Here is a 56,704-nt window from a genome sequence, read left to right as displayed (position 1 = left end):
GCGGCGACGCCGGCAGGGGCCTTGCCGTGGAGCGTCTGCGCGTCCAGGCATCCCTCACCGGTCACGACGAGGCGTGCCCCACGCACGGCCTCGTCGAAGCCCAGCAGTTCGAGGAGGAGCTCGATACCGGGCCGCATGGTGGCGCCGAGCAGGGCCAGGGCGGCGAAGCCGACCCCGCCTGCCGCCCCGGCGCCGGGGGCGTCGCGGACGTCCCGGCCGGTGCTGTCGCGGACGGTGTCCGCCCACCGGGCCAGGCCTTCCTCGAGGATCACCAGGTCGTCGCCGTCCGCGCCCTTCTGCGGGCCGTAGACGGCGGTGGCGCCGCGCGGGCCCAGCAGCGGGTTGTCGACGTCGCAGGCCACCACGATCTCCACCCCGGACAGCTGGTCGGCGAGCGAGCCGAGGTCGAGCCGGGCCAGCCGGCGCAGCGCGGCGCCGCCGGGCGGCAGCTCCGCCCCGTCCGCGTCGTACAGGCCGACGCCGAGCGCCTGGACCAGCCCCGCCCCGCCGTCGGTGCAGGCGCTGCCGCCCAGGCCGAGCACGATCCGGGTGGCGCCCAGGGCGACCGCCTTGGCGATCAGCTGGCCGACACCGAAGGAGGCGGCCGCCAGCGGCGCGGTGCGCCCGCCGGGGAGCCGGGCGAGGCCGGAGGCCTGGGCCAGCTCGACCACGGCGGTGTCGCCGCGCAGCGCGATCGCGGCGTCCACGGGCAGGCCGGTGGGGCCGGCGACCTTGGCCGCGACGCGGGTGAAGCCGGCCGCGAGGGCGGCCGCGAGGGTGCCCTCCCCGCCGTCGGCGACCGGGAGCTCGCGGACGTCGGTGCCGGGGGCGGCCCGGCGGATGCCGGCCGCGATCCGGGCGGCGACCTCGGCGCCCTCCAGGGTGCCCTTGAACTTGTCGGGGGCGACGACGACATGGCCCTGGGCGGGGGTGGCGGGCATGGCGTGGGCCTCACTTCCGGGCTTGGCTGGTGAACGGCTGACGGTCCGAGTCTGCGTCAGCCGGGGTGGTGTCGGAGGGATGCGGCCCCCTCCCCGCCGTACTTCTCGTCCCGCTTCCGACGTACGAGAAGCTCCCCTCGGCGAGGGAGGGGGCCGGGCGGCGTGCGCGGGCACGACCGAAGTGCCCCCGGGAGGGGTGGCACGCCGCGGCTGGGCCGACCGGCGGGAGGCGTCTGAGCACCAACCGCCCGCCGGTCGAGTACGACCTCCTGGCGGCGCGGGCACGACCGGACAGGTACACGCCGCCAGGAGGAGTCATGGGGTCGGACGACCCGTCGGGTCAGGCGACCTTGCGGCCGGAGAGCCGCTCCACGCCGCGCAGCAGCGCGGAGTGGTCGAGGGAGCCGTCGCCGTTGGCGCGGGCCGAGGCGACCAGCTGGGCGACGACCGCGCCGACCGGGAGGGCGGCGCCGACGGCCCGGGCGGCCTCGGTGACGATGCCCATGTCCTTGTGGTGCAGGTCGATGCGGAAGCCGGGGGCGAACTGGCGGTCGAGCATGTTCGCCTTCTTGCGGTTCAGCACGGTCGAGCCGGCCAGGCCGCCGCCGAGCACCTCCAGGGCCGCGCCGAGGTCGACGCCGGCGTTCTCGAGGAAGACCACGGCCTCGGCCAGGACCTGGATGTTGACGGCCACGATCAGCTGGTTGGCGGCCTTCACGGTCTGGCCCGCGCCCGCCGGGCCGACGTGGATGACGGTGGTGCCGAGCGCGTCGAACAGCGGCTTCGCCTCGGCGAAGTCCGCGGCGTCGCCGCCGACCATGATGGACAGAACGGCCTCGACCGCGCCGGCCTCGCCGCCGGAGACGGGGGCGTCCAGGGTGCGCACGCCCTTGGCCCCGGCCGCGGCCTCGACCTTGATCGAGGTCTGCGGGGTGATCGAGGACATGTCGATCACGAGGGTGCCGGGCCGCACGCTCTCCAGCACGCCGCCCTCACCGAGCACGACCTGCTCGACCTGGGGGTCGGCCGGGACCATGGTGATGACGACCTCGGCGTCGCGCACCGCCTCGGCGATGCTGCCCGCGCCGTGGCCGCCGGCCGCGACGAGGGCGTCGATCGGGGGCTGGGTGAGGTTGAAGCCGGTGACGTGGTGCCCGGCCTTGACCAGGTTGGCGGCCATCGGGCTGCCCATGATGCCGAGGCCGATGAAGGCGATCTTGCGGCTCATCGCGTCGTTCCTTACGTGGTGTGGGAGGGGGTCAGCGGGCGGCGCGCAGCTCGCGCGGGAGCCACGCGAAGCTGTCGGCGCTGACGCCGGTCGCCGGGCGGTACTCGAGGCCGATCCGGCCGGTGTAGCCGGCGGCGGTGAGGCGGGCGAAGAGGTCCTCGAAGTCGAGGTCGCCGGTGCCGGGCTCGTTGCGGCCGGGGGTGTCGGCGATCTGGACGTGGCCGATGCGGTCGGCGTAGGCGTCGATCACGGCGGCCAGGTCCTCGCCGTTGCGGGCCAGGTGGTAGAGGTCGCAGAGGAAGCGCGCGTTGCCGAGGCCGGTCGCGGCGTTGACCTTGTCGACGACGTCGACGGCGGCGGCGGCGGACACCAGCGGGTAGTCCGGGGACTCCGGCGCGTTGAGCGCCTCGATCAGCAGGACGGCGCCGATGCCGTGGGCGGCGCGGGCGGCGAGCACGAGGTTCTCCAGCGCCAGGGCGTCCTGCTCGGCGGGGTCGGCGCCCTCGACGCGGTTGCCGTACAGGGCGTTGAGGGCCTTGGTGCCCAGCGACCCGGCGAGGGCGGCGGTGACGGGCACGTTGGCGCGGAACCGCTCCTGCTCGGCCGGGACGGAGACCGTACCGCGGGCGCCGCGGGTCAGGTCGTCCAGGAAGTTGAGGCCGGTGAGCTGTACGCCCGCGTCGGTGAAGGCCTTGCGGAGGGCGTCGAGCTCGTCCTGGGACGGGTCGTGCTCCTCGCCGAAGGGCCACCAGAGCTCGGCGGCGGTGAAGCCGGCGGCGGCCGCTGCGGCGGGGCGCTCCAGCAGGGGAGCTCGCCGAACAGGATCGACAGATTGACCGTGTAGCTGTGCGCGGAAGCGGCAGTCACGTCCATCTCCTTCGTCTCTTCCGTCCCGACTTCCACGATCCGGAAGAGGGATTCTGTCTGGTGGAAGCATCTCCGCAGCCCCGAGCGGGTGTCAAGGCCGTCGCAACAATTTGTTGAAGTGGCCGAACGGGGCCCGCCGCCCGGGCGGCCGACTGTCCGATCGACCAGCCCCGACCCTCCGCCGACCGGCTCGCTAGAGTGAGCGGGTGCGATTGATGGTGGAGTTCACGACAGAGCCGTTCGAACTCGACGGCTTCCCGGACCACGCGAAGGCGGCCCGACGGGTCGTGGACGAGGCGGGCCTCGCCGTCTCGGTGGGCCCGTTCGGCACCAGCGCCGAGGGCGAGGCCGAGCAGGCGCTCGACGCCGTCACCCGCCTGCTGCGCGAGACCCTGGAGGCCGGCGCCACCCGGATCTCCGTCCAGGTGAGCGTGCTGGACGACGACCGACCCCAGGAGGGGGTGGGTACGCCGTGAACAACGCACCGGAGCACCCGCTGACCGCGGCGATAAAGCCGCTGCTGGACGCCGTCGGCGCCACCGCGGTGGCACCGGCCGACGCCCGCCCCGACGACGTCGTCCTGGAGTGGGACGGCACCCCGGCACTGGCCGTCCGGCTGCCGCACCTGAGCAGCGCGCTCGACCGGCTGCTCGCCGAGATGGCCCGCCAGTACGACGGGCGCCCGCTCGCCGAGCTGGACCGGGCCGAGAAGCAGCGGGTGGTGGCACTGCTGGAGGAGCGCGGCGCGTTCACCGTCCGCCACGGCGTGGAGACGGTGGCCTCCGCGCTCGGCGTCAGCCGCTTCACGGTGTACAACTACCTGAACCGGCAGGACGGCACCAAGAAGGACTGATCCGACGGGTTCGTCCGAGTCTGTACCGGGGGACACTCCGGGCACACTTGGCGGATCGCACACGACACGCGGCGGTAACCGGGCCCGCCGCGAAACGTAACCACCAACCGTTCAACAAAGTGTTGACGGCCCGGGGTGGTGGATCTAGCTTGTGCGAGTGGCACCACTCTTCAGGAGGTCCACTCGTGACCAACCACCCCACCGTGTCCCCCGCGGCGTCCAGGGCGCTTGAAGCCCTGGCGGCGGCCCCGGCCGCCGCACTGCGGGAGACGCTGCTGGAGATCTGCTCCAGCCCCCGCTGGGCCGAGGCCGTCGCGGCCGCCCGGCCGTGGCCCGACCGGGCGTCACTGCTGGCCGCCAACGCGGCCGCGATGGCGTCGCTCGGCACCGCGGACCTCGCCGACGCGATGGCCGGGCACGCCCGGATCGGCACGCCCAAGGCGGGCGACGCCGTCTCCGAGCGGGAACAGGCCGGCATCCGGGGCGCCGACGCGGCGCTCCTGGACGAACTGCACGAGGCCAACGCCGCCTACGAGGCGAAGTTCGGCCACGTCTTCCTGATCTGCGCGACCGGCCGCACGGCCGCGACCATGCTCGCCGCGCTGCGCGAGCGCCACCCGCACGACGCCGCCACCGAGGCGGAGATCGTCCGGGGCGAACTGCGCAAGATCAACGACATCCGCATCAACCGGCTGCTGGACGAGGCGTAGGCCTCCGACGGTCGGCCGTCCCCTGCCATCAGTAAGGTCTTTCCACCCATGACTGGCATCTCCACGCACGTGCTCGACACCAGCCTCGGCCGGCCGGCCGAGGGCGTCCCGGTCGAGCTGGCACTGCACACCGAGGGTGGCTGGAAGGTGCTCGGCACCTCCGCCACGGACTCCGACGGCCGGGCCAAGGACCTGCCGGCCGTGGAGGCGGGCTCGGTCGTCCGGCTGCTCTTCGACACCGCCGCGTACTACGCGGGCAGGTCGCAGGAGCCGCCGTTCTTCCCCGAGGTCTCGATCGTCTTCACGGTCGCGCCCGCGCAGCACCACTACCACGTGCCGCTGCTGCTCAACCCGTTCGGCTACTCGGTCTACCGCGGAAGCTAGTAGACCGCCTCAAAGCTTAGGAGCCAGGTCATGGCCCATGTGCTCGGTCAGAACCAGTACGGCAAGGCGGAGAACCGGATCGTCCGCGTCTACCGCGACTCCACCCGCCACGAGATCAAGGACCTGAACGTCTCGGTCTCGCTGCAGGGCGAGTTCGAGGACGTCCACCTCACCGGCTCGAACGCCAACTGCCTGCCCACCGACACCACCAAGAACACCGTGTACGCCTTCGCCAAGGAGCACGGCATCGAGTCGGCGGAGGCCTTCGGCATCACGCTGGCCCGGCACTTCGTCGACAACACCGAGCGCGGTGTGGTGCACAGCGCCCGGATCCGGATCGAGGAGTACACCTGGGACCGGATCCGCACGCCCGACAGCTCGGCGCGGTTCATCGGCTCCGAGGAGGTCGGGCACTCCTTCGTCCGCAACGGGCAGGAGACCCGCACCAGCGAGATCGTCTACGACGGCGACAGCTTCCAGGTGATCTCCGGCCTCAAGGACCTGGTCGTCATGAACTCCACCAACTCGGAGTTCTGGGGCTACATCAAGGACCGCTACACCACGCTCCAGGAGGCCTACGACCGGATCCTGGCCACCCAGGTGACGGCCCGTTGGAAGTACGGCTTCACCGGCCGCGACGACGAGGCCCAGCCGAACTGGAACCGCTCGTACAACCACGTGAAGCGCCACATGCTGGAGGCCTTCGCGGAGACCTACTCCTACTCGCTGCAGCAGACCCTGCACGCGATGGGCACCCGGGTGCTGAACAACCGGGCCGAGGTGGACGAAGTCCGCCTGGAGCTCCCGAACAAGCACCACTTCCTGGTCGACCTCTCGCCGTTCGGGCTCAAGAACGACAACGAGGTCTACTACGCCGCCGACCGGATGTACGGCCTCATCGAGGGCACCGTGCACCGCGAGGGCGTCGTCCCGGTCATCCCGGTCGCCTGACCCGGCCGCACCATGACCTCCGCCCAGGACCGCACCACCCCCGGCCGCACCCGGCCGGCCGGTCCCGGACGGCCCGCACCACTGCTTTCTCCACCCCCACCATCCGGAGAACGTGCCCCCTTCGCGGCGGCCGGCCCGGGGCGCTGGGGAGGCTGCCCGAGGGATCCTTGCACCGCCGTCCCGTCCTCGGGCAACGCACGTCGAAGCTGCCTCCAGCGCCACGGGCGCGCCGGAAGCCATGGGCACACAAGGGGCTCGACATGGCTGTCCGCTCAACCCGCACAGACGGCGGTTCCACCCTCCCCGGCCCGCCCGGGGAGGTCCATCCCGTGGACGGGCTGCTGCCCCCGGTGAAGCTGTTCACCACCGGTCTCCAGCACGTCGCCGCGATGTACGCGGGCGTGGTCGCGCCCCCGCTCATCGTCGGCGCCGGCGTGGGCCTCACCCCCGCCGAGCTCGCCCTGCTCATCTCGGCCAGCCTGTTCACCGCGGGCCTGGCCACCCTCCTCCAGACCCTGGGCGTCTGGCGGATCGGCGCACGGCTGCCGTTCGTGAACGGCGTGTCGTTCGCCGGTGTCGCCCCGATGCTCGCCATCGCCAAGGAGCACGGCCCGAAGGACGCCCTCCCGGTGGTCTTCGGCGCGGTGATCGTCGCGGGGATCCTGTGCTTCCTCGCGGCGCCGTACTTCTGCAAGCTCGTCCGGTTCTTCCCGCCGGTCGTGCAGGGCACCGTGATCACCCTCATCGGGGTGTCCCTGCTGCCGGTCGCGGTCAACTGGGCCCGTGGCGGCACCCCGGCACCCCCGGGTACGGCTCGATGCGGTCGATCGGCCTCGCCGCGCTGACCCTGGTCGCGGTGGTCGCCTGCACCAAGCTGCTGCGCGGCTTCTGGCAGCAGCTGGCGCTCCTGATCGGCCTGGCGGTCGGCACCCTGGCCGCCTTCCCGCTGCACCTGGCCGACTTCGGCGCGGTCGGCGACGCGCAGGTGTTCGCCCTCCCCTCGCCGTTCCACTTCGGCGCGCCGAAGTTCGACGCCGCCGCGATCGTCTCGCTCTGCATCGTCATGATCGTGTCGATGACCGAGTCCACCGCCGACATGCTCGCCCTCGGCCGGATCGTCGACCGCCCGGCCGACGAGCGGACGCTGGCGGCCGGGTTGCGCGCCGACGGCCTGGCCACCGCGGTCAGCCCGGTGTTCAACGGCTTCGCCTGCAGCGCCTTCGCCCAGAACATCGGGCTGGTGGCGCTGACCGGCATCCGCAGCCGGTTCGTCGTCGCGACCGGCGGCGGCATCCTCGTCCTGCTGGGCCTCTTCCCGGTTCTCGGGTCGCTGGTCTCGCTCGTCCCCGCGCCGGTGCTCGGCGGGGCCGGGATCGTGCTCTTCGGCACGGTCGCGGCGAGCGGGATCCGCACCCTCGCCGAGGCGGGGTTGGAGTCCAGCGCCAACACCATCCTGGTGTCGGTGTCCCTCGGGGTCGGCATCATCCCGATCGCCGCCCCCACGTTCTACGACGCCTTCCCGGAGGCCGTCCGGACCCTGATGCACTCGGGGATCTCGGCGGGCTGCGTGGCGGCCGTCCTGCTCAACCTGCTCTTCCACCACGTCGGCACCGCCCGCAGGTCCCCGACCGCCGAGGCGGCCGGCGCGGCGGTGTCAACGGCGACACCGTCCTGACCGGAGGGGGCGTGCGCACACGCTCACCCGCACGCCCCCTCCCACGCCCCCATAGGAGTCACCATGGCAGTCCAGCCCCCGCCCGCCGACCAGCGGATCGTGATCGAGAACGTCGCCGTCGCGACGGTCGACGCGAACGACACCGAGTACGCCCGCGGCCACGTGGTCATCCTCGGCAACCGGATCGAGTCGGTCGGCGACGGCCCCGCCCCGCAGTGGCTGGACAACGTGGTGCGCCGGATCAACGGCGAGGGCCACCTGATCACCCCGGGCCTGGTCAACACCCACCACCACTTCTACCAGTGGATCACCCGCGGCCTGGCCCAGGACAACATCCTCTTCGACTGGCTGGTCGCGCTCTACCCGACCTGGGCCCGGATCGACGACCGGCTCGTGCACGCCGCCACCCAGGGCTCGGCGGCCGCGCTGCTCAAGTCCGGCTGTACGACCGCCTCCGACCACCACTACGTCTTCCCGCAGGGCGGCGGCGACATCCTCGGCGCGTCCATCGAGGGCGTCCGCGAACTGGGGATGCGCTTCACCGCGCTGCGCGGCTCGATGGACCGCAGCAAGAAGGACGGCGGCCTGCCGCCGGACCACGCGGTCGAGAAGACCGAGGACATCCTGATCGCCTCCGAGGCGGCCGTCGACACCTGGCACGACTCCTCGTTCGGCTCGATGCTGCACGTCGCGATCGCGCCCTGCTCGCCGTTCTCGGTCTCCACCGAACTGCTCAAGCAGTCCGCCGAACTGGCCCGCCGCAAGGGCGTCCGGCTGCACACCCACGGCTCCGAGACGGCCGAGGAGGAGCAGTTCTGCAAGGAGCTGTTCGGCATGGGCCCGACCGACTACTTCGAGTCCACCGGCTGGCTCGGCGAGGACGTGTGGATGGCGCACTGCGTCCACATGAACGACTCCGACATCGCCAAGTTCGCCGAGACCGGCACCGGCGTGGCGCACTGCCCGTCCTCCAACGCCCGCCTGGCGGCCGGCATCGCCCGCGTCCCCGACATGCTGAAGGCCGGCGTGCCGGTCGGCCTCGGCGTGGACGGCACCGCCTCCAACGAGTCCGGCGAGCTGGGCACCGAACTGCGCAACGCGCTGCTGATCAACCGTCTGCACGGCCGGCCGGACGCGCTGACCGCCCGCTCCGCGCTGCGCCTGGGCACCATGGGCGGCGCCCGGGTGCTCGGCCGCCACCAGGAGATCGGCTCCATCGAGGCGGGCAAGCTCGCCGACCTGGCGCTGTGGAAGGTGGACGGCATCATGCACTCGTCGATCGCCGACCCGGTCGCCGCGCTGGTGATGGGCGCGCTGCCGCCGCTGGCCACGCTGTTCGTCAACGGCAACGCCGTGGTCGAGCGCGGCGTGCTCACCACCGTCGACGAGGACCGGATCGCCCTGGCCTGCGCCCGCGCCGCGAAGGAGCTCGCCGCCCGCGTCTGACCCCCGAACTCCGGGCCGCACCAGGGACGGTGCGCACCCCGGACTCCGTGACCCGCCGGGCCGGCCCACAGCCGCCCGCCAGGCCGTACGGAGCGCCGCCCCCGGGCCCACGGCGAGGGTCCGGGGGCGGCGGCATGCCCCGGGCCGAGCGGCCGGGGCCGTCCCCGCCCCGGCTCAGTTGCCCTGGGAGTTGCTGAAGTCGCCGGTGGTCTCCTTCTTGTCCAGCCGGCGGATGCGGATGGCGGCCGGCTCTCCGGCGGACACCCCTTCGGTCTCCTCGGGCTCGGCGCCGATCTCGTCGTCGAACGGGTTCTCGATCATCGTCTCTCCTCGGGGACTGACGGTCGAACAGGAAATCGTTCTTGCAAAGAACAACCCACCAAGTGCACGATGTCAATGAGTTGACGCCACGTCACTCGCGCCCCCAGCGCCCCGGGAGGGTGCCGCCGATGCTTCTGCCACGCATCAAGCCCGAGCACCGGCCCTACCGGACGGACTCCGGCGGCATCCGGATCGGCGGCTCGATCCACGGCATCGGCGCGGAGATCGACGATCCGACCGGCTGGATCTGGACACTGGTGTCGCTGGCCGACGGCACCCGCAGCGGCGCCGCCATCGGGGCCGAGGTGGCGGCCCGCCACCCGGCGGTCCCGCCCGCGCAGGCGGCCGCCGGGCTCGCCCGGCTCACCGCCGCCGGCTTCCTGGAGGACGCGGGCAGCGCGCCGCCGCCCGAGCTGACCGCCCGGGAGCGGGAGCGCCACAGCCGGGGCCACGACCTCTACCGCTGGATGGATCTCGGGCCGCGGGCCAACGGCTGGGACGTCCAGCTCCGGCTGCGCAACGCCCGCGTCCTGCTGATCGGCCTCGGCGGAACCGGCGGGGCGGCCGCGCTCGCGCTGGCCGCCTCCGGCGTCGGCGAACTGCGCTGCGTGGACCCGGACACCGTCGAGCTCTCCAACCTCAACCGGCAGACGCTCTACACCGAGGCGGACCTCGGGCGGCCGAAGGCCGAGGCCGCCGGGGCCCGCCTGCGCGCCCTCAACTCGGACATCACCGTCCTCGCCCGCCGGCTGCGGATCACCGGCCCCGACGACCTCCGACCGCTGGTCGAGGAGGCGCCGCGGCCCGATCTGCTGCTGCTCTGCGCGGACCGCCCGGACGACGTCCGGCGCTGGACGAACCGGATCTGCCTGGACGCCGGACTCCCCTGGCTGGACGCCGGATACCGCGGTCCGCTGGCCACCGTCGGCGTCCACGCACCCGGCCGCGGCGCCTGCTGGGAGTGCCTGCACACCGCCGGGCGGGCCGGCCGGGACACCGGTCTGCCACCCGGCGCGGACGAGCAGGAGGTCACCCCGCGGATGCCGTGGAACCCGGCCAACGCGGTCACCGCCGGGCTGTCCGGGGCGCTGCTCGCCCACGCCGCGCTGGCCCTGCTGACCGGTGTCCCGCCGCTGGAGCCGGGCTTCCGGTTCGGCCTCAACCTGATGCTCCCGGGCGAGCCGCTGCTGGAGCGCCACCCGCGCCGCCCGGACTGTCCCGCCTGCGGGACACCGCCCCCGGGGGCCGGCTGATGGCAACCGTGCCCGCGGTGCCCGCCCTCTCGCCGTCCAGCCGGATCCGGCTGCACGACCTCACCGGGCGACCGGACGGCGGCGAATGGATCGTCGGGCGGATGGCCACTGGTGCCTTCGTCGCGCTGCCGCCGGTCGGCGAGCGGGTGGTGGGGCTGCTCGGCGAGGGCCTGAGCCTCGACGAGGTGGACCGGGTGCTGGCGGCCGAGTCCGGCGGACGGACGGACGTCGCGGGCTTCGTCCGCGAGCTGGTGGGCCTCGGCTTCGTCCGGGAGGTGGACGGCGCACCGGTGCCGGAGGACGCGCCGCCGCGGCCGTCCCTTCCCTGGCTGACGCCGCGGCACGTGCGCTGGGTGCTGGCGCCGGCGCTGCCGTTCCTGCTCGCCGCGCTGATCGCGGCGGCCGCTGCGGTGCTCGTCCGCCGGCCGGATCTCCGCCCCGGCTACCGCGACCTGTTCTGGAGCCCGCACGGCAGCCTCGTACTGGCCGCCGGGCTGGCCGTGGCCTGGGGCCTGGCCCTGCTGCACGAGTGCGGCCACCTGGCCGCGGCCCGGGCCGCGGGGGTGCCGGCCCGGATCCGGCTCGGCACCCGGCTGCAGTTCCTCGTCCTGCAGACCGACATCAGCGGGATCGAGGTCGCGCCGCGCCGGCACCGCCTCACCGCCTACCTGGGCGGCCCGGCGGTGAACCTGACGGTGGCCTCCGGCGCCGTCCTGCTGCTCGCGGCGACCGGCCGCACCGCCGCCTGGCACCCCGCCGTCTCGCTCGTGCTGCTGCTCGCGCTCGTCCAGCTCCCGTTCCAGCTCATGGTGTTCATGCGCACGGACCTCTACTTCGTGCTGCAGGACCTGACCGGCTGCCGTGACCTGTACGGCGACGGCGCGGCGCTGGCCCGCCACCTCGTCCGGCGGGCCCGCCGTGCGGTGGTGCGCCGCGGGCCGCGGCCGGTGGACCCGGGCCTGGCCCTGCCCGCGCGGGAGCGGCGCGCCGTGCGCTGGTACTGCGCCGTGCAGGTCGTCGGCACCGCCCTCTGCCTGGGCGTGCTCGCCACCGTCAGCCTGCCGGCCGACCTGGTGCTGCTGGCGCACGCCGTCGACCGGCTCGGCAGCGGGCAGTCGGCGGCGGCCCGCCTCGACGGTGCCGTCGTGCTGCTCACGGTCGGCGGCGCGCAGGTGCTGTGGGCCGTCACCCGGCTGCGCCGGCGACGCCCGCGGCGGCCCGCTCAGGCCGTGCGGCCGAGGGTCGCCAGGTAGGCGCGCCAGCCGCCGTGGCCGGTGATCTCGCGGTGGACGCCGCGCTCGAGTTCACCGCGGGCGAGCAGCATGGACAGGCACGGCGTGCCGTCCGCGAGCGTGATGACACCGAGTTCGAGCTCGCGGGGCTCGCCGGGCAGCACGACGTCCCGCAGGTGCTCCAGGGGGACGTCGTACAGCTCGCCCTCGACCGCGCTGTCCGCGGCCGGGTCGGCGAGCAGCCCGGGGCAGACGTCGCCGATGGAGAAGAAGCGGTAGCCGGGTGCGGTGTGCACCGGGCCGACCAGGTACCGGGCGACCGACGGGTGGAACGGTCCGCCGGCCATCGCCTGGCCGTTGAAGAAGATGCGCGCCACGGCGGCCTCCGGGGATGGCCGCTCCGCACGGCCGCCGAGGACAGGCGGAGGCGGCCGTACGGAACGGAGCAATCGGTGCAGCCGGTTCGCCGACTTGGCAGGCGGCGGACGGGCTGCGGGTGGATAGATTCGGTTCAGCCGAGCAGGGGCAGCGCGGGCAGGGTGAGGAAGTCGACGAACTCGTCGGCCAGCGCGACCTGTTCGAAGAGCCTGGCGGCCTCGGACCAGCGCCCACCGGCGTAGGTGTCCGCGCCGAGCTCGGCACGGAGTGCGGCGAGTTCCTCGGCCACGAGCCGGCGGACGAGCTCCGCGGTGGCCTTCTCGCCGGTGTCGGCGAGGACGACGCCGTTGTAAATCCACTGCCAGATCTGCGAGCGGGAGATCTCGGCGGTGGCGGCGTCCTCCATCATGTTGAAGATTCCGACGGCGCCCAGGCCGCGCAGCCAGGCCTCGATGTAGCGGACTCCCACCTGGACGGCGTTGTGCAGGCCGGCCCGGGTGCAGGAACCGCCGGCGCCGGCGATGTCGAGCAGCTGGGCGGCCGTCACGACCCCGTCTGAGCCGGGGTTGTCCTTCTGGTTCGGACGGTCGCCCAGCACCGCGTCGAAGCAGGCGCGGGCCACCGGGACGAGGTCGGGGTGGGCGACCCAGGAGCCGTCGAAGCCGCCGGCGGCCTCGCGGTCCTTGTCGGCCCGGACCTTCTCCAGCGCGGCCGCGTTGACCTCCGGGTCCTTGCGGGAGGGGATGAACGCGGCCATGCCGCCGACCGCGTGGGCGCCGCGCCGGTGGCAGGTCTGCACCAGGAGGCGGGTGTAGGCGGCCATGAACGGCGAGGCCATGGTGACGCTGTTGCGGTCCGGCAGGATGTAGTGGTCGCCCGCGTCGCGGAAGTTCTTGACGATCGAGAAGAGGTAGTCCCAGCGGCCCGCGTTGAGGCCGGCGGCGTGCTCCCGCAGTTCGTAGAGGATCTCCTCCATCTCGAACGCGGCGGTGATGGTCTCGATCAGGACGGTGGCGCGGATCGTGCCGTGCGGGATGCCGAGGGCCGCCTGGGCGTGCGTGAAGACGTCGTTCCAGAGCCGGGCCTCCAGGTGGCTCTCGGTCTTCGGGAGGTAGAAGTACGGGCCGGAGTTCGGGTCCTCGGCGCCCTTGGCCAGCAGCCGGGCGGCGTTGTGGAAGAAGTAGAGCCCGAAGTCGAGGAAGGCGCCGGCGACCGGGGTCCCGTCGACCAGCAGGTGGGTCTCGTCCAGGTGCCAGCCGCGCGGGCGGACGACCACGGTGGCCAGCTCGGCGGCGGGCTTGAGCGCGTAGGCCTTGCCCTGCGGCGAGGTGAAGTCGATCCGGCCCTCGAAGGCGTCGATCAGGTTGATCTGGCCGGTGACGACGTTCTCCCAGGTGGGGGCGGTGGCGTCCTCGAAGTCGGCGAGCCAGACCTTCGCCCCGGAGTTGAGGGCGTTGATCACCATCTTGCGGTCGGTGGGCCCGGTGATCTCGACCCGGCGGTCCCGGAGGGCACGCGGGGCCTCGGCGACCTGCCAGTCGCCGGCGCGGACGTCGGCGGTCTCGGGGAGGAAGTCGAGGGTGCCGGCCTCGGCGATGGCGGCGCGGCGCGCCTTGCGCCGGACGAGGAGCTCCTGCCTGCGGTCTTCGAAGGCGCGGTGCAGCCCGACGACGAAGGCCACGGCCTCCGGGGTGAGCACCTCCTCGGCGCGGGCGACGCGCGGACCGGCGACAGTGACGACCGGGGCAGCGGGGGAAGCGCCGACGGTCTCCTGGTCTGCAGCCATGGCAGGACACTCCTTGGACGGTTGAGCCACTAACGGGAGTTCCGGTGGGAACTGCCGAGATCCGGACCCCCGAAGGGCGGGTTCCGTTCTGTACAGTGGAGACTAGTTTCCGCGATACAGAATTTCAACGGTTTGTTGAGGTGATCGCTGGGACTCTACTCCTCCCCCGAGAGCGAAGGGAACGCCGGTGGCCAGCACCCCCGCCGCAGCCCCGTCAGGCACCGAGCGCGCCGGCGGCGTGCAGTCCGTCGAGCGCGCCTTCCAGCTCCTGGAGGCGCTGGCCGACGCCGGCGGCGTCGCCGCGCTCAGCGAGCTGTCCGTCAGCTCCGGCCTGCCGATGCCCACCATCCACCGACTCATCCGTACCCTCGTCCAGCAGGGCTATGTCCGCCAGGACACCGCGCGTCGGTACACCCTCGGCCCGCGGCTGATCCGGCTCGGCGAGACGGCCGGGCGGCTGCTCGGCAGCTGGGCCCGTCCGTACCTCGCGGAGCTGATGGAGGCCACCGGCGAGACCGCCAACCTGGCCGTCCTGGAGGGCGGCGAGGTCGTCTACGTCGGCCAGGTGCAGTCCCGCCGCTCGATGCGGATGTTCACCGAGGTCGGCCGGCGCGTCCAGCCGCACTGCACGGGCGTCGGCAAGGCGCTGCTGGCCCAGTTGCCGGAGGACGAGGCGAGGGCCGTCCTCGGCACCCAGCCGCTGCAGGCGCACACCCCGTACACCCTGACCGATCCGCACGAGCTGCTCCGCCACCTGGCGTCCGCCCGCGAGTCCGGCTACGTCGTGGACGACCAGGAGCAGGAGATCGGCGTCCGCTGCATCGCCGTCGCCGTCCCCGGCGCGCCGACCCCGACGGCACTGTCCGTCTCGGGGCCGGAGGCCCGGATCCGGGCCCTGGAGGACCAGCACGGCGACGCCGCGCTGGTGCCGGTGATGCACAGGATCGCGGCCAGGCTGGGCGAGGTGCTGGCCCCTGAGGCACCACCGTCGCGGTGGCCGCCTCAGGGCAGCGACACACTGGCCTCCTGGTCGGCCACGACGGTGAACACGACGAGCTCCGGTTCGGTGCCGACCCGCCGGAACAGCTGCGGCGCGGCCGGCCGCTCGGCCGCGTTCCGGACGGCCTCCAGGGCGGCGAGGTCCCGCCAGTGGCTCTGGATCCGCCAGTGCCCGGAAGGGCCGCGGAGCAGCTCCGTCCGCAGCAGGCCTTCGGGGAGCGGGCCGGAGACCAGCTCCCGGTACAGCGCCACCAGCTCGGCCTCCCGGTCCGGTGCCACCACCGCACCGACCTCGCTCAGCACCTGCTCGGCCATCGCCACCACCTCACTCCGTTGCGGGTCTTCCAACGTACGCCCGGCACCGCCCGACGGCCCGCCGGCCACGCGGGGCGACCCGGCGGTCACCGGCCGCGCCGTCCGCCCCCGGGTGAGCAGCTGGATCCCGATGGTGGGCGCACCGGTGAACGGCCGCCGGACCAGGCCGACCGGCAGGCCCGAAGCGGCGGACTCGCCGTCCACGGACAGCGCCTCGCCGCGGGCCACCGGTGCGTGCGCGGTGTCGAACGCGAATCCGGCCACCAGCCGGCCGGGGTCGCGCCGGCCACGACCCCGAGGGCCGGAGCAGCCGCACGTCCCGCCACAACCGGACGGCCCGGGCGCAGAGTTCGGCGCCACGCCCGGCCGGCACCGCACCCGCCCGGGTCGGTCCGACCCCCTGGGCGCCGCGCTCCGGCAGCTGGACGCCCAACTCCTGCTCCAGCTGCTTGATCTGGCGGCTCAGCGCGGGCTGGGCGATGTGCAGTCGCTCGGCGGCGCGGGTGACGCTGCGCTCCTCGGCGACGGCCAGGAAGTAGCGCAGACGGCGAAGTTCGGTCATGCGCGCCGGCGGCGACCTGCCGCTGTCGGGGACGTGGACCGGCCCGGACGGGATCCTCGACGCATTCGTCCCGGCGGTGGTGGCCCGACCGGTGCCGGAGAGCAGGGAGTTCGACGTCGAGGGCGTGATCGCCGAGGGCGAGCCGGTGCTCGCCGGGTGGAACACCCGGGCGCTGAGCCGCACCGGCGCCGCTACGACCGGCACCGCCTCGCGGTGTTCACCGTCCACGACGGCCGGATCACCGCCGTCCGCGAGTACCGCGACACCCTGAACGCCCACCGGGTCGTCTTCGCCCGAACCCCGGCCCCGCCCGGGCGGGACCGGGGCGGGGCCGGGAGGCGGTGAGCGGCCCTCAGCGATAGACCCGCAGGTAGTCCGCGGCGAACGTGAGCGGAGTGCTCCCGACCGGGGCCGGGTGGTAGCGGCCGGCGACCACCGACAGGTTGAGGATCGGGTAGGCCGACCAGCCCGCGCCGACACCGACGCCGTCGGACCAGACCTTCACCCCGTCGACGTACCAGTCGACCGACTCGGCGCCGTACGCGGTGCCGATGGTGACCCAGCGCCCCGGGGCCACCGTCGCGGGGTCGGTGACGTACGTCCCGGCGGGCCGGACGTGGTTGGTCAGCTCCAGCAGGTTCGGGTTGTCCGGGTGGTACTCGAAGCTGTCGACCTCGCCGTTGCCGTCCTTCCAGGTCCACAGCGCCGGCCAGGCGCCCAGGCCGGTCGGCAGCTGGACCCGGGTCTCGATGTAGTCGCCCGTCCGGACCTGGAAGCCCTGCGAGGAGCCCTCGGTGGTGAGCAGCCCGGTCGTCCAGGCGCGCCGGCCGTTCTCCAGGACGTGGCCGGAGGGCCGGGCGGTGAAGGTGGCGACCCCGCCGGCCACGGTGACCGCGCTGCGGGTCAGCCAGTCCAGCTTGTTGTCGGCCGGGTTGTGGTTGCCGTAGCGGTAGGCGCTCGTCCAGTCGCCCATCCAGGTGAGGCCCCAGGCGATCGGCCGGTCGAACTCCTCGGACCAGGCCAGCTGCCGGGTCCCGGCGCCCGTCGGGACGGAGCCGGGCGCCGGGGTCGGGCTCGGCGTCGGGCTGGGTGTGGGGGTCGGGGCCGGCGTGGGGACCGCCGTCACGGTCAGCGGCTGGGCGGCGAGGTTGTGCCAGGAACCGAGGTAGTCCTGCCAGATGCCGAACGCGGTGTAGGTGCCGACCGGCAGCGTCCGGGCACCGGTGGTGACGGTGAGACCGCCGGGGCATATCCGGGCGTTGGCCGCCGCCCCGGGGAAGTCGAGGGTGTGGCCCGCGGCGTCCCGGACGGCGACGCCGACCCGGCGGGCCCAGAAGCAGACGCCGGAGTGCAGGGTCAGCCGGGCGCGCTGGGCCGTACCGGCGGTCATCGTGGTCGGCGCGAGGCTGTCCTGGACGACCGGGGCTGCCGCTTCCGCGCGGCCTGCGACCGGCAGGGCGAGCATCAGCGCGGCGCAGGCCGCGGCTCCCAGCCGGGAGGGGAGGGTCAGGGCTCTCATGTGGGGGACCTCGGGGCGCCTGAGGACGAGCGGGCCGAGCTGGCCGCGGGGCACCGCGGTCGGACCGCTCCCCCGCTCCTGCCCTGCTCCCGTGTTCGAAGGTCCGGTGCCGGACGGGCAGGACTCGGCGCCCCGACACCACGATCCGCCCGGGAGCGGACATTTCGACGCTAACAACCCGTTCGGTGACGCACCAACAGATACGGGCCGTCCGGGGTGCGGCCCGCCGCTCCTCAGAGCCTCCGACCGCACCCCGGCGGCCTGTCCCGGGGCGGCCGGCAGCCGCCCGCGGGAGAGGCTGGGGAACGACTGGTGCGTCCGCTAGGTTGAAGGGGTGCGGCCGCACCGGCCGCCCGTACCCGCCGATCCAGCCGAGGACACTCCGAGATGACCGCGCCCCTGCCGGGCTTCGCCGGCCACACCTACCTCTTCCAGGTCGACAACGGCGCGGCCTTCCGCAACTCCTACGCGGCCGACGGCACCCGGCTGCGGTGGGAGGGCCTCGGCGAGTCGGCCGGCCAGTTCGAGGACGTCGCCCTGCACGTCGCCCAGGTCGGCCCGGAGCAGTGGTTCGTCAGCTGGACGGAGCAGAGCGGCATCACCGTCAGCCACGTGATGGACCTGGCCGCGCTCACCGTCCGGGTCTTCTGGACGTACGAGGGCGAGGGCGGGCGGGTCGGCGAGCTGCACACCGGCACGCTCCAGCAGCTCGGCTGACCGGCGGGCCGCGGCCCGGCGCCCCGGACCTGATGACGCGGCCCCGGTGACTCGGCCCCGGCGGCTCAGCCGGCGACGAGGTGCCGGGACATCCACTCCAGCGACGGCGGCAGCAGCTGCGACCAGGTCTTGAAGTTGTGGCCGCCCTGCGCGACCGTCGCCTGCGCGGCCGCCATCGGCGGGCGCACCGCGGCCTGGAAGGCGTCGGTCTGCCGCTTGTAGTCGCCGTCGCCCGCCACCGGGCCGGCCAGCAGCACTGCGACCCGCGGCTGCGGCAGGTGCGCGAGGCGCCACATCAGGTCGGCCTCGTCGCGCCGCTGCGCGCTGCCCTTGAACAGGTCGCCGGTGGTGGCGTCCTCGGCGGCCTTGTAGTAGCCGGAGAGCGAGGCGGCGGACGGGTACACCTCGGGGTGGCGCATCGCCATCTTGACCGCGCAGTAGCCGCCGGTCGAGTTGCCCATCACGCCCCAGGCGGCGGGCGCAGCGGCCACCCGGTAGGTCGCCGTGACCACGCGCGGCACGTCCTTGGTGAAGTACGTCTCGGAGTGCGCGCCGCCGGGCACGTCCTCGCACTCGGTGTCGGCCGGCATCGCCGGTGACGGCCGCATCAGCACCAGCACTGTCGGCTGCATCTTGCCGGACTGCATCAACTGCAGCGCCGCCGCAGGGTAGTTGAGCCGGGTGAGCAGGTTCTTCGCATCACCGGGGAAGCCGGTCATCGCCACCACCGCCGGGAAGTGCCGGGCCGCGAAAGCAGGCTGGAAGTACTGCGGCGGCAGGTAGACGTACGCGTCGGTGGCCAGCCCGGAGATCGAACCGGTGATCCTGACCGACTGGATCTCGCCGACCTGCTGCGGGTCCTGGCTCCCGGTCGGGCTCTGCACGCCCTCCTTCCCGAGCAGCTGCGCCTTCACCACGGGCGGCGGCGCGGCCCCGGCGGGCCGGCCCTCGGCGGCGGCCTGGACGGAGACCGGCCCGGTCTCCCCGGTGCCCAGCAGGTCGTCCCAGCTGCTGTAGAAGGCGAAGTAGTTGTTGGCGGCCAGCGCGATCGCACACAGCACGGTGGCCTGGGTGGCCAGCAGGGCGCCGATCCGGCCCAGCACCGCCCCGACGCTCCGGCGCGCCAGCCGGGGCCAGCCCCACACCGTCGCGGCCATCGTCGCGACCGCGGCCAGTACCGCGATCGCCAGCACCGAATGGCTGGTCAGCCCCATTGCTCCCGCTGCTCCCCGTGTCCCCGCGGCACCACCCCACGGTGCTGTCCGCTCGCCTCGCCGCGGCCCCGGCTCCCGCCCGGGCCCTCCCTGACACGCACGCCGGCCCGGGGGTGTCCGGTTGCACCCGGCGGTGCCCGATCTCGGGTCGAGCCAGGGTGCCCGCGCCGACGATCAAGTATGCCCGCCCGCGGGGAGTGCCTCCGACCGGCGCCGGGCGCGCCCCGGCCGGCCCGCGCCCGGCGGGAGCCGCCCGCGCCGGATCCCGGCGCCGGGGCCGATCCGGACGCCGGGGCCGCGACCGGACCCGGGGACGGTCAGAGCGGGACGACCGCGACCGGGCAGGCCGCGTGGTGCAGCACGGCGTGCACGGCCGTGCCCAGCCGGAGCCCGAAGTGCGGCGCCGGCTGGCGCCGGGAGATCACCAGCAGTGCGGCGTCCCGCGAGGCCTCCACCAGGGTGGCCGCGGTGCCGCCGCTGACCTGCCGGGTCTCCAGACCGACCTCCGGGTACTCCTCCCGCAGCGGGTCGCAGATCCTCCCCACCAGCTGCGTGTGCAGCCGGGCCTCCTCGCCGATCTCATCCACCATCGGCGCCATGTGGCCGACGTCGGCGACCACCGGTGACCAGGAGTGCAGGGCGAGCACGGGCAGCCCCGTCCGCTCGCCGGTGCGCAGCGCGAAGTGCATCGCCGGAGCGTCCCGCTCGTCGCGGACGGCGACCAGCACGTGGGCGCCGACCTGGCCGCCGCCGCGCACGACGACCACCGGACTGACCGAGTGTGCGGCGACCCGGAGGCTGACCGAGCCCAGCATCAGCGAGGCGAAGCCGCCGTGGCCGCGGGTGCCGACCACGGCCAGTTCGGCGTGCTCGGCGGCGGTCAGCACCGCCTCGGCGGCGTCCCGCGGCACCACGTCGCCGGTCGGCGAGAGCTCCGGGTGCGCGGCGCGGACCTTGGCGAGCGCCTCGTCGAGGGTGCCCTCGGCCTCGCGCAGGATGAGGTCGGTGACGGCCGCGCCGGTCCGCGGTGACAGGGTGACCGTCCCGGTGTTGACGGCGTGCACCAGGTGCAGCCGGCAGCCGCGGCGGACGGCCTCCTCGGCGGCCCAGTCGGCTGCTGCGGCGGCGTGCGCGGATCCGTCCACACCGGCGACGATGCCTGAGCGGGCTCTGCTGTTCATGATCGGCTCCCGGGTGCGCCCTGCCCGCGGCACGGCCCGCAGCCGCGACACGGGGCTCTGCTACCAGGATGCCCCTCGGCGCACTCGCGGTCATCCCGCCCGGGTCATCGCCGCCGGGGCGCCCAGGGCGCGGCGAAGGCCGCGGCCGGGTTGGCGGTGAACACCAGGTGGGCGAGGTCCGGGCCCAGCCGGGGACGGATCCGGCGCAGCAGGTACGGCATGCCGGGGTTGCCGCGGGCGGCCGCGGTGGTGGTGTCGCCGCCGAGCAGCAGCCGGTCGGCGTGGCCGGCGTCGGCGAGCGCGGCCAGGCAGTCCAGCAGGTGGTGGTCGGTGGCGTGGTTGGCCGCGGAGGGCCCGTCGAAGGCCAGGTAGGCGCCGGAGGCAGCGAGCCGGCGGTGCAGGCCGAGGTCGGGGAAGCGGTTGAGGTGGCCGAGCACGACGCGGTGCGGCGGGACGCCCAGGGTGCCGCAGAGCAGCTCCAGCACGTCCTCGGCGGCGGTGCCGAGCTCGTGGTGGACGGCGATCGGCGCGCCGGTGGCGTGGTGGGCCTCGGCCGCGGCGGTCATCGTCCACCGGGCGTGCGCGTCGAGGCCGTGGTAGGCCCCGGCGACCTTGACCAGCCCGGCGTGGCGGCCGAGTTCGGCGGTGAACAGCTCGGCGAGGTCGAGCCGGCGCAGGGCGGCCCCGTCCGGGTAGTGGGCGGCCTGGTGGAGACCGGTGGCCGCGACCAGGTGGACGCCGGTGCGGCGGGACAGCTCGGCCAGGTCGTCGGGGCGCCCGCCCATCCCGTACGGGGTCCACTGCACGACGGCGCGGCCGCCGAGCGCGGCGAAGTCCCGCAGCTCGGCCTCCGCGGCGTCCGGGTCGGCGAGCTCCTGGCCGGGCAGGCGGGCGCTGGCGAGGAAGAGGTGGTCGTGGGAGTCGGTGACGCCGAGCTCGGCCGGCGGCAGGTCGCCGAGCACGGTGCGGACGGTGTCCCCGGCCCCGCTCACCGCCCCTCCCCTGCGGCAGCTCCTGCTCCTGCCCCTGCCCCTGCTCCTGCTCCTGCTCCTGCTCCTGCTCCTGGCGGGCCTCGGCCAGCGCCGCGGCGGCCACCCGCAGGGCGGCCAGCGCCTTCGGCACGCCGATGTAGGGCGCGAGATGGACGAAGCTCTCGGTCATCTGCTCGCCGGTGAGTCCGACCCGCAGGCCGCTGCGGACGTGCCCGTGCAGCTGGGGTTCGACCCCGCCGAGGGCGGCCAGTGCGGCGAGGGTGAGCAGCTGCCGGTCACGCGCCGCGAGGCCGGGCCGCTGGTAGGTGCCGCCGAACAGGGCGGTGACGATCCAGTCGGGGAAGCCGGGGGCCAGCGCCTCCAGGGCGGGCAGCGTGGCCTGCTGGGTCGTGGGGTCGAGGAGGTCGTCGAGCACCCGGTAGCCGGCGGCGCGGTCGAGCGTCGCGGCGGCGAGGTCGGTGGGCAGCATGTCAGGCCTTCGCGTGGACGGGGAGCCGGTCGAGCTCCGGGCGGGACAGGTGCAGGACCCGGTAGCGGGTGCCGTCGGCGGCGGCCGGCGGCACGTCCCGCCAGAGCGCCAGGTGCAGCAGCTCCCAGCGGTAGGGGTCGAGGGCGATCGCGGCGCTGTGGAGGCCCGGCGCCCCGGGGAGGCCGTCGACGGCGGCCGCGACCGCCTCGTCCGGGTCCGCTTCCTCCGGGAGGGCGTGCCGGGCGCGGGTGGCGAAGCGCGGCGTGCCGTCGACCGCCGGGCCCGGGCGGAAACCCGCGCCGAGCCAGTGCCGGACGGCGGGCCGGCCGAAGTCGGCGCAGAGCCCGCGGAAGCCGGGGCCGGTCAGGAAGTCGGCCATGCCCTCCGCGGTGCGCCACAGGTAGACGGGCGCGTACTGGTTCACCGGGGAGCCGCCCCCGGCGCCGGCGGTGCCCGGGTCGTCGCGTTCCCGGACGAGGTAGGCCTTGAGGCCCAGGCCCGGCAGGTCGTCGGTCAGGCCGCCCCGGGTGGCGACCCGGCGGTGGACGATCCGCATGTCGTAGTCGGCGGGGAGGGTGATCTCGTACTGCATGGCGTGCACGGTGGGCTCCTCAGACGGTGCGCAGCAGCGCGAGTGCGCCCCGGATGGCCTGGTGGAAGGCGTCGGGGTCGTCGGCGGCGCGGGCCAGCACGTAGCCGCCCTGGACGACCGCGGCGATCGCGGCGGCGGTCTCCTCGGCGTCGAGCCCCGCCGCGAGCTCGCCGGCGGCGACCCCTCGGCGACGACGGCGGCGAGCCGGCCGCGCAGCCAGGCGAAGGTCTCCTGGACGGGTGCGCGCAGCCCGGGGTCGGCCATGACGTCCGGGTCCTGGGTCATCCGCCCGATCCGGCAGCCGCGCAGCACGTCGCGCTGGCGCAGCAGGTAGGCGGCGATCCGGTCGTGGGCGTTGCCCGGGCCGTCCAGCAGTTCGCCCGCCGCGGCCTGCATCTGTTCGGCGCTGCGCTGCAGGGCGGCGGCGGCGAGGTCGGGCTTGCCGGTGAAGTGGTGGTACATGCTGCCCTGGCCCGCACCGGCACGCTGCTGGATCGCCTTCGGGCTGGTGCCGACGTACCCGCGCTCCCAGAGGAGCTCCTGGGTGCTCTCGATCAGACGGTCCTGGGTGCTCATGGGAGAGACTGTACATACCAGTAGGTACAGAATCCAGTGCCGGCCTGCACCCGACGACGCGCCGCCGCCCGCGGGCCGGTGGGCCCGCGGGCGGCGGTGGAACGCAGCGCGGTGCGGTGCGGTGCGGACGAGGGGCCGGCTCAGGCCGGGACACGCTCCGGTTCGGCGGCCGGCAGCGGGCCGGTGCCGTGCTCGACGTCGAGCCGCGGCAGCAGGCGGTCCAGCCAGCCCGGCAGCCACCAGTTGAGGCGGCCGAGGAGGGTCATCGTCGCGGGCACGAGCACCAGCCGGACGACGGTGGCGTCGATCAGCACCGCAACGGCCATGCCGACGCCCATCATCTTCACCGTGATGTCCGGGTCGATGGCGAAACCGGTGAACACCGCCACCATGATCGCGGCCGCACTGCTGATCACCCGTCCGGTGGCGGACAGGCCGCGCACCACCGCCCCACGGGCGTCGCCGGTGGCCAGCCAGTCCTCGCGGACCCGGGCCAGCAGGAAGACCTCGTAGTCCATCGACAGGCCGAACAGCACGGTGAACATCAGGATCGGCACCCAGCTGGAGACCGGCACCGCGTGCGGCAGGCCGAGCGCCCGCGCGCCGGTGTCCGACTGGAAGACAGCGGTCATCACCCCGTACGCGGCGGCGACCGACAGCAGGTTCATCGCGGCCGCCTTCACCGCGACCACCGGGGCGCGGAACAGCACCGTCAGCAGCACCAGCGAGAGCGCCACCACGAACGGCACCACCACCCACAGCCGGGACGCCAGCCGGTCGGAGATGTCGGAGAAGACCGCGACCGTGCCGGTCACCTCCGCACCGGCCGGCAGCACCCGGGCCCGGACGTCCTTCAGCAGCCGTGCGGTACGGGCGTCCTGCGGCCCGGTGGCGGGCTGGACGCTGATCACGGCCGCGTCCCCGGCCCGGTCCACCATCGGCGGGGCGACCGACACCACGCCCGGGTGAGCCTTCAGCGCGTCGACGAGGGCCGGCAACCCGGCCTGCGGCACCCGCTTCAGGTCGACCGCGACCACCAGCGGCCCGTTGGCACCCGGCCCGTAGGCGTCGGCGATCAGGTCGTACGCCTTGCGGGTGGTGTTGCCGGGAGCCTGGCTCCCGGCGTCCTGCGGCCAGGTGCGCATCCCCAGCATCGGCGCGGCCAGCGCCAGCAGCAGCACGAGCGAGCCGAGGGCCGCCGCCACCGGACGACGGCCGATCAGCCGCGCCCAGCGCTCGGTGCGGGTCGGCCCGGCCGCCACCCGCAGCTGCGGGTCACGGCGCTCCGCCCGGCGCAACAGCCGGTCGCCGGCCAGCGAGCAGAGCGCCGGGACGAGCGTCAGCGACGCCAGCATCACCGCACCGACCACCGCGAACGTCGCGTAGCCGAAGGAGGAGTACACCGGCAGGCCGGCCAGCTTGAGGCCGAACAGCGCCACCAGCACGGTCGAACCGGCCACCACCACCGAGGACCCGGCCGTGGCGGTCGCCTCGGCGGCCGCCCGCTGCCGGGAGAGCCCGGCGCGCAGGCCCTCGACGTGGCGGCTGACCAGCAGCAGCGCGTAGTCGATGCCGACCCCCAGGCCGACCATGGAGGCGACGGTGGGCGCGGTCGGGCTGATGTCGGTGACGGCGGCCAGCAGAGTGGTCAGCGCGGTGCCGAGGCCGAGCCCGGCCAGCGCCACCACCAGCGGCAGGCCCGCCGACACCAGCGTGCCGAGGGCCACCACCAGGATGGCCAGCGCGGCACCCATGCCGATCATCTCGGCGGTGCCGTCCGGCTCGGTGAAGCGCTCCGGCACCGCGCCGCCGAACTCCACCTGGAGACCGGCCCGTTCCGCCGGGGCCGCGGCGCCGCGCAGCGCGTCCAGACCGGTGGCGCCCTCGAAGGCGGTCACCGGCACGTCGTAGGCGACGGCCAGCAGCGCGGTGTCGCCGCGGGCGGAGAGCACGGGCGGGGCCACCGAAGCGGCGTGCGGCAGGGCGGCGAGCCGGGAGCGCAACTGGGCCAGCGCGGCCGCGGGGAGGGCGGCGCCGTGGGTGTCGTGCACGACGACCCGGGCGTTGGCGCCGGACATCTCCGGGAAGCGGGCGGCCAGCAGGTCGTTGCCGGCGGTCGAGGGGGTGCCGGGGACGCGGTAGTCGTCGCGCGGCGAACCGCCGAAGGCGGCGGCCAGGCCCAGGGCGACGGCGAGCAGCAGCAGCCATCCGAGGAGGGTGCGCCAGGGCCGGGCGGCGGATGCGCCGCCGAGACGGCCGAGCAGGGAGGACATGTCGGGGCCTTTCGGCAGTCCGGTGGTCGTGACCCGCTCAGCGTGCCGGGGCGCGCTTGGAGCCGGCTTGGCGCCGGGTCTCCAAGCCGTCCCGGTGGCCGTCCCGGGCTCCGATGCCCTCCGGTGCCGGCAGCGCCGCCAGGGCTGCCAGCGCCTCCGCCTCCCACTGCGGCGACTCCCAGCGGCGGGCCACCTCGGCGGCCTGCGCGAAGTACCCGGCGGCCTCGGCGCCGCGGCCGAGGTACCGGGCCAGCTCGCCCAGCGCCAGCGCGACCGGCCGCAGCGCGATCGAGGTGGACGCGGTACCGGCCACCATGCCGCGCAGCGGCAGCAGTTCGGTGATCAGTTCGGCCGCCTCGGCACGCTCGTCCAGGGCGATCACCGCGGCGGCCCGCACCACGAGGAAGAACGAGCGGTAGTAGTCGGGCTGGACGGCGAGCCGCCCGACCCGGACGGCGCGGGCCTCGTCCAGGCGGCCGCGGGCGGCCAGCGCGAGCGCGTGCACGTCGGCGGCCAGCGTGCCGTACTCCTCCCCGACCGCCTCGATCCTGGGCAGTTCGTCCGCGATCCGTCCCTGCTGGAGGGCGACGGTGAGCTCGACGAGCGCGCCGAACCCGTCGGCGTGCACCGACCCGCGGCCGCGGAGCCCGGTCACGGCCCGGGCGTACAGCTCGGCCGCCCGGTCGGGCCGGCCGGCGGCCAGCGCGACCATGCCCTGCCGGCACAGGCCGATGTCGGCCAGATCGGCGAGCCCGTACCGTTCGGCGAGCTCGTCGGCGGCCCGCATGCGGCGGCGCAGCGCGGGCAGGTCCCCGGCCACAGCGGCGGAGGTGGCGTGCAGGCTCTCGGCGTGCCAGCGGTAGGCGGGCAGGTCGTGGCGGCGGGCGAGGGCGCCGAGCTCGTCGGCGATCGCATTGCGCTGCACGGTGGCGAGTTCGTAGTCGCAGACCCGGGCCTGGGCGGCCAGCGCGAGCGCGAGCAGCCGCGGGTCCCCGTCGGCGCGGGCGATGGCCACCGCCTCGGCGGCGGCAGCGGCGCCGGCCAGGTCGCCGGAGCAGTCCCACTCGTGGGTGAGGGCGTCCAGCAGCCGGCAGCGGGTGGCGGCGGGCAGGTCGGTGCGCCGCAGCAGCCGGGTGAGGGTCTCGACGGCCTGCCGGTCGTGGCTGCCGTACCGGTGGGCGACCCACGGGGTGGGTTCCGTCCAGGCCGTCCAGGCCTCGATCAGCAGGTCCTCCCGGCCGGTCTCCTCGGCGAGGGCGACGGCCTGCCGCCTGGTGGCGCTCGCGGCGGCCACCGCGCCGCTGCGCACCTGGGCCCGCAGCAGGGCGCCGAGCAGGGCGATCCGGCGGGCCGGGCGGTCGTCGCCGCCGTCCGGCGCCCGGTCGAGACTCTCCAGGGCCTGCCGGAGGAGGGCGGCGCAGGTCTCGTGGGCGTAGCGGCGTTCGGCGGCCTCGGCAGCCCGGACGCAGGCGTCGACGGCGAGTTCGGCGGTGCTGCCGGAGGCCGCGCTCGTCCAGTGGTGGGCGAGGGCGGCGAGGCGCTCGGGCCTCAGCGCACGCAGCGCCTCGGCGTACCGCGCGTGCTGCCGGGCCCGGCGCAGACCGCTGAGGTCGGCGTACAGCGTGTCGCGCACCAGCGCGTGGGCGAACCGGACGGTACCGGGCCGCGGTTCGGTCAGCAGCCCGCCGGCCAGGGCCGGTTCGAGTGCGTCGACCAGGTCGTCCGGACCGCACCCGACGGCGTGCAGCAGCAGTTCGACCTCGGTCTCGCGGCCGGCGACGGCGGCCGTCCGCAGCACCTCGACGGTGCCGGCCGGCAGCCGGTCGAAGCGGCGCCGCAGCACGTCCCGCACACCCTGCGGCACCTCCTGGACGGCCACCAGGGCACCCTCGCCGGCCAGCAGTTGGGCGCTCTCGACCAGGTAGAAGGGGTTGCCGCCGGTGCGCTCGGCGAGGGCGTGGACGGTGTCGGCGTCGACCGGGCCGGCGCAGACCGACCCGATCAGCCGGCCGGCGTCCGCCTCGTCGAGCCCGGCCAGCGGGATCCGGTGCGGGGAGCGCCGGGCGAGTGCGGCGAGCAGGTCGGTGAGCTCGCCCTCGCCGGGGCGGTGCGCGAACACGAGCAGCAGGCGGTCGGCGCCCGCGGCGGCGAGTTCGGCGGCCAGGGCCCGGGTCTCGACGTCCGCCGCGTGCAGGTCGTCGAGGAGGACGGCGACCGGGGCCCGCTCGGCGACCCGGCCGAGCCAGCCCGCGACCGCCCGGTGCAGCCGGAAGCGCCCGGTCAGTGCGTCCCGGCGGCGGGTCGGGTCGTCGTCACCGAGCAGCGGGGCCAGCTGGTGGGCGGCGGCGCGGCCGGGCGGGACCTGGCCGGCGAGGTCGCGCAGCGCCTCCGTCCAGGCCCAGGCGGGCGGCGCGCCCTCCGTCTCGGGACAGCGACCGGCGGCCACCAGCCACCCGCTGCGCCGCAGGTGGTCGCCGAGGTGCGCCAGCAGGGTGGACTTGCCGGCGCCGGCCTCGCCGGTCAGCAGCACCACCGAGCCGCCCCGCTCCGCGCCGTCGGCCGCCGCGCCCAGCAGCCGCAGTTCCTCGGCACGGCCGACGAACGGGGCGGCCGGCCGCCCCGCGCTGGGCAGGCCTCCGTCCGAAGCGGGCGGCGCGGCCACCCGCGCGGGTGCGCCGAGCAGGTCGGTACGGCCGCGCAGGATCGCCGTCTCGAGGTCGGTGAGGGCCGGACCGGGATCCAGTCCCAGCTCCTCGGCGAGCAGCGCGCGGGCCTGCCGCAGCGCCTCCAGCGCCTCGGCCTGCCGGCCGGCGCCCCACAGGGCGCGGGCCAGCAGGCTCCAGCCCTCCTCGCGCAGCGGGTGCTCGGCGGTGAGCACCCGGGCCGCCGCGGCGGCGTCCCCGGACCGGCCCTCGCCGATCGCCGCCGCCACGGCCGACTCCCTTGCCGCGCGGTGGAGTTCGTCGAGCCGGATGATCTCGGCGGCCGCCCACGGCTCGTCGGCGAACTCGGCGTACGCCGGGCCCTGCCACAGGGCGAGGGCCGCGTCGACCGGCCCGGCGGCCGGCCGGCCGGGGTGCGCCGCGGCCCCGGCCGCCGCCCGGGCGCCCCCGAGCCGCAGTTCGAAGTCCCAGGCGTCCACGGCGGTGCCGGGAAGTTCCAGCGCGTAGCCGGGGGCGCGGCTGACCAGCAGCCGGGCGGGCTCCCGCGGCCCCCGTGACGGCTCCAGCAGGCGGCGCAGGTTGGAGACGTAGGCCTGCACCGAGGCGGCGGCCTTCGCGGGCGGGCGGCCGCTCCAGAGGTCGTCGATCAGCCGGTCGACCGGCACCACGGCACCCCGGGCGACCAGCAGCCGGGCCAGCACGCCGCGCTGCCGCGGGCCGCCGAGGCCGACCGGGACCCCTGCCACCTGCGCCGACAGCCCCCGAGCACCGTTATCCGCACCATGGTGGTGCCGAGCCTATGCGATGGCCGGAGCGCTCCTCGCCGCGGACGCCGGGCCCGGTACGGGCGGCCGCGACCGCGTGCGGCGCCCTGCCCGGGGGGCCTCGGCGGTGCGGGTCCGAAGCGTCCGGCCGGGGCTCCGGCGGGCGGCCCGCGCCGGGCCGGCCGGCTCAGGTCCGCAGCAGCAGCGCGGACAGCGGCACGAAGCCGCCGTCGCCGCCCCCGGTCTCCGGGCCCGCGATGCGGCGCAGCATGGCGAGGGCGATCCGCTCCCCCTGCGTCTTGGCGCGGTCGGCGACCGGGCCGGTGTACCGGCCGTCCACGGCGGCGTGCCACAGCTGCACCCAGCGGCCGAAGTGCTCGGCGGTCAGCGGGCGGCTGCGGTGCAGCCCCCGGTGGGGCGCGAACGCGTTGCGCCGGTAGGCGCCGCTGCGCAGCAGGGCGCTCTCCCAGAAGTCGGTGATGTGCGGGAGGTGCGCGTCCAGGTCGAGCGCGGCGACCTCGGTGAAGTAGGGGCCGATCAGCGGGTCGGCGAAGGCGGCCGCGTAGAAGCGCCGCAGCAGCGCCTCCAGGTCGGCGCGGTCGGTGATGTCGGGATGCGGCACCGCGGACTCCTCTCCGGACGGGCTGCCGCCAGGCTACGCCCCGGCCGCCGGGCGCGGCAGGGACCAAGGTCCCCGCGCGGGCTGCCACCTGGCAGGATGCCGGTATGACCTATCTCCCCTCGGACGACCGCTACGCGTCCATGACCTACCGCCGCGCGGGGCGCAGCGGCGTGCAGCTGCCCGCCGTCTCGCTCGGGCTGTGGCACAACTTCGGCGACACCCAGCCGCTGGACGTCCAACGCGCCGTGCTGCGCCGGGCGTTCGACCGCGGCATCACGCACTTCGACCTGGCGAACAACTACGGCCCGCCGTACGGCAGTGCCGAGCGCAACTTCGGCTACCTGTTCGCGCAGGACTTCCGGCCGTACCGCGACGAGCTGTTCATCGCGTCGAAGGCGGGCTACGACATGTGGCCGGGGCCGTACGGCGACGGCGGCTCGCGCAAGTACCTGCTGGCCAGCCTGGACCAGTCGCTGGGCCGGATGGGCCTGGACTACGTCGACGTCTTCTACTCGCACCGCTACGACCCCACGACTCCGCTGGAGGAGACGATGGGGGCGCTGGACTCGGCGGTGCGCTCCGGGAAGGCGCTGTACGCGGGCATCTCCAACTACCCGGCGGAGCAGCACCGGGAGGCGGTGGAGATCCTCCGCCGCCTGGGCACCCCGGTGCTGATGAACCAGATCAGCTACTCGATCCTCAACCGCTCCGCCGAGGACGGCCTGCTGGACGCGATCGGCGAGACGCAGACCAGCCTGATCGCCTTCTCCCCGCTGGCGCAGGGCCTGCTGACGGACCGCTACCTCAGCGGCGAGGTGCCGGCCGGGTCGCGGATGTCGGTCGGCCACTTCCTGCGCGAGGAGGCCCTGACCGGACAGAAGCTGGAGCAGCTGCGGGCGTTGAACAAAGTCGCCGAGCAGCGCGGCCAGACCCTGGCCCAGCTGGCGCTGTCCTGGGTGCTGCGCGACGAGCGGGTGGTCTCGGTGATCATCGGCGCGTCGAGCGTCGCCCAGCTGGACCAGAACATCGACGCGCTCAACGGCGGCCCGCTGACCGCCGAGGAGCTCGCCGAGATCGACCGGCTGAGCCGCTGACCCACGGGCCCGGCCGGCCTGCGCCGTCGGCCGTGCCACCGGCCGGGGCCGGACGCCTTGCGCGTCCGGCCCCGGCCGTTCGCGTTCCTCAGGCCACCGGCGCGTACTTGTAGCCGACCCGGCGGACGGTGACGATGCTGTCGCGGTAGGCGGCGCCGAGCTTGCGGCGCAGCCGCGCCACGTGCACGTCGACGGTGCGGCCGTCGCCGACGTGGCCGTAGCCCCAGACGGCGGAGACCAGGTGGTCGCGGGTGTGCACCCGGTGCGGGTGCTCGGTGAGGTGGGCCAGCAGCTCGAACTCCAGGTAGGTGAGGTCGAGCAGCCTGCCGTCCACGTGGGCGCTGCGGCGGTCCACGTCCACGCTGATGCCGTGGGCGGACGGCCGCAGCGGCGGGCGGGGGCCGTCGCCGGCCGCCGGAGCGGCCGCCGCCGGGGTGACCGGTGCGGCCGCGGCGATCAGGGAGTCGGTGCGGGCCGGACGGGCCTGTTCGGCCGGGACGAGCAGCAGGTAGCCGACCAGCGGGTGCCCGGCGGAGCCGCCGAGCCGCGCACCGTACCGGTCGAGCAGGCCCGGCGGGAGGGCGGACTGCGGCAGGGCGACCACGGTGGCACCCTCGGGGAGGCCGGCGGGCAGCACGGGGGCGGCGGGCTGCGGGGGCAGCGCCTGGAGCGCGGTGGGGCGGACCTGCGCCGGCACATGACGGCGGTCGGCCGTGCCGGGGGCGGCCGCGGTGCGGACGGCGCGCAGGTGCGGGGTGGCGTTGACGGGAACGGTACGGGTGGCCGTGGAGACGGAGGACATGACGGGCTCTCTTCGCGCGAAACGGATTCGGGTGGTCGTCTGCGCGTCAGGCCGTACGACGAAAGAAAACTGACGGTCTGTCAGAAGTCCGCCGGACGGGACGCACCGGGTGTGCGCCGACAGGTCTGGTCGAAGAGGTGCGGTTGTCTGGACGGCCAGAAGGGCTCCAGATCGGCACGGCGGGCAGGGCGGTTCGGGTCCACGGCTGGGTCTCCGGTGTGGGCGGGGGGCGACGGCGCGGTCCGCGGCGAACGGGCGGACGGGGCGGGCGGTCCGGGCGCGGCGGCGCGCTCTGGTGCGCGGGGCCCGGCGACCGAGGAGAGGTCAGCGACAGCAGGCGCTGCAGACCAGCGCCTGGTCGATGTGACGGCGCACGGTGAGCGCGGGTACGGCAGGGGCAGGCGTCCGGGCGACGACGATCCGGTGCACGGTCACGACTGCCTCCTCCCCTTCGCACGGCGCCACAGCGGCGCAACGTGCCGTCACGAAGAGACTTCCACGCCGGACCCCGGGCAGGCAAGCCCGTGCGGGCCGGTGTCCGCGATCCGAGCCGGGAGTGTCCCACCATCCGGACGGGGCGTCAGGGGGCGGCGGTGCCCGGCATCCCGGCGACGTGCTCGACCAGCCGGATCAGCAGCTCCTTGCCGTCCTCGCGGCGGCGGGCGTCGCAGAGCAGCACCGGCACTCCCGGGTCGAGGTCGAGCGCGGCCCGGACGTCGTCCGGGGCGTACGTCTCGGTCCCCTCGAAGCAGTTGACCGCGACCAGGAACGGGATGCCGCGCCGCTCGAAGAAGTCCACCGAGGGGAAGCAGTCGGCCAGCCGCCGGGTGTCGGCGAGCACCACCGCGCCCAGCGCCCCCTGCGCCAGCTCGTCCCAGACGAACCAGAAGCGGTCCTGCCCGGGGGTGCCGAACAGGTACAGCGCCAGGCCCGGGCGCAGGTCGATCCGGCCGAAGTCCATGGCCACCGTGGTGGTGCGCTTGGCCTCCACCCCCGCGGTGTCGTCGACCGGGCGGCCGCGTTCACTGAGCACCTCCTCGGTGCGCAGCGGCCGGATCTCGCTGACCGCGCCGACCAGGGTGGTCTTGCCGACCCCGAACCCGCCGGCGACGAGGATCTTCAGCGCCACGCCAGGCCAGGGGCACGGCGGGCGTCCGCCGGGGTGTCAGAGTGCACGGAGACCATTGATCACATCTCGCAGAAGTTGCTCGTCGGGGCGCTGGGCGAGCCGGACCGGCCGGGTGACGCTGATCAGCCCGGCGTCGTCCAGGTCGCCGAGCAGCACCCGCACCACGCTGACCGGCAGGTCGGTGTAGGAGCCGAGCTCGGCGACGCTGAGCGGCTCGTCCCGGCAGAGCGCCATCAGGGCGTGGTGCTCGGCGCCGAGGGCGGGCAGCGGTCCGTCCTCGGCGGCCGCGGGCGGATCCACCGCCCGGACCAGCGAGATGAGGTCGAACAGGCCGTCGTCGACGGGACGGGCGCGGCCACGGGTCATCGAGAAGAGCCGGACGACCGGTCCGGCCTCGTCGTCGAACCAGCGGTCCTCCCCGGATGGCGCGGCGCGAACAGGTCGACGTCCGGCCCGTCGTCCTCGACCGGGGGCTCGGGCCCGTCACTCGTCGACACGCTCATCTCCCGGGCGGGACGGGCTCGGTGCGGGGCTCGGCGGCGAGGTGCTCACCGACCCGCTTGACCAGCAGGGCCATCTCGTAGGCGATCTGGCCGACGTCCGACTCGGCGTCGCTGAGCACGGCCAGGCAGCTGCCGTCGCCCGCCGCGGTGATGAAGAGGAACGCCTCGTCCAGCTCGACCATGGTCTGCCGGACCCCGCCGACCCGGAAGTGCCGGCCGGTGCCCTTGGCGAGGCTGTGGAAGCCGGAGGCGACGGCGGCGAGGTGCTCCGCGTCCTCCCGGGCCAGGCCGCTGGAGACGCCGGTGGCGAGGCCGTCGCCGGAGAGGATCACGGCGTGCCTCAGGGTCGCCACGCGGCCCACCAGGTCGTCCAGGAGCCAGTTGAGGTCTCCGGACGGCTGCGTCGTTGCGGTCATGATTCGGTTCCTTCCGCTGGGGCGGGTGGTGCGGGTGGTGCAGGGCGTACGGGCGGTGTCCGCTGCGCGGACGGTTGCTGCGGTGCGGGTGGCGCCTGCGGTGCCGAGGTGCCGGAGCGTACGGGATACAGCTGGGCGGGGCGCGGGCGCCCCGCCGGGAGGGCCTGCGGAACGGGTGCGGACGGCAGCGCCACCCGGGGCCGCGGCGGCCCGACCGGCGACAGGCCCCGGCCGGCCGGCAGCCCGGCCCCGGCGGGCGGGCGCCCGGCGGTGTCCGGGGTGTCCGGCAGGTCGGGGACGACGGTCAGCGAGGCGGGCTGCAGGCGGTCGCCGCGGCCACGCTGGAAGCCGCGCTGGAACGAGGCGAAGGCGGCCCGCGCCTCCTCCGGCGAGCGCTCCCGCACCGCCTCCTCGGTCGGCTCCTCGGTGCTGTCCTTGAGCTGCGGCGCCAGACTGGCCTGCCGGACCCGGCGCGGCAGCAGTCCGCCGGCGACCGGGGACGGCGCCACGGACGGCTGCTCCCCCGGGGCCTGCGCGGCCGCGGCGGGCGCGACCGGCCCGGCGGGCAGGTCCGGCTCGGCGGGGAAGGCCTCGACCGGGAGGTCGGTGCGGCGGTGCCGGCCGGTGCCGGGGCCCTCCGATCCGGCCTCCGGGCCGGCCTCCGGGCCGGAGCCGCCGGGCCGCCGCCGCGGCAGGCCGCCGGGGGTGCTGACCGGGTCGGGCTCGGACCGACGCGGACCGCCGGCCAGCTTGGGCGCACTGCGGGGCCGGCCCGCGTGCGCGCCGCCCCGGGCTGCCGCGGCCGGCTGCCGCTCGGCGACCGGCCGGCCGGAGAACTGGTCCGCCATCACCTCGCTGGCGTCGGCGAGCAGCTCGCGCGGGATCAGCACCACGGCCGAGCTGCCGCCGTACGGCGAGGGCCGCAGGTGCACCCGGATGCCGTGCCGCCGGGCGAGCCGGCTGACCACGAACAGGCCGAGCCGGTCGGTGTCGGCGAGGTCGAACTCCTGCTCCACCGCGAGGCGCTGGTTGATCTCCTCCAGAGCGTGCTCGCTGAGGCCGAGACCGCGGTCGTCGATCTCCAGGCAGAAGCCGTGCGCGACCACCTCGCCCTGGACGGTGACCTGGGTGTGCGGCGGGGAGAACACCGTGGCGTTCTCGACCAGCTCCGCGACCAGGTGCGTGACGTCGGCGACGGCACTGCCCAGCAGGCCGGTGCCGGGGAACGGCCTGACGATCACCCGGGCGTAGTCCTCGACCTCGCCGACGGCGGCGCGGACGACGTCGACCATCCGGACGGGCTTGCGCCAGGCACGGCCGGGCGAGCCGCCGGAGAGGATGATCAGGCCCTCGGAGTGCCGCCGCATGCGGGTGGTGAGGTGGTCGAGGCGGAAGAGGTCCTCCAGCTCGGCCGGGTCCTCGGTGCGCCGCTCCATGGTGTCGAGCAGGGTGAGCTGGCGGTGCAGCAGCACCTGGCTGCGGCGGGCGAGGTTGACGAAGACCGCGGAGACGCCGCGGCGCAGCTCCGCCTGTTCGACGGCGGCCTCGACGGCGACCCGCTGGACCTCGTGGAACGCCCGGCCGACCTCCCCGATCTCCGCCGGGCCGTACTCCAGGTCCGGGGTCTCGGCCGCGATGTCCACCGCCTCGCCGCGGCGCAGCCGGAGCATCATCGCGGGCAGCCGGGCGCCGGAGAGCTCCTGCGCCGAGTTGCGCAGGTTGACCAGCTCGCGGACGAGCCCGCGGCCGATCCGGAAGGAGATCAGCACCGACAGCACGACCGCGATCAGGCCGATCACACCGGCGATGCCGCCCCGGACGATCTGGTTGATCGCGTACGACTGGGCGCGCTCGCCGATCCGGTCGGCGAGCCGGGTGTTGAGGTCGGCGAAGGTCGCGAGCGAGGGCTGCGCGGCCTCGCTCCACGGGTCCTTGGGGTTGGCGCGGATGGTCGCCGTGCGGTCGGCCGCGCTGTCGAAGGTGGCCTCGGCGGCGGCCAGCGCCATCCAGGGGTCGGAGCTGCGCAGGTCGGCGTAGTCGCGCTGGTCCTGCAGGTCGAGCTCGCCGACGTAGACGGTGAACAGCGCCTGCTGGGCGTGCATGTTGTCCAGCGCGACCTGGATCTGCTGGGCGTCGGGGTGCTGGGTGAGCCGCAGGGCCTGCATCGCGGCGGTCTCGCGGGCCAGGTACTCGCGGGAGCGGACGAGCTCGTTGAGCAGCATGGTCTGGCGGGGCAGCTGGCCGCTCTGCCGGCCGGCGAAGGAGGAGCGGAACGGGAAGACCGTCTCCACCAGCTCGCTGTAGGCGGACAGCTCGTGGTCCCAGCTGACCGCCTCGCGGGTCGCCTGGCTGCGGATGGCGGCGAGCTGGTCGGCCGCGGTGAGGATGTCCTGGAACTTGACCCGCTGCTGGCTGTCGAGCTTGCCGGCGGACGAGCCGTCGATCAGGTAGCGCAGTTCGCGCAGGCTGCTGTCGGTGGCGGCCTGGGCGTGGTCGTAGGCGTCCTTGGCGGCCTGGGCGCCGTTGCCGTCGTCGGCGAGCCGGAGCACCGCCGTGCGCCGTTCCTCCTGCAGGGCGAGGGTGTAGGCGTCGACCGGGTCGAGCAGGTCGCGGTAGGTGGAGCTGACGTCGAACTGGCTCCGGACGTCACCGGTGGTGATCAGGGTGGCGTAGATCCACAGCCCGGCGAGCGCCACGATGGGCACCATGAGCAGCGCGATGATCTTCGCGCGGATCGAGCTGCTGCGCAGACGCATGGAGTCCTCGGAGGGGATGGAGCCAGGCGCGGACAGGGGTGCGGTTCGGGTGGGCGGGGAGCCTCCCGGGTCAGGCAGAGCCGGGTCCGGTGGGTGCCGGGCCGATGGATCTGCGCGAGCCTACTACGGCCTGACCACCCGTTCGAAGGGTCGCACCCCTGCTGAAGCAGCCTGTCCGAACTATCCGCAATTGCCCTCCGGGCGAACGCTCTCCGCTGGCACCTCTTCGGGCGCCCGGTGCCGCGCGTCCGCCTCCTCTGGGCAGGATCCCGACGATCCGGTAGCTTCGCAGCGATCCGTCCGCCCGGCTCCGCCGGCGGGGGCGGACCGCTCGGCCCGCCCGAACGGGCGACATCGACCGGATCGGGGGCAGTGTGCGCGAGGTCAGCAACCCCGGCCGGTCCGAGCCCGCCGCGGGCGGCCTGGCCGACTCCGTGTACGACACCGCCGAGCAGAGCCCGCAGCTCGTCCAGCTCTCCAGGTACGCGCGCGGCGGCTGGCAGCCGGTGACCGCCGTCCGGTTCCGCGACGAGGTCCTGGCCCTCGCCAAGGGCCTGCTGACCCGCGGCGTCCGCTACGGCGACCGGGTCGCGGTGATGTCCGGCACCTGTTACGAGTGGACGCTCTTCGACTACGCGCTCTGGTCGATCGGCGCCATCCCCGTCCCGGTCTACCCGACCTCCGCCCCGGAGCAGGTCCGCTGGATCCTCGCCGAGACCCAGGCGGTCGCCTGCGTCGTCGAGCACGAGGACCACGCGATGACCGTGGGCGCGGTGTGCGACGCCCTGCCGGAGCTGACCGGGATCTGGCAACTCGACCGCGACTGCGTGACCACCCTGATCGAGGACGGGCGCGGCGTCCCCGACGCCTTGGTGCACCGGCAGCGCCTGGGCGTGACCGCGGACTCGATCGCCACCGTCATCTACACCTCGGGCACCACCGGCCGCCCCAAGGGGTGCCTGCTCACCCACGGCAACTTCGCCGCCGAGGCGGACGCGCTGCTGGACGGCTGGGGCGAGGTCTTCCGGGACACCGGCGGTGTCCCGCCCGCCACGCTGGTCTTCCTGCCGCTGGCCCACGTCTACGGACGGATGGTCCAGGTCGCGGCCGTCCGCGGCGGCATCAGGATCGGGCACCACGGGAAGCTCTCCACGGACACCCTGCTGCCGGCACTGGCGTCGTTCCGGCCGACCTTCCTGCACGCCGTCCCCTATGTCTTCGAGAAGATCTACCAGCGGGCCCGCGAGGCGGCCGAGGAGGCGGGCCGGGTCGAGCTGTTCGACCAGGCGGCGGAGACCGCGATCGCCTGGGCGGCCGCCAAGGAGCGCCGGGCGCTCGGGCACGGCAGCGGCCCGGCCCCCGCGCTGCGGGTGCGGCACGCCGCCTACGACCGGATGGTCTACCAGCGGCTGCGCGGCGTCCTCGGCGGCCGGGTCCGTGCCGTGATGTCCGGCGGCTCGACCCTCGGCCGCGAGCTCGGCCTGTTCTTCGCCGGCGCGGGCATGACGGTGTACGAGGGCTACGGGCTGACCGAGACCTCGGCGGCGATCACCGCCAACCCGCCCGGCAGACCCAAGTTCGGCACGGTCGGCCGGCCGGTGCCGGGGGCCTCCGTGGCGATCGCCGACGACGGCGAGGTGTGGGTGCACGGCGGCACGGTCTTCGCCGGGTACCTCAACCACCCGCGCTGCACCGAGGAGGCGCTGGTGGAGGGCTGGCTCGCCACCGGGGACATCGGGCGGCTGGACGACGACGGGTACCTCACCATCACCGGCCGCAAGAAGGAACTGATCGTCACCAGCAGCGGCAAGAACCTCGCCCCCGGTGCCCTGGAGGAGCGCGTCCGCGCCCATCCGCTGATCGCCCAGTGCCTGGTGGTCGGCGACAACCGGCCGTACGTCGCGGCGCTGATCACCCTCGACGCACAGGCGCTGGCGCACTGGCTGAAGCTGCGCGGCCGGGAGCAGCTCGACGTCTGGGGGCGCTGGCCGACGAGGAGCTGCACACCGAGATCCAGCGGGCCGTGGCCGCCGCCAACCACGCCGTCTCGCGCGCCGAGTCGATCCGGGCCTTCCGGCTGCTGCCGAAGGAGTTCGCCCTGGAGGACGGACTGCTGACACCGTCCCTGAAGATGCGCCGGCACGCCATCCTCGACCACTACGCCGCGGACATCGAGGAGCTCTACTCCCCCTGACGCCACGCCGGGACCGAACGGCGGCACGGCCCGGCCGGATGGGGCCGGTCGGGCCGTGCCGGGAGGGCCGGTGGGGTCGGCCGCCCGGTCAGACGCCGGCGGAGAAGGACGGCAGGTAGCCGCCCGACTGCCCTTCGGCGGTGGGGTGGTAGCTCTCGTCGATCGGCAGCGTGGTGCTGTGCAGCCACTGGGTCGACGAACCGCAGATCTCGTGCCCGGTGAAGATGCTGCGCACGTCCTTGAAGGTGTATCCGGCGTTGGCGACCTCCTTGGCGATCACCGTGTCCAGGGTGTCGGCGGCGCTGTTGATCGCCGTGCGCTTGGTGTCGCCGATACCGAAGACGCAGCTCCCGCCGATCTTGTAGAGGTGCGGATAGCCGAGCACCACCACGTGGGCGCCGGGCGCCTTGTTCTTGATCGCCGCGTAGACCGCGTCGAGCTGCCCCGGCAGCGTGGAGGTGGCGTACGACTTCGCCGCGGCCACCGCGCTCAGACAGGAGCTCTCCGAGCTCAGCACACAGGTCTGCATGGTGTCGGCGAAGCCCGCGTCATTGCCGCCGATCGTGATGCTGACCAGTGTGGTGGACGAACTCAGCGCGGATACCTGATTGTTGAGGACGTCTCCGGTCTTCGCACCGGAGCACGCCACGAACGAGAAGGAGGAGGGGGCGTTGGCGTTCTTCCAGAGGTACGGGTAGGCGTTGGTACTGCGCTTGCAACTGCCGCTGTCGCCGGTGTAGCTGCCGGCGCCGACGCCCGCGGAGTAGGAGTCCCCGAGGGCGACGTAGCGGGCACCGGCGGCCTGGGCCTGGGTGGCGGTCACGAGGGTGGACAGGGAGAGCAGGATCGCCGCGCCGGCGACGGACACGACTCTGGCGCGAGGCATGGGGGACCTCCGGGTGGGGGTGGGGGGACCGGGAGGTGGGGGTGACCCCGGTCACACTTTTTGATACCAGGCAGTAGCCTCGGATGGATAGTGCCCATGCCAAAGTTGTTGACGGCGCCACGGATTAGGCACTGTCAGGCCATGCGGGTGCCGCGCGGATTTCACGCCATCAGGTGACGAGTCGTCACATCGGACGATCGGGCGCCGCAGCAGCAGCCGCCGCAGCCGCCACCGCGGTCGTCAGGACGGGAAGACGGTGCAGCCCGCGAGCGGGAGCTCCTCGATGGTCTCGTTCGCCGCCGTCGGCACCCCGAGACGGAGCGCCGCCGCCTCGACCGCGGCCCGCGCCTGCCGCACCCCTGCTCGCCCCAGCCGAGCAGCTCCACCGCGAGCCCGGGGGCGACCAGCAGCCGGCGGTAGTGCCGGCCGGACGCCGGATCGGGCACCGACGGGCCCACCCGGTACAGCGGCGCCGCCATCCGCACCCGGGCGCACTCGTGCCCGCCGTTGGCCGAGCCGATCCGGTCGTACAGGTAGCCGAGGTAGAAGGGGTGCCCGATCACCGCCTGCGCCTCCTCGACCGCCTCCCGCGCCAGAGCGGCGCCGGGGTCGCCCAGGTCCTCGGCCTCCAGTGACCCGCCGGGCAGGCTGACGATGCCGTCCCGCGGGTTCACCAGCGTCAGCACCCGTCCGTCCGGGGCGAACAGCCAGCCCCAGGACTGCTTCACCGGCAGCCCCTCCGGGACCTCCTCGCCCGGCCGCCACGGCCAGCCCGCGATCGGCCGCCGCCGGACCCGCCCGAGCAGGTCGGCGATCTCCGCACTGAACTCGATGCGGTTCATGCGTCCCCCTCCGGTCTCGGGCCGCCGGTGCCCCGGGCGGCGGTCAGGTCGATGCGCCACCGACCGGCCCGGCCTGACCGCCGGTCGTACGCACGGAGCGGTTGCGGGGGCGCCGCCTCCGCTCCGACTGTTGATCTTCCCCGAACATCCGGGCGATGAACAGTCCTGACGGCCGCCCGGGGCACGCCGCCCGCGCCCTCCCGAGGCGGCCGCCGGCCGCCGGCCCGGCCTCACCCGCCCGGGCCGCCGGCCGCCTCCGGGACGGGGAACGCGGCAGCGGGAACGGCCGGACGGAAACCCCCGGGGCGGCCCGGCGCCACGACGGCGCCTGGCCCTCCGCGTCCAGCGGCACCGGGGCGCCGCCCGGCGGCAACCGCCAGGCCCGCACCTCGGCCCGGCCGTCCGGCGCGGACGCCGCCCGGCTGTAGAGCAGCAGGCCCGCCGGCGCCCGGCCGGCGCCGAGCCGCGCGGCGGCCAGCGCCAGGCAGAACACCTCCACCGCGTCGGCGTCCGCGGTCAGCCGGCCCCCGGCGGCGGCGAACCCGATCTCCGCGAGCACCCCGCCCGGCGGCCCGGTGGCGGGCAGCACCGCCCGGTGCCACCCGGGGCCGGCCCCGGCGGCCAGCGCCAGGAACGTGCGCGCCGCCCGCCGCAGCGCGGCCGTCAGCGCCGCCTCCGACCCGGCCGCACCCTCGACCGCGTCCAGCAGGGCCGCGCTCACCGCGGCGCCGCGCCGCCGGTCGCGACCCTCCGCGACCAGCACCGGCAGCAGGGCCGCCAGCCGCCCGCCGGTGTAGCGCAGCACCGCCCCGGCCCCCTCCGGGTCGGCCGCGTACGCCGCCTGCGCGAGCGGATCCCCGGGCGCCAGCAGCCGCTCCGCGCAGAACGACTCGTAGCCGGCCGGCTCCAGCAGCCGCAGGTGCACGTCCATCCCGAGCCCCCGCATGGCCCGCAGCCGGAGCTCGGTGCGCCGCAGGTAGGAGGAGTAGTCGCCGTCGCCGTACAGCCGGTGGCGGCGCAGCCGCTCGAAGCCCTCCGCGTCGGCGGCCACCGCCAGCGCGACCGGGTGCCGGAACGGCGCCCCCGGGCGCGGCCGACCCGGCCCGGTGGCCCGGCCCGGCCGTCCGGACGCCGACGGCCGGCGCGCCCCGCGCCGCGGTCACGGCCGCCGCCGCGGCCCTCGGCGCGGTCGCGGCCCTGGTACGGACGGTGTGCGGACATGGTGCCCTCCCTGGTGAGCGGCGGCGGCCCGCCGTCCGGGCCACCGACGGGCGAGACCCTACAGAACGTCACTGACACTCGACGCCGGGTCACCACCCGGGGACCCACGCGCCCCCTCCCGCCGCCGCGGATGCCCGGATTGTCGGTGGCGGCCGTTATGGTCGGTGCCCATGCGACTGCTGCATACCTCCGACTGGCACCTGGGCCGTTCCTTCCACCGGGAGAGCCTGTACGACGCCCAGCGCGCGTTCCTCGACCACCTGGTGACGGTCGTCGAGGCGGAGCGGGTCGACGCCGTGCTGGTCGCGGGCGACGTCTACGACCGGGCGCTGCCCTCCCTGGAGGCGGTCGGGCTCTTCGACGACGTCCTCGTCCGGCTGGCCGGCCTCGGCGTGCCCGCGGTCTTCATCAGCGGCAACCACGACTCGGCCCGGCGGCTCGGCGTCGCGGCCCGGCTGATCGACCGGGCCGGGATCCACCTGCGCACCGACCCGGACGGCTGCGCCGAGCCGGTCCTGCTCGCCGACGACCACGGCCCGGTCGCGGTCTACGGCCTCCCGTACCTGGAACCGACCCTCGTCCGCGAGCGCTTCGGGCTCGACCGCGGCGGCCACGACCGGGTGCTCGGCGCCGCCATGGACACCGTCCGGGCCGACCTGGCCGCCCGCCCGGCCGGCACCCGGGCGGTGGTGCTCGCGCACGCCTTCGTCACCGGCGGCGAGAGCAGCGACAGCGAGCGGGACATCACGGTCGGCGGGGTCGCGAGCGTGCCCGCCTCGGTGTTCGACGGGGTGCACTACGCCGCGCTCGGCCACCTGCACGGCTGCCAGCGGCTCGCCCCCACCTGCGCTACAGCGGCTCCCCGCTGGCCTACTCGTTCTCCGAGGCCGAGCACCGCAAGACGATGTGGCTGATCGACCTGGCCGCGGACGGCTCGATCGCCGAGGAGCGGCGGATCGACTGCCCGCAGCCGCGCCGGCTGGCCCGGATCCGCGAGCGGCTGGACGTCCTGCTCGACGACGAACGGTTCGACTGGGCCGAGGAGTGCTGGGTGGAGGCGACCCTCACCGACCCGGCACGCCCGGCCGACGCCATGGAGCGGCTGCGTCGGCGCTTCCCGCACACCCTCCAACTGCTCTTCGACCCCGAGCACGCCGACGGCGACGCCCACCCCTCCTACGCGGCCCGGGTCAGTGGCCGCAGCGACCTGGAGGTCGCCGAGGGCTTCGTCCGGCACGTCCGCCCCGGCGCCGCGCCGACCCCCGCCGAACAGGCCTGGCTGGCCGAGGGCTTCGAGGCCGTCCGGCGCGCCGACGCGCTCACCGAGGAGGCCGCCCGATGAGGCTGCACCGGCTCACCCTCACCGCGTTCGGCCCGTTCGCCGGGACGGAGGAGGTCGACTTCGACCGGCTCGCGTCCACCGGCCTGTTCCTGCTGCGCGGGGCCACCGGCGCGGGGAAGAGCAGCGTGCTGGATGCCGTCTGCTACGCCGTCTACGGCGAGGTGCCCGGTGCCCGCCGGGGCAATCCGCTGCGCAGCGACCACGCCGAGCCCGGCCGGCTCACCGAGGTGCGGCTCGACCTGACGCTCGGCGGCCGCCGCCTGGAGATCACCCGCAGCCCCGAGCAGCCGCGGCCGAAGCTCCGCGGCAGCGGCACCACCACCGAGAAGCCGCAGACCCTGCTGCGCGAATGGGTCGCCGACACCGGCGACGGCACGCCCGGCTGGCGGGGCCTGAGCCGGTCGCACCAGGAGGCCGGCGAGGAGATCCGGCGGCTGATCGGGATGAGCCGCGAGCAGTTCTGCCAGGTGGTCCTGCTGCCGCAGGGCGACTTCGCCCGCTTCCTGCGGGCCGACACCAAGCAGCGCGCCGAGCTGCTCGGGCGGCTCTTCGACACCCGGCGGTTCGGACAGGTCGAACGCTGGCTGGCGGACGGCCGGCTCGCCCGGGAGGCCGCCGTCCGCGACGGCCGGCAGCGGCTGCGGGAGCTGGCCGGCCGGGCCGAGGAGGCCGCCGGGCCCGATGCCGAACCGGCCGCGGGCTGGGTGCCGGCCGAGGACGGCACGGCCGCGAGCGCGGAAGGGCTGGTCACCGGCGTGCTCGGGTGGGCCGCGGTGCTGCGCGGGGACGCCGCCGAACGGCTGACGGTCACCGCCGAGGCGCTCGCCGCGGCCCGTACGGCGCACGCCGACGCGCAGGCCCGCCGGGTCGCCGCCGACGAGCTCGCCGACCGGCAGCACCGCCACCGAACCGCCGCCGAGCAGGCCGCCCGGGCGGCGGATCCTGCCGCCGGCACGACCGAGGCCCGGGCCCGGCTGGCCCGGCCCGCGCAGCGCTGGGCGTGGAGTCCCTGCTGCGGCTGTGCGACAGCCGGGCCGCGGCGCTGCAGGCGGCCTCGGCCGGGCGCCGGGAGCGGCTGGCCGACCTGCACCGGCTCGGCACCGGCTCCCCGGCGACGGTCGGCGGCGGTCCGGGCCCGGCCGCGGCCGACGGCGGGGTCCTGCTGCCGCACCAGGGCGGCCCGGCGGCGACCGCCGAGGTGGACGCCGCCGCGCTGGCCGCGACCGAGCGCCGGCTGCGCGCGCTCGGCGGCGAGCTCACCGCCGCCCGCGAGGACGAACGGCGTCTCGGGGAGCTGGCCGCCGAAGAGCGCGGCTTCACCGCCGGCCAGGCGGAGGCGGAGCGCCGCACCGAGCGCGCCGAGGAGTTCCTGGCCGGCTACGACCTGGCGCTGAAGGAGCTCCAGGAGGAGCGGGCGGCCGCCGAGCGGGCCGCCGACCGGGTCGTCGAGCTGGACACCCGGCGCCACGAGCTGGCCGGCCGGCTGGACGCCGCCCGCCGACGGGACGCGCTGCGCACGGCGGTCGGCGACGCCGACCGGGCCCTGCTGGGCCTGCGGACGGCCGCCCTGGACGCCCGCGAGCACGCCCTCGACCTGGAACGGCGGCGCCTCGACGGCATGGCCGGCGAGCTGGCGGCCGGCCTGGCCGACGGCGAGCCCTGCCGGGTCTGCGGCGCCGCCGAGCACCCGGCGCCGGCCCTGCCGGGCGCCGACCCGGTGACCGCCGAGGACCAGCGGCGGGCCCGGGTGGCGCAGGCCGCCGCGGAACGGGCCGCCGACAAGGCCGACGAGGAGCTGACCCGGCTGCGGGTCGACGAGGCCGCGGCGACGGCGGCCGCCGGTGGCCGGACGGCGGCCGAGCTGGGCACCGAACTGGCGGCGGCCGTCGAGGAGCGCTCCGCGGCCGTCCGTCGTGCCGACGGCATCGGCGCGATCGAGCTCCGCACCGCACAGCTGGCCGCCGAGCAGCAGGCCAGCCGCGAGCAGCTGCGCGAGTTCGGGGAGGCCGGCGCGGCGGCTTCGGCCGGGCTGCGAGCACTGGACGGCGAGCGGCGCCAGCTGACCGCCCGGCTGGCCGCCGTCCGGGGTGACGCGCCCTCGGTGGCCGCCCGGGCCGCGCAGGTGAGCGCCCTGGCCGAGGCGGTGGCGGCCGCGCTGGCCGCCGTGCGTGCCGCGGAGGAGGCCGCGGCCAGGTCGGCCGAGGCCGAGCGGGAGGTGGCGCGGGCGGCCGCGGAGGCCGGCTTCGCCTCGGCCCGGGAGGCGGCGAACGCCCTGCTGCCCGCCGCCGAACGGACGGCTCTGGAGGCCCGGTTGGAGGCCCACGACCGGGTTCTGGCGGCGGCCGAGGCCGAGCTGGCCCGTCCGGAGCTGGCGGCGGCGGCCACGCTGGCGCCGGCCGACCCGGCCCGCGCCGCGCACGTGCTGGCGGCGGCCACCGGCCGGCTCCAGCGGGCGACGTCGGCGGCGGACGAGGCCGAGCGGCGGTGCGAGGCGCTGCGCCGGCTCGGCGAGCGGCTGACCGGGCTGGCCAGGGAGCTGGGCCCGGCACTGGACGAGCTCGGCCGGATCGGCCGGCTGTCGGCCCTGGTGTCCGGCGCGCCGGGCGAGAACGCGCTGCGGATGAGGCTGGAGTCGTACGTGCTGGCGGCCCGGCTGGAGCAGGTGGCGGCCGCGGCGAGCGAGCGGCTGGTGCGGATGTCGGGCGGCCGCTACACGCTGGTGCACAGTGACGGCCCGGTGTCGGGCACCAAGCGCTCCGGGCTGTCGCTGCGGGTGGTGGACGCGTGGACGGGCAGCGACCGGGACACCGCGACGCTCTCCGGCGGCGAGAGCTTCTTCGCGTCGCTGGCGCTCGCGCTGGGGCTGGCCGACGTGGTGACCGACGAGGCCGGCGGGATGCCGCTCGACACCCTCTTCATCGACGAGGGCTTCGGCAGCCTCGACGAGCAGACGCTGGAGGAGGTGATGGACGTGCTCGACGGCCTGCGCGAGCGGGACCGCTCGGTCGGCATCGTCAGCCACGTCGCCGACCTGCGCTCCAGGATCCCCTCCCAACTGGTCGTCCGGAAGGGGCGGCACGGTTCGACGCTCGCGGTGGCCGTGCAGCAGGACGTCTGAGCGGCCGGCCGGCAGCAGGTCGGTGTGCGGGGGCCGAGGCCTTGGTCAGCCGGAGCAGGCGATCCGCTGGGCCTGCTGCCAGGTGCAGACCGCGCACAGCGTGCTGCCGGGGTGGTCGGCCGGGTGCTCGGTGGGCTCGCCGCACAGCACGCAGTCGGCGCGCGGCCCGGCGGCCGGGTCGGCCGGGGTGAGGCCGCGCACGGCCGTGCCGTCGTCCTCGGCCAGTGCGCAGACCTGGGTCGCCTCGTCGTCCATGGTCGCCTTCCTATCCGGCGGACGCCGTCGGCCGCAAGCGGTGCCGTCCCGGTGTCCCGCATGCCGGACGACCCGGCCGGCCCCGGCACCAGGCCCCCGGCCCGGCCCCGGCCTCAGCCGAGGAAGCTGAGCCGCAGGGTGCGGCGCGGGTTGTCGCCGTTGGTGTCGACCAGCACCACGGACTGCCAGATGCCGAGGGCCAGCCGGCCGCCGATCACCGGCAGGGTGGCGTGCGGGGCGACCAGGCCGGGCAGCACGTGGTCGCGGCCGTGGCCGGGGCTGCCGTGCCGGTGCCGCCAGCGGCCGTCGGCGGGCAGCAGGTCGCGGAGCAGGGCGAGCAGGTCGTCGTCGCTGCCCGCACCGGTCTCGATCACGGCGATGCCCGCGGTCGCGTGCGGCACGAAGATGTTCAGGAGTCCGTCCCGCCCGCGGGCGGCCCCGTCGAGGAAGGCCGTGCAGCGCTCGGTGACATCGAGGGCGACCTCGCCGGTGCCCGTGGTGATCTCGAAGGTGCGGGAGTGGAAGGTGTCCGGCATGGTCACATCCTGGCGCATCCACGACGGTGTTCCGCGCAGCCCGGTGGCGTGGTCGAACGGACATGGGAAGGACCCGGCGGACGTTCTCGTCCGTCGGGTCGTCGTCCGCCCGCCTGCGGCTAGCCGCGGCCGCCGAACAGGCTCCGGCGGAGCCGGCGCAGCGGAGCGAGCAGCGACACGCGGGCCGTGCGACGCGGCGCGTTCTTCGCACCGAGCCCTCCGGTACCGCGCGGGGTCAGCTCTCTTATGAGGCCGAGGGCCTCGGCCGTGTCGACCGTCGAGAGAGCCGGCGCGCCGAGCACGGCGAGATGGCGGTCGATCCGGCGGCCGGTCGCGCCGACTCCGCACTGGATCGCCGGCACCCTTGGCCGGGGCCGCACTTGCATCTGTTCCATCAGTTTCCCACCCCTACGAGGCGCCAGGGCCGTGAGGCGAAGACTATCCGTGTATGACGGTCTTCGCGCAACCGTCCTCGTGTTCCGCCACCGTATCGTGCGACAGGAACTGACGCTGCACCAGAGGGCCGTGGGCCTGATCACGACTGCGCATCGATGGCGGCCGGCGGCGATCGCAGGTGGGAGGGGTGGGCCGGCCCCAAACCCGCGATCGGAAGCCCGACCGGAGGACGCCGCCGCGTACGGCGACGCGGCTCGGCGCGCGGGTGCCGCGGGGTGCGCCAGGGGCGCGCTCGGGTCCGCCGGGGGCGTCCGCCGGCCGGAGCCACGGACAGCCGCCCCGGAGTCTTCAGAACTTGAACAGGTCGGAGGGATTGACGGGACGGAAACCTACAAGCAATATTTCCTCAGACGCGGAATCCCGGGCCACCCCCGGGAGACCCCGTCGAATGAGTTCGACAGATGAATGATCTTCCGACACTCGCATGAGTCACTGTCCGGCCGTCTCGACGCTGCGGCGGCCCGGCTCAGGCGTGGTGTACGGACCGGCGGTCGGCCGTTGAGGGTCGGCTTGGCCGCCAAACCGGACTGCCGGTGCCGCCGCTCGCACGGCGCGGCACCGGCGGTCGCGTTTTCCGGGCCGCCCCGCCCCGGCGCTCCCCGCCGCCGCCCTCCGGCCGCGACAGCCGGCCGCGACAGCCGGCCGACAGCGGCCGGAGATCTTCACCCCTCGGTTCCTACAGAAACGGTCCGTACGGCGTCGGACCGGGACACCTCCCGACACCCCGACGATCACATTCAGGCAACCGGGCGTCCACTTCCACTGGCTACAGTGGTCCTACCGGGCGAGCAGCCACCGACCCAGCGTCTTCGCGGAGTGAACGAGCGTGAGCCCCCTCCTCAGCATTGTCCTGCCGGTCCATGGGGTGGAGCGCTTCCTGCCGCAGTGCCTCGACTCCCTGCGCGCGGAGACCTGCCACCCGGGCGAGGTGGAGATCATCGCGGTGGACGACCTCTCCCCCGACGGCTGCGGCGCGCTGCTCGACCGGCATGCCGCCGACGACGACCGGATGCGGGTGCTGCACCTCACCGAGAACCAGGGCCTGGGCGGCGCGCGCACGGCCGGGCTGGCCGAGGCCCGCGGACGCTACGTCTGGTTCGTCGACAGCGACGACTGGCTGCCCGACGGCGCCCTGGACGCCGTCCTGGCCGAGCTGCGCCGCGAGGACGCCTCCGCACAGCCCGTCGACGTCCTCCTGACCGACTTCACGCACGTCTACCAGGACGGCACCACCGAGCCCAACCCCTGGCGGCACCTGCTGGCCACCGGACCGCTGCTGACCGGCTGCACCGCCGAGCAGCAGCCCGCCCTGCTCCGCAGCGTGATGGCGGTCTGGAACAAGGTGCTCCGGCGCGCGTTCCTCCAGGACCTGGGCGTCTCCTTCGGCCGCGGCCACTACGAGGACATCTCGGTCACCTACCCGGCGCTGCTCGCCGCCGGACGGCTGCGCTACCTCGACCGCCCCTGCTACGCCTACCGGCGCGGCCGGCCCGGCGCGATCACCAGCACCGCCTCGGCCAAGCACGCCGACGCCTTCGCCCAGTACGACGCGATCTTCGCGTTCCTGGACGGCAGGCCCGACCCGCTGCGCGGGCTGGTCTTCGACCGCACCGTCCGCCAGGCCCTGACCGTCTACGACACCCCGGGGCTCGTCCCCGAGGAGCTGCGCGGCGCGTTCTTCGCCCGGATCGCCGACCACATCGCCCGGCACCGGCCGCCGGGCCACCACGTCCCGCGCGGCGCGCACGGCATCGCGTACCGGCTCGCCGCCCTCGGCGCCCGGCGCTCCTACGACGAGCTGCGCCGCACCCGGGCGCTGCCGCAGGCCGCCCGGCGCACCACCGCGGCCGTCGCGCCGGCCCTGCGGCGGGCCGTGCGCGGCGGAGCCCGGTCCACCGTGTACGGGGTGCTGCGGCGGCTGCCGCTGGACGAGAACCTGGCGGTGTACGCGGCGTACTGGCACCGCGGCTACGCCTGCAACCCGGCGGCGATCTACGAGAAGGCCCGCGAGCTGGCCCCGCAGATCCGCGGCGTGTGGGTGGTGGAGACCCGTGCCCAGGCCGCCGCGCTGCCGGCCGGCGTGCCCTACGTGCTGCTGAACTCGCCGGCGTACCTGCGGGTCACCGCCACCGCCAAGTACTTCGTCAACAACGTCAACTTCCCGCACACCCTGGCCAAGCGGCCCGGCACCGTCCATCTGCAGACCCAGCACGGCACCCCGCTGAAGTCGATGGGGATGGACCTGCGCGAGTTCCCGGTGGCCGCGGACGGCATGGACTTCGACCGGCTGCGCGAGGCGGTCGGGCGCTGGGACTACCTGGTCTCCCCCAACCCGCACACCAGCGAGCACTTCGGCCGGGCCTTCCCCGGCCGCTACGAGCTGCTGGAGACCGGCTACCCCCGCAACGACCGGCTGGCCAACGCCACCGCCGAGGAGTGCGCCGCCGTCCGCGAGGCACTCGGCCTCCCGGCCGGTCAGCGGGTGGTGCTGTACGCGCCGACGCACCGCGAGGCCCGCGGCGGCTACCTGCCGCTGCTGGACCTGCCGGAGCTGGCCCGCCGGCTCGGCCCCGGCCACACCCTGCTCGTGCGCACGCACTACTTCCACGGCGGCGGACCGGGCGAGCTGGCCACCGCGGCCGACGCCGCGCGGATCGTGGACGTCTCCGACCACCCGGTGGTGGAGGACCTCTACCTGGCGGCCGACGCACTGCTCACGGACTACTCGTCGGTGATGTTCGACTTCGCGGTGCTGGACCGGCCGGTCGTGGTCTTCGCCCCCGACTGGGACGAGTACCGGAGCGTCCGCGGCGTCTACTTCGACCTGCTCGCCGAGCCGCCCGGCGCGGTGGCGGCCGACCCGGCCGCGGTGGCGCGGGCCCTGCTGGCGGGCGACCCGGAGCCCGCCCTCCGGGCGCACTTCCGCGAGCGGTTCTGCCCGTGGGACGACGGCGGGGCCGCCGAGCGGGTGGTGCGTCGGGTCTTCCCGACCGGTGCGCCCGCACCGGCCCCGACCGACCGGGTCCTGACCGCCTGAGCCGCCGGTGCCCGGGGCCCCGGGCACCCGGTGCGCAGTCGGACCTGCGCGCAGCGTGACGAGAATCGCACCGACTCGCCGCCCGAGGGGAGTGGACGGGCGCGGGGGTCGATGTCGTAACCTGCCCACTGACCTCGGGGCGATTGCCGCGATCACACCGAAACCGCCGGCCGGCCAGGGAGCGCCCATGCTCAACCTCATCACGAAGCTCGTGCTCAAGCCGCTGGCGAAGGCCGTGTACCGGCCCGTCATCGAAGGCCTGGAGCACGTGCCTCGCAAGGGTGGGGTGATCCTGGCCAGCAACCACCTGTCGTTCATCGACAGCGTGGTGATCCCGCTGACCGCGCCGCGCCAGGTGTTCTTCCTGGCGAAGGCCGAGTACTTCACGGGCACCGGCGTGAAGGGGGCCATCTCCCGCGCGGTGTTCACCTCGGTGCTCAACGCGGTGCCGGTCGAGCGCGGCACCTACCGCTCGGCGGCGGCCTCGCTGGAACAGGCGCTGGAGATCCTGGAGGACGGCAAGGCGTTCGGGATCTACCCGGAGGGCACCCGCTCCCTCGACGGCCGCCTCTACCGGGGCAAGACCGGGGTCGCGTGGCTGGCGCTGACGGCGGGCGTGCCGGTCGTGCCGGTGGCGCTGGAGGGCCCGGCGGAGATCCTGCCGGTCGGCCGGCGGATTCCGCGGATCCGCACGGTGACCGTCCGGTTCGGCGAGCCGCTGCACTTCGACGAGCTGCACGGCCAGGCCCGTTCGGCCAAGGCGCGGCGCCAGGTCACCGACGAGGTGATGGCGGCGATCCAGGCGCTGTCCGGCCAGGAGTCGGCCGACGCCTACAACGAGGTCCCCAAGGCGGCCTGAGCCGGCCCGCTCCCGGCGCCGTCCGGGAAGTCCGCCAGCCGGCCGTCGAACTCCCCGGAGCAGCCGCGCCGAGCCCGTACGGCTGCCGCCGGGCCCCGCCCGCGCCGTGGCCGCCGCCGGCGCGGCCCGTACGCGGGGCGCAGGCGCGCCTCAGACCGTCGCCGGCCCCGGCTCCGCGGGGGCGCCCTCGCGGCGCAGCAGGGCGGCGTAGCGGCCGCCTCGGTCGAGCAGCTCCTCGTGGGTGCCGAGCTCGACGACCTCGCCGGCGTCGAGGACGGCGATCTGGTCGGCGTGCCGCACGGTGGAGAGCCGGTGCGCGATGGTGATGGTGGTGCGACCGGCGGCGAGCGTGTCGACGGCCTGCTGGACGGCGGCCTCCGTCCGGTTGTCGAGGGCGCTGGTGGCCTCGTCCAGGATGAGGACGGGCGGGTTGCGCAGGATCGTGCGGGCGATCGCCAGCCGCTGCTTCTCGCCGCCGGAGAACCGGTACCCGCGCTCGCCGACCAGGGTGTCGTAGCCGTCCGGGAGGGCGACGATCATGGCGTGGATCTGCGCGGCCTCGGCGGCGGCGACGAGTTCCCCGTCGGTGGCGTCGGGCTTGGCGAAGCGCAGGTTGTCGGCGACCGAGGCGTGGAACAGGTACGTCTCCTGGGAGACCGTGCCGACGGCCCGGGCGAGGGTGTCGAAGGACAGCTCGCGGACGTCGGTGCCGTCGATGCAGACCCGGCCGCCGGTGACGTCGTAGAGCCTCGGGACGAGGTAGCTGAGGGTGGTCTTGCCGGAGCCGGTCTCGCCGACCACCGCGAGCGAGCCGCCCGCCGGGATCTTGAGGTCCACACCGGTGAGGGTGGGCCGCTCCTGGTCCTCCTGGTAGCGGAACTCGACGTTCTCGAAGGTGACGTCGCCGCGGACGTCGGCGAGGTGCACCGGCCGGGCCGGCTCGGCGATCTCGACCGGCAGGTCCAGGTACTCGAAGATGCGCTGGAACAGGGCGAGCGAGGTCTGCACCTGGACGCCGGTGGACAGCAGGCTGACCGTGGGCCGGAACAGGCCCTGCTGGAGGGAGACGAAGGCGACCAGGGTGCCGACCGAGACGATCGGGGCGCCGCCGGCGGCCGTCAGCCCGGCGGCCCAGTAGATCAGGGCGGGCATCGCGGCCATCACGATCTGGATGGTCGACATCCGCCAGCGCCCGGCCATTCCGGCCCGGACCTCCAGGTCGGCGAGCTCGTCGGACTGCCGGGTGAAGTCGCGCGACAGCGAGTCGGAGCGGCCCATGGTGCGGCCGAGCAGGATCCCGCTGACCGACAGCGACTCCTGGACGGCCGTGCTCATCGCGGCGAGCTTGCGCTGCCGCTCGGTGGTGATCCTCTTGCGCTCGTTGCCGACCCGGCGGCTGATCCAGACGAAGGCCGGGAGCAGCAGCAGCGAGATCACGGTGAGCCGCCAGTCCAGGGCGACCATGGCGACGACGGTGGCGACCACCGCGGTGAGGTTGGAGACCAGCGAGGTCGCGGTGGAGGTGACGGTGGACTGCATGCCGCCGATGTCGTTGGCGATCCGGGACTGCACCTCGCCGGTGCGGGTCCGGGTGAAGAAGGCCAGCGACATCCGCTGGAGGTGGGTGTAGACGGCGGTGCGCAGGTCGTGCATGACGCGCTGGCCGACGACCGTGGAGATGAGGGTCTGCAGCACGTTGAAGATGCTGTTGACCACGGCCGCGGCGATCATGCCGAGGGCGAGCAGGCTGAGCAGACCCGTCCGGCCCTGCGGGATGGCGGTGTCGAGGACGGCGCGCAGCAGGAACGGGGTGACGACGGAGACCACGGCGGAGGCGGCGACCAGCAGGCCGACCACGACCAGCCGCCCGGTGTACGGGCGGAACAGTGCGAGGATCCGGCGGATCTGGGCGGGCGGTCCCGGTTCGCCGCGGTCGCGGTCGGGCGGGGTCCAGTCGATCCGGTCGGGTTTCAAGGGCGGCCTCCGGGGGTCGGGGCGGTCGGCGCCGCCAGCCTATAGAGTACGACTCATAGTTCGCTGAACTAATAGTGAGCCTGACTCTATTCCTCTCGCCGCCGGCCGCCCCCGGCCGCCCGTCCCCCGCCGCCCGTCCCCCGCCGCCGCCCGCCGCCGCCCGCCGCCTGTCAGTCCGTGCGGTAGCTGCGGCCCGCCTTGGAGGAGACCGCACCCATCCGGCCGCTCGGCAGCAGCCGGGCGATCGCCACCGCCGCCTTGTACCGCTTGCCCGGCACGGACAGCGTGCGCCCGCGGGCCAGGTCCCGGAGCGAGTCCGCGACCACCCGGTCGGCCGTGAGCCAGCCCCAGGACGGGATGTTCGAGGTGCCCATGCCGGCCCGCTCGTGGAACTCCGTCCGGGTGAAGCCCGGGCACAGCGCCTGGAGCCGGACACCGCTGCCGCCGAGATCGCGGGCGATCCCCTGGGTGAAGCTGACCACCCACGCCTTGCTCGCCCCGTACGTCCCGCGCGGCAGGAAGGCCGCCACGGAGGCCACGTTCACCACCGCGCCGCGGCCGCGCTCGCGCATGCCGGGCAGCGCGGCACTGGTCGTCCGCAGGATCGCCTCGACGTGCACCTTCACCATGTCCAGCTCGGCCTGCAGCGGCACGTCCAGGAAGGCCCCGCGGTTCCCGAAGCCGGCGTTGTTGACCAGGATGTCCACCGGGCGGGCGGTGTCCCGCAGGCGCTCCTCGACGGCGCCGATGCCCGCGTCGGTGGCGAGGTCGGCGACGAGCACCTCCACCTCGACGCCGTGGCTTTTCGCGAGGTCGGCCGCGGCCTGCGCGAGCCGCTCGGCGTCCCGGGCGACCAGCACGAGGTGGCGTCCGTCCCGGGCGAGCCGTCGGGCGAAGGCGGCGCCGATGCCGGCGGTGGCGCCGGTGATGAGAGCTGTGGTCATGCGAGGACCGTACTGGCCCGTAGCCCCCGGGCGCACGGACGCCCGGACGCCGCCCTCCCCGGCCGGCCGGGACGGGCGGCGCGCCGGGCGTACGGTCAGGCCCGGTAGGCGGCCCAGGAACTGACCATCCGGGCGACCTGCCCGGCGGTGAACTGGGTCATGCAGGAGTCGTACGTGTAGTCCATGAAGTTGTGGATCGGGTCCACCCCCGGCTTGGTGGTGCAGCTGTCCCGGCCGGTCGGGCAGGCGTACGCGGCGGTCTTCTCGGCCGGTGTGTCGTCGACGTAGTCGCCGTTGCCCGTGCAGCCGCCCTGGAACGTGTGGTACAGCCCGAGCCAGTGGCCGATCTCGTGGGTGGCGGTGTCGCCCTCGTTGTAGTTGGCGGCCGAACCGCCCGGCAGCGAGGCGTCCAGGACGACCACCCCGTCGTCGGACGGGTCCGACGCGTACGCGCTCGGGAACGTCGCCCAGCCCAGCAGGCCCTGCCCGAGGTCGGCGGTGTAGAGGTTGAGCGCCCCGGGGCCGCCCTGGCGCAGCGCCGTCTTCATCTGCTTCTCGGCGGTGGAACCGGGCGTGATGCCGCGGTACCAGGCGGCGTTGTCGGTGTAGTCGGTGGCGGCCAGCTCGAACCGGAACGGGCTGGCCGTGTTGCCCTCCCCTGGCCGCCGTAGGCCGCGTTCAGCTCGGCGATCTGGCCGGCCACCGCGGTCGCGGAGAGGTTCCCGGCCGCACCGGCGTGGATCACGTGCAGGTACACCGGGACGGTGGTGGGGCCGTCGGCGCCGGCCAGCAGCCGGGCGCCCTCGGAGGTGGCCGCCAGCTGGGCGACCCGCGCCTTCAGGTCGGCGTCCATGGCCCCGGCCTGCGCATCGGTGACGGCGTTGGGCTCGTGCGCCGCCGAGCCCGCCGGGCGGCGGGCCGCGGCGTCCGCGGCGGCGCCGGTGCAGGCCCGGGCCGACGGGGCGGCCAGGACGCGGCCGCCGGCGGGCTGGGCACTCTGACCGGCCGACAGCAGGGCGGCCAGCGCGGCGACGGCGAGCAGTCGCTCACCGCGGACGCCGACGCGGGCAGGACGGATGACGCGGGCACGACGGCGCATCTGCTCTCCCGGGGAGGGGGTGGAGGGGTGGCGGCCGTCCGGCCGCCGAGCAGAGGCAGAGCTTCCCCGCCGTGCACGCGTCAGCTGCCTTGCGGTCGCGAAATCCTACGGACGGGTCACCCGCGTGCCGCGGCCGTACCGGCAGTCGGCCCAGTGGGATCCCTTCCTGACCCCCGACGGCCCGGACGCGGCGGAGCCGGGTGCCGCACCTCGGCACCCGGCTCCACCCGCTCCCCCGGCCCCGGCCCCGGCCCCGCGCTCTCCCTGCGCCGCACCGGTCGGGTCGGGGCGCTACGGCCCGGCCGGCCCCGTCCCATGGGCCGACCGGGCCGCCGTGTCGGCCTCGCCCCCGGCGCCGACCGGCTTCAGGCGGCTGCCGGCCGTCGCCTTCAACTGCGGCTCCAACCTGGCCATGTCGCGACGCCCGCCGAGCGCCACCACGGACGGCACCAGCCAGCGGATCGGCTGCATGCCCCGCAGCCAGCCCTGCGCGTAGACGTGCACCGAGCGGCGGGCGATGCCCGCGACCAGGCGGTCCACCGCCGGGCCCAGCGGGTACGTCTTGTTGGCCGGCCACGGCAGCCGGGACCGCATCTGCGCCAGCACCGCGTCCTGGTCGGCCCCGCGCACCATGTCGGTGTCCGTCCAACTGAGGTAGCCGACCCCGACCCTGACGCCCCGGTGGGCGACCTCGGCACGCAGCGCGTGGGCGAACGCCTCCACGCCGGACTTGCTCGCGCAGTACGCCGACATCAACGGTGCCGGGGTCAGCGCCGCCAGCGAGGCGATCTGCAGCAGGTAGCCGCGGCTCTCGGTGAGCGCCGGCAGGAAGGCCCGGGCGGTGGCGACCCCGCCCAGCAGGTTGACCTCGATCACCCGGGTGAAGGCCCGGTGGTCGCTGTCGAGCAGCGGGCCGCCGATGGCGATGCCGGCGTTGGCCACCACCGTGTCGATCCGGCCGTAGCGGTCCTGGATCTGCCGCGCGGTCGCGGTCAGCGCGTCCAGGTCGGTGACGTCGGCCTCCCAGGCGGAGGCGTGCGGGCCGCACTCTGCGGCGACCGCCTTGAGCTCGGCGGGCTCCAGACCGACCAGGGCGACCTTGGCACCCTGCTCGGAGAGGCGGCGGGCCATCAGTGCGCCGATGCCGCGGGCGGCACCGGTGACCACGACGACCTGCGAGGACAGCGGCGGGTTCACGCGGACTCACTCCTCAGGGTGGCGGTGTGCAGGCCGACGATCCGGCGGATCTCGGCGGTGACCTCGTCGGGCCGCTCGACCGGGGACATGTGGCCCGCGCCGGGCAGCTCCAGCAGGCCCCGGGGGTCGGACAGCGCGGCGGCCATCCGGCGGGCGTGCACCGGCGGGGTCAGCCGGTCGCGGCTGCCCACCACCACGGCCGTCGGCGCGGCGAGCTTCGCCAGCCCGGCCGTGACGTCCAGCTCCCCGAGCACCTTCGCCCAGTGGTACCGGACGGCGGTGGGGCAGGCGTGCACCACCCGGGCGCAGGCCTCCACCTGCGGCGCGGGCGCGGCCGGGCCCATGGTGGCGTACTTGAGCGCCGCCCGGCTGAGGCCGTTCGCCGGGCCGAGCGGCAGCCGGGACTCCAGGACGAGCCGGTGCAGCGCCCGCCGCAGACCGGCCGGGCGGACGAAGGCCGGCACCACCAGGAGTTCGGCCACCAGATCGGCCGGACCGGTGCTGATCAGCACCGCGCCGGCGGTGCGGTCGGCGACCTCGGGCCGGTCGGCGGCGGCCATG

At 75.2% G+C, this 56,704-nt stretch carries 45 protein-coding genes and 8 pseudogenes (2 of these 53 only partly in view); 18 read left to right on the top strand and 35 right to left on the bottom strand.

All coding sequences use genetic code 11. The features are described from left to right. From ABEB13_RS31380 to ABEB13_RS31370, 3 genes and pseudogenes are all read right to left on the bottom strand, one after another. Positions 1–941: the 5' portion of a glycerate kinase gene (locus ABEB13_RS31380; protein WP_345708168.1), read on the bottom strand. It extends 202 nt beyond the left edge of the window; 941 of the gene's 1,143 nt are visible here — the first part of the coding sequence; the start codon lies at positions 939–941; its stop codon lies off the left edge, out of view. Between the two features lie 340 nt (positions 942–1,281). Continuing rightward, positions 1,282–2,169, bottom strand: a complete 888-nt coding sequence (locus ABEB13_RS31375) for a 2-hydroxy-3-oxopropionate reductase (protein ID WP_345708167.1) — start codon at positions 2,167–2,169, stop codon at positions 1,282–1,284. A gap of 31 nt (positions 2,170–2,200) precedes the next feature. Further along, positions 2,201–3,042 (bottom strand): annotated as a pseudogene (locus ABEB13_RS31370) (TIM barrel protein). Between the two features lie 200 nt (positions 3,043–3,242). Between ABEB13_RS31370 and ABEB13_RS31365 the strand changes: the two are divergent. The 7 genes and pseudogenes from ABEB13_RS31365 (at position 3,243) to ABEB13_RS31335 (ending at position 9,055) form a co-directional block, all read left to right on the top strand. Next, positions 3,243–3,512: a thiamine-binding protein gene (locus ABEB13_RS31365; protein ID WP_198523972.1), complete on the top strand. Its 270-nt coding sequence runs from the start codon at positions 3,243–3,245 to the stop codon at positions 3,510–3,512. After that, on the top strand, positions 3,509–3,889 hold the full coding sequence (locus tag ABEB13_RS31360; protein ID WP_345708166.1) for a helix-turn-helix domain-containing protein: 381 nt from the start codon (positions 3,509–3,511) through the stop codon (positions 3,887–3,889). Before ABEB13_RS31365 ends, ABEB13_RS31360 begins: the two co-directional genes overlap by 4 nt. A gap of 185 nt (positions 3,890–4,074) precedes the next feature. Next, entirely contained in the window at positions 4,075–4,599 is a 525-nt protein-coding gene (gene uraD / locus ABEB13_RS31355; RefSeq protein ID WP_345708165.1) for a 2-oxo-4-hydroxy-4-carboxy-5-ureidoimidazoline decarboxylase, read from the top strand. Positions 4,600–4,647: 48 nt separating this feature from the next. Further along, positions 4,648–4,983 (top strand): hydroxyisourate hydrolase, encoded by a 336-nt coding sequence (uraH, locus tag ABEB13_RS31350; RefSeq protein WP_345708164.1) that lies wholly within the window; start codon positions 4,648–4,650, stop codon positions 4,981–4,983. A gap of 30 nt (positions 4,984–5,013) precedes the next feature. Next, on the top strand, positions 5,014–5,934 hold the full coding sequence (gene pucL / locus ABEB13_RS31345; RefSeq protein ID WP_100887706.1) for a factor-independent urate hydroxylase: 921 nt from the start codon (positions 5,014–5,016) through the stop codon (positions 5,932–5,934). 260 nt (positions 5,935–6,194) lie between these two features. Then, positions 6,195–7,609: pseudogene (locus ABEB13_RS31340) on the top strand (nucleobase:cation symporter-2 family protein). Positions 7,610–7,672: 63 nt separating this feature from the next. After that, positions 7,673–9,055, top strand: coding sequence for an 8-oxoguanine deaminase (locus tag ABEB13_RS31335; RefSeq protein ID WP_345708163.1), 1,383 nt, complete (start codon positions 7,673–7,675; stop codon positions 9,053–9,055). A 174-nt stretch (positions 9,056–9,229) separates the two neighbouring features. Here ABEB13_RS31335 and ABEB13_RS31330 read toward each other — a convergent pair whose 3' ends face one another. Further along, positions 9,230–9,376: a hypothetical protein gene (locus ABEB13_RS31330; protein WP_345708162.1), complete on the bottom strand. Its 147-nt coding sequence runs from the start codon at positions 9,374–9,376 to the stop codon at positions 9,230–9,232. Positions 9,377–9,504: 128 nt separating this feature from the next. On the opposite strand from ABEB13_RS31330, the gene ABEB13_RS31325 reads away from it, so the two are divergent. Beyond that, a complete protein-coding gene (locus ABEB13_RS31325; protein ID WP_345708161.1) occupies positions 9,505–10,629 on the top strand; it encodes a HesA/MoeB/ThiF family protein in 1,125 nt (374 codons plus the stop codon). Beyond that, a complete protein-coding gene (locus tag ABEB13_RS31320) occupies positions 10,629–11,882 on the top strand; it encodes a hypothetical protein (RefSeq protein WP_345708160.1) in 1,254 nt (417 codons plus the stop codon). The genes ABEB13_RS31325 and ABEB13_RS31320 overlap by 1 nt, the downstream gene beginning before the upstream one ends. Here ABEB13_RS31320 and ABEB13_RS31315 read toward each other — a convergent pair. Both ABEB13_RS31315 and aceB read right to left on the bottom strand, forming a co-directional pair. Beyond that, complete coding sequence (locus tag ABEB13_RS31315; RefSeq protein WP_345708159.1) at positions 11,852–12,238, bottom strand: allophanate hydrolase-related protein; 387 nt, start codon at positions 12,236–12,238, stop codon at positions 11,852–11,854. The genes ABEB13_RS31320 and ABEB13_RS31315 overlap by 31 nt on opposite strands. Before the next feature lie 134 nt (positions 12,239–12,372). Then, positions 12,373–14,025, bottom strand: coding sequence for a malate synthase A (gene aceB, locus ABEB13_RS31310; RefSeq protein ID WP_345708158.1), 1,653 nt, complete (start codon positions 14,023–14,025; stop codon positions 12,373–12,375). A 187-nt stretch (positions 14,026–14,212) separates the two neighbouring features. Between aceB and ABEB13_RS31305 the strand changes: the two are divergent. Beyond that, positions 14,213–15,010: pseudogene (locus ABEB13_RS31305) on the top strand (IclR family transcriptional regulator); the annotation flags it as partial. A gap of 17 nt (positions 15,011–15,027) precedes the next feature. Here ABEB13_RS31305 and ABEB13_RS31300 read toward each other — a convergent pair. Beyond that, positions 15,028–15,339 carry an antibiotic biosynthesis monooxygenase gene (locus ABEB13_RS31300; RefSeq protein WP_345708157.1) on the bottom strand — a complete coding sequence of 104 codons (312 nt, stop codon included), beginning with the start codon at positions 15,337–15,339 and terminating at the stop codon, positions 15,028–15,030. Positions 15,340–15,349: 10 nt separating this feature from the next. Beyond that, positions 15,350–15,901: a helix-turn-helix domain-containing protein gene (locus tag ABEB13_RS40815; RefSeq protein WP_425559922.1), complete on the bottom strand. Its 552-nt coding sequence runs from the start codon at positions 15,899–15,901 to the stop codon at positions 15,350–15,352. Between ABEB13_RS40815 and ABEB13_RS31290 the strand changes: the two genes are divergently transcribed. Beyond that, positions 15,900–16,172: a hypothetical protein gene (locus tag ABEB13_RS31290; RefSeq protein WP_345708156.1), complete on the top strand. Its 273-nt coding sequence runs from the start codon at positions 15,900–15,902 to the stop codon at positions 16,170–16,172. The two genes, ABEB13_RS40815 and ABEB13_RS31290, sit on opposite strands and share 2 nt — an antisense overlap. Before the next feature lie 81 nt (positions 16,173–16,253). Here the strand turns inward: ABEB13_RS31290 and ABEB13_RS31285 are convergent, their stop codons facing one another. Continuing rightward, positions 16,254–17,420 carry a glycoside hydrolase family 16 protein gene (locus ABEB13_RS31285; protein WP_345708155.1) on the bottom strand — a complete coding sequence of 389 codons (1,167 nt, stop codon included), beginning with the start codon at positions 17,418–17,420 and terminating at the stop codon, positions 16,254–16,256. 387 nt (positions 17,421–17,807) lie between these two features. On the opposite strand from ABEB13_RS31285, the gene ABEB13_RS31280 reads away from it, so the two are divergent. Beyond that, entirely contained in the window at positions 17,808–18,137 is a 330-nt protein-coding gene (locus tag ABEB13_RS31280; protein WP_100887716.1) for a MoaF-related domain-containing protein, read from the top strand. Between the two features lie 65 nt (positions 18,138–18,202). On the opposite strand, the gene ABEB13_RS31275 is transcribed toward ABEB13_RS31280, so the two are convergent. The 9 genes and pseudogenes from ABEB13_RS31275 to ABEB13_RS31235 form a co-directional block, all read right to left on the bottom strand. Beyond that, positions 18,203–19,351 (bottom strand): alpha/beta hydrolase, encoded by a 1,149-nt coding sequence (locus tag ABEB13_RS31275; RefSeq protein ID WP_345708154.1) that lies wholly within the window; start codon positions 19,349–19,351, stop codon positions 18,203–18,205. Positions 19,352–19,668: 317 nt separating this feature from the next. Further along, on the bottom strand, positions 19,669–20,532 hold the full coding sequence (locus tag ABEB13_RS31270; RefSeq protein ID WP_345708153.1) for a universal stress protein: 864 nt from the start codon (positions 20,530–20,532) through the stop codon (positions 19,669–19,671). Positions 20,533–20,636: 104 nt separating this feature from the next. Further along, positions 20,637–21,524 (bottom strand): phosphotriesterase family protein, encoded by an 888-nt coding sequence (locus tag ABEB13_RS31265; protein ID WP_345708152.1) that lies wholly within the window; start codon positions 21,522–21,524, stop codon positions 20,637–20,639. A gap of 106 nt (positions 21,525–21,630) precedes the next feature. Then, positions 21,631–21,993 (bottom strand): annotated as a pseudogene (locus tag ABEB13_RS31260) (carboxymuconolactone decarboxylase family protein); the annotation flags it as partial. Position 21,994: 1 nt separating this feature from the next. Then, positions 21,995–22,594 carry a DUF4865 family protein gene (locus ABEB13_RS31255; RefSeq protein WP_345708151.1) on the bottom strand — a complete coding sequence of 200 codons (600 nt, stop codon included), beginning with the start codon at positions 22,592–22,594 and terminating at the stop codon, positions 21,995–21,997. A 10-nt stretch (positions 22,595–22,604) separates the two neighbouring features. Beyond that, a pseudogene (locus ABEB13_RS31250) lies at positions 22,605–23,161 on the bottom strand (TetR/AcrR family transcriptional regulator). Between the two features lie 140 nt (positions 23,162–23,301). Next, positions 23,302–25,434, bottom strand: coding sequence for an MMPL family transporter (locus tag ABEB13_RS31245; protein ID WP_345708150.1), 2,133 nt, complete (start codon positions 25,432–25,434; stop codon positions 23,302–23,304). Positions 25,435–25,471: 37 nt separating this feature from the next. After that, positions 25,472–28,843 carry an ATP-binding protein gene (locus ABEB13_RS31240; protein WP_345708149.1) on the bottom strand — a complete coding sequence of 1,124 codons (3,372 nt, stop codon included), beginning with the start codon at positions 28,841–28,843 and terminating at the stop codon, positions 25,472–25,474. A 205-nt stretch (positions 28,844–29,048) separates the two neighbouring features. Next, positions 29,049–29,483, bottom strand: a complete 435-nt coding sequence (locus ABEB13_RS31235) for a group III truncated hemoglobin (RefSeq protein ID WP_345708148.1) — start codon at positions 29,481–29,483, stop codon at positions 29,049–29,051. 104 nt (positions 29,484–29,587) lie between these two features. On the opposite strand from ABEB13_RS31235, the gene ABEB13_RS31230 reads away from it, so the two are divergent. After that, on the top strand, positions 29,588–30,577 hold the full coding sequence (locus ABEB13_RS31230) for an aldo/keto reductase (RefSeq protein ID WP_345708147.1): 990 nt from the start codon (positions 29,588–29,590) through the stop codon (positions 30,575–30,577). Positions 30,578–30,665: 88 nt separating this feature from the next. Here ABEB13_RS31230 and ABEB13_RS31225 read toward each other — a convergent pair whose 3' ends face one another. The 5 genes from ABEB13_RS31225 to ABEB13_RS31205 form a co-directional block, all read right to left on the bottom strand. Further along, entirely contained in the window at positions 30,666–31,379 is a 714-nt protein-coding gene (locus tag ABEB13_RS31225) for a winged helix-turn-helix domain-containing protein (RefSeq protein ID WP_345708146.1), read from the bottom strand. Positions 31,380–31,959: 580 nt separating this feature from the next. Next, positions 31,960–32,508 (bottom strand): GTP-binding protein, encoded by a 549-nt coding sequence (locus ABEB13_RS31220; protein WP_345708145.1) that lies wholly within the window; start codon positions 32,506–32,508, stop codon positions 31,960–31,962. 36 nt (positions 32,509–32,544) lie between these two features. Then, on the bottom strand, positions 32,545–32,874 hold the full coding sequence (locus ABEB13_RS31215) for a DUF742 domain-containing protein (protein ID WP_345708144.1): 330 nt from the start codon (positions 32,872–32,874) through the stop codon (positions 32,545–32,547). A gap of 133 nt (positions 32,875–33,007) precedes the next feature. Beyond that, entirely contained in the window at positions 33,008–33,427 is a 420-nt protein-coding gene (locus tag ABEB13_RS31210; RefSeq protein ID WP_345708143.1) for a roadblock/LC7 domain-containing protein, read from the bottom strand. Continuing rightward, positions 33,424–36,183 (bottom strand): sensor histidine kinase, encoded by a 2,760-nt coding sequence (locus ABEB13_RS31205; RefSeq protein ID WP_345708142.1) that lies wholly within the window; start codon positions 36,181–36,183, stop codon positions 33,424–33,426. Before ABEB13_RS31205 ends, ABEB13_RS31210 begins: the two co-directional genes overlap by 4 nt. Before the next feature lie 374 nt (positions 36,184–36,557). On the opposite strand from ABEB13_RS31205, the pseudogene ABEB13_RS31200 reads away from it, so the two are divergent. After that, positions 36,558–38,377 (top strand): annotated as a pseudogene (locus tag ABEB13_RS31200) (AMP-dependent synthetase/ligase). A gap of 88 nt (positions 38,378–38,465) precedes the next feature. On the opposite strand, the gene ABEB13_RS31195 reads toward ABEB13_RS31200, so the two are convergent. From ABEB13_RS31195 to ABEB13_RS31185, 3 genes are all read right to left on the bottom strand, one after another. Then, positions 38,466–39,263: an SGNH/GDSL hydrolase family protein gene (locus tag ABEB13_RS31195; protein WP_345708141.1), complete on the bottom strand. Its 798-nt coding sequence runs from the start codon at positions 39,261–39,263 to the stop codon at positions 38,466–38,468. Between the two features lie 161 nt (positions 39,264–39,424). Next, complete coding sequence (locus ABEB13_RS31190) at positions 39,425–40,105, bottom strand: NUDIX hydrolase (RefSeq protein ID WP_345708140.1); 681 nt, start codon at positions 40,103–40,105, stop codon at positions 39,425–39,427. A gap of 43 nt (positions 40,106–40,148) precedes the next feature. After that, positions 40,149–41,156, bottom strand: a complete 1,008-nt coding sequence (locus ABEB13_RS31185) for a hypothetical protein (RefSeq protein WP_345708139.1) — start codon at positions 41,154–41,156, stop codon at positions 40,149–40,151. Between the two features lie 340 nt (positions 41,157–41,496). Here ABEB13_RS31185 and ABEB13_RS31180 point away from each other — a divergent pair. Both ABEB13_RS31180 and ABEB13_RS31175 read left to right on the top strand, forming a co-directional pair. After that, positions 41,497–42,668, top strand: a pseudogene (locus ABEB13_RS31180) (exonuclease SbcCD subunit D). Continuing rightward, positions 42,665–45,786, top strand: a pseudogene (locus tag ABEB13_RS31175) (AAA family ATPase). The pseudogenes ABEB13_RS31180 and ABEB13_RS31175 overlap by 4 nt, the downstream one beginning before the upstream one ends. A 45-nt stretch (positions 45,787–45,831) precedes the next feature. On the opposite strand, the gene ABEB13_RS31170 reads toward ABEB13_RS31175, so the two are convergent. From ABEB13_RS31170 to ABEB13_RS31160, 3 genes are all read right to left on the bottom strand, one after another. Further along, on the bottom strand, positions 45,832–46,041 hold the full coding sequence (locus ABEB13_RS31170; RefSeq protein WP_345708138.1) for a hypothetical protein: 210 nt from the start codon (positions 46,039–46,041) through the stop codon (positions 45,832–45,834). 113 nt (positions 46,042–46,154) lie between these two features. Continuing rightward, a complete protein-coding gene (locus ABEB13_RS31165; protein ID WP_345708137.1) occupies positions 46,155–46,577 on the bottom strand; it encodes a YjbQ family protein in 423 nt (140 codons plus the stop codon). Between the two features lie 119 nt (positions 46,578–46,696). Further along, complete coding sequence (locus ABEB13_RS31160; protein WP_345708136.1) at positions 46,697–46,972, bottom strand: hypothetical protein; 276 nt, start codon at positions 46,970–46,972, stop codon at positions 46,697–46,699. A gap of 887 nt (positions 46,973–47,859) precedes the next feature. On the opposite strand from ABEB13_RS31160, the gene ABEB13_RS31155 reads away from it, so the two are divergent. Together ABEB13_RS31155 and ABEB13_RS31150 are read left to right on the top strand one after the other, a co-directional pair. Further along, positions 47,860–50,070 carry a bifunctional glycosyltransferase/CDP-glycerol:glycerophosphate glycerophosphotransferase gene (locus ABEB13_RS31155; RefSeq protein WP_345708135.1) on the top strand — a complete coding sequence of 737 codons (2,211 nt, stop codon included), beginning with the start codon at positions 47,860–47,862 and terminating at the stop codon, positions 50,068–50,070. Positions 50,071–50,257: 187 nt separating this feature from the next. After that, a complete protein-coding gene (locus tag ABEB13_RS31150) occupies positions 50,258–50,929 on the top strand; it encodes a lysophospholipid acyltransferase family protein (RefSeq protein WP_345708134.1) in 672 nt (223 codons plus the stop codon). A 150-nt stretch (positions 50,930–51,079) separates the two neighbouring features. Here the strand turns inward: ABEB13_RS31150 and ABEB13_RS31145 are convergent, their stop codons facing one another. The 6 genes from ABEB13_RS31145 to ABEB13_RS31120 all read right to left on the bottom strand — a co-directional run. After that, on the bottom strand, positions 51,080–52,903 hold the full coding sequence (locus ABEB13_RS31145) for an ABC transporter ATP-binding protein (RefSeq protein WP_345708133.1): 1,824 nt from the start codon (positions 52,901–52,903) through the stop codon (positions 51,080–51,082). Between the two features lie 170 nt (positions 52,904–53,073). Next, positions 53,074–53,847, bottom strand: coding sequence for an SDR family NAD(P)-dependent oxidoreductase (locus ABEB13_RS31140; RefSeq protein WP_345708132.1), 774 nt, complete (start codon positions 53,845–53,847; stop codon positions 53,074–53,076). Between the two features lie 95 nt (positions 53,848–53,942). After that, positions 53,943–54,395, bottom strand: coding sequence for a zinc metalloprotease (locus tag ABEB13_RS31135; protein WP_345708131.1), 453 nt, complete (start codon positions 54,393–54,395; stop codon positions 53,943–53,945). Next, positions 54,392–54,946 carry a hypothetical protein gene (locus ABEB13_RS31130; RefSeq protein WP_345708130.1) on the bottom strand — a complete coding sequence of 185 codons (555 nt, stop codon included), beginning with the start codon at positions 54,944–54,946 and terminating at the stop codon, positions 54,392–54,394. The genes ABEB13_RS31135 and ABEB13_RS31130 overlap by 4 nt, the downstream gene beginning before the upstream one ends. Before the next feature lie 291 nt (positions 54,947–55,237). After that, the gene (locus tag ABEB13_RS31125) at positions 55,238–56,143 is read right to left on the bottom strand and encodes an SDR family oxidoreductase (RefSeq protein WP_345708129.1); all 906 of its coding nucleotides are present in this window, start codon (positions 56,141–56,143) and stop codon (positions 55,238–55,240) included. Beyond that, positions 56,140–56,704: the 3' portion of an alpha/beta fold hydrolase gene (locus ABEB13_RS31120; RefSeq protein ID WP_345708128.1), read on the bottom strand. 356 nt of this gene lie beyond the right edge of the window; the window shows 565 of its 921 coding nt (coding positions 357–921); the start codon falls outside the window, past its right edge — the gene reads right to left on this strand; it ends in the stop codon at positions 56,140–56,142. Before ABEB13_RS31120 ends, ABEB13_RS31125 begins: the two co-directional genes overlap by 4 nt.

Source organism: Kitasatospora paranensis (genome assembly GCF_039544005.1).
Classification (GTDB): Bacteria; Actinomycetota; Actinomycetes; order Streptomycetales; family Streptomycetaceae; genus Kitasatospora; species Kitasatospora paranensis.
This window is presented reverse-complemented; position numbering and strand designations above follow the sequence as displayed.

Bases quoted from the DNA above. Each gene is read 5' to 3' on its own strand.
- ABEB13_RS31375 (WP_345708167.1), bottom strand. From the start codon at position 2,169: ATGAGCCGCAAGATCGCCTTCATCGGCCTCGGCATCATGGGCAGCCCG.
- uraH (WP_345708164.1), top strand. From the start codon at position 4,648: ATGACTGGCATCTCCACGCACGTGCTCGACACCAGCCTCGGCCGGCCG.
- pucL (WP_100887706.1), top strand. From the start codon at position 5,014: ATGGCCCATGTGCTCGGTCAGAACCAGTACGGCAAGGCGGAGAACCGG.
- ABEB13_RS31335 (WP_345708163.1), top strand. From the start codon at position 7,673: ATGGCAGTCCAGCCCCCGCCCGCCGACCAGCGGATCGTGATCGAGAAC.
- ABEB13_RS31330 (WP_345708162.1), bottom strand. From the start codon at position 9,376: ATGATCGAGAACCCGTTCGACGACGAGATCGGCGCCGAGCCCGAGGAG.
- ABEB13_RS31325 (WP_345708161.1), top strand. From the start codon at position 9,505: ATGCTTCTGCCACGCATCAAGCCCGAGCACCGGCCCTACCGGACGGAC.
- ABEB13_RS31320 (WP_345708160.1), top strand. From the start codon at position 10,629: ATGGCAACCGTGCCCGCGGTGCCCGCCCTCTCGCCGTCCAGCCGGATC.
- aceB (WP_345708158.1), bottom strand. From the start codon at position 14,025: ATGGCTGCAGACCAGGAGACCGTCGGCGCTTCCCCCGCTGCCCCGGTC.
- ABEB13_RS31300 (WP_345708157.1), bottom strand. From the start codon at position 15,339: ATGGCCGAGCAGGTGCTGAGCGAGGTCGGTGCGGTGGTGGCACCGGAC.
- ABEB13_RS31290 (WP_345708156.1), top strand. From the start codon at position 15,900: ATGCGCGCCGGCGGCGACCTGCCGCTGTCGGGGACGTGGACCGGCCCG.
- ABEB13_RS40815 (WP_425559922.1), bottom strand. From the start codon at position 15,901: ATGACCGAACTTCGCCGTCTGCGCTACTTCCTGGCCGTCGCCGAGGAG.
- ABEB13_RS31285 (WP_345708155.1), bottom strand. From the start codon at position 17,420: ATGAGAGCCCTGACCCTCCCCTCCCGGCTGGGAGCCGCGGCCTGCGCC.
- ABEB13_RS31280 (WP_100887716.1), top strand. From the start codon at position 17,808: ATGACCGCGCCCCTGCCGGGCTTCGCCGGCCACACCTACCTCTTCCAG.
- ABEB13_RS31275 (WP_345708154.1), bottom strand. From the start codon at position 19,351: ATGGGGCTGACCAGCCATTCGGTGCTGGCGATCGCGGTACTGGCCGCG.
- ABEB13_RS31270 (WP_345708153.1), bottom strand. From the start codon at position 20,532: ATGAACAGCAGAGCCCGCTCAGGCATCGTCGCCGGTGTGGACGGATCC.
- ABEB13_RS31245 (WP_345708150.1), bottom strand. From the start codon at position 25,434: ATGTCCTCCCTGCTCGGCCGTCTCGGCGGCGCATCCGCCGCCCGGCCC.
- ABEB13_RS31230 (WP_345708147.1), top strand. From the start codon at position 29,588: ATGACCTATCTCCCCTCGGACGACCGCTACGCGTCCATGACCTACCGC.
- ABEB13_RS31225 (WP_345708146.1), bottom strand. From the start codon at position 31,379: ATGTCCTCCGTCTCCACGGCCACCCGTACCGTTCCCGTCAACGCCACC.
- ABEB13_RS31215 (WP_345708144.1), bottom strand. From the start codon at position 32,874: ATGACCCGTGGCCGCGCCCGTCCCGTCGACGACGGCCTGTTCGACCTC.
- ABEB13_RS31210 (WP_345708143.1), bottom strand. From the start codon at position 33,427: ATGACCGCAACGACGCAGCCGTCCGGAGACCTCAACTGGCTCCTGGAC.
- ABEB13_RS31205 (WP_345708142.1), bottom strand. From the start codon at position 36,183: ATGCGTCTGCGCAGCAGCTCGATCCGCGCGAAGATCATCGCGCTGCTC.
- ABEB13_RS31195 (WP_345708141.1), bottom strand. From the start codon at position 39,263: ATGCCTCGCGCCAGAGTCGTGTCCGTCGCCGGCGCGGCGATCCTGCTC.
- ABEB13_RS31190 (WP_345708140.1), bottom strand. From the start codon at position 40,105: ATGAACCGCATCGAGTTCAGTGCGGAGATCGCCGACCTGCTCGGGCGG.
- ABEB13_RS31170 (WP_345708138.1), bottom strand. From the start codon at position 46,041: ATGGACGACGAGGCGACCCAGGTCTGCGCACTGGCCGAGGACGACGGC.
- ABEB13_RS31165 (WP_345708137.1), bottom strand. From the start codon at position 46,577: ATGCCGGACACCTTCCACTCCCGCACCTTCGAGATCACCACGGGCACC.
- ABEB13_RS31160 (WP_345708136.1), bottom strand. From the start codon at position 46,972: ATGGAACAGATGCAAGTGCGGCCCCGGCCAAGGGTGCCGGCGATCCAG.
- ABEB13_RS31150 (WP_345708134.1), top strand. From the start codon at position 50,258: ATGCTCAACCTCATCACGAAGCTCGTGCTCAAGCCGCTGGCGAAGGCC.
- ABEB13_RS31140 (WP_345708132.1), bottom strand. From the start codon at position 53,847: ATGACCACAGCTCTCATCACCGGCGCCACCGCCGGCATCGGCGCCGCC.
- ABEB13_RS31135 (WP_345708131.1), bottom strand. From the start codon at position 54,395: ATGAAGACGGCGCTGCGCCAGGGCGGCCCCGGGGCGCTCAACCTCTAC.
- ABEB13_RS31130 (WP_345708130.1), bottom strand. From the start codon at position 54,946: ATGCGCCGTCGTGCCCGCGTCATCCGTCCTGCCCGCGTCGGCGTCCGC.